At 64.6% G+C, this 50456-nt stretch carries 50 protein-coding genes, 1 tRNA gene and 1 pseudogene (1 of these 52 running past the window's edge); 14 read left to right on the forward strand and 38 right to left on the reverse strand.

What is annotated here, in order from left to right:
* From ASE11_RS18205 to scpA, 4 genes and pseudogenes are all read right to left on the reverse strand, one after another.
* Positions 1 to 54 carry the beginning of an acyl-CoA carboxylase subunit beta gene (locus ASE11_RS18205; RefSeq protein ID WP_056274933.1) on the reverse strand. Its footprint begins 1479 nt before the window's first position, so 54 of the gene's 1533 nt are visible here — the first part of the coding sequence; the start codon lies at positions 52 to 54; the stop codon falls past the left edge of the window.
* A 29-nt stretch (positions 55 to 83) separates the two neighbouring features.
* Positions 84 to 1115, reverse strand: a complete 1032-nt coding sequence (meaB, locus tag ASE11_RS18210; RefSeq protein WP_268766314.1) for a methylmalonyl Co-A mutase-associated GTPase MeaB — start codon at positions 1113 to 1115, stop codon at positions 84 to 86.
* Positions 1116 to 1319: 204 nt separating this feature from the next.
* A pseudogene (locus tag ASE11_RS26740) lies at positions 1320 to 1529 on the reverse strand (GIY-YIG nuclease family protein); the annotation flags it as partial.
* Positions 1530 to 1634: 105 nt separating this feature from the next.
* Positions 1635 to 3797, reverse strand: a complete 2163-nt coding sequence (scpA, locus tag ASE11_RS18215) for a methylmalonyl-CoA mutase (protein WP_056274937.1) — start codon at positions 3795 to 3797, stop codon at positions 1635 to 1637.
* A gap of 95 nt (positions 3798 to 3892) precedes the next feature.
* Here scpA and ASE11_RS18220 point away from each other — a divergent pair, with 95 nt between their 5' ends.
* Positions 3893 to 4528: a GntR family transcriptional regulator gene (locus ASE11_RS18220; RefSeq protein WP_056274940.1), complete on the forward strand. Its 636-nt coding sequence runs from the start codon at positions 3893 to 3895 to the stop codon at positions 4526 to 4528.
* Between the two features lie 12 nt (positions 4529 to 4540).
* Here the strand turns inward: ASE11_RS18220 and dusA are convergent, their stop codons facing one another.
* The 5 genes from dusA to ASE11_RS18245 form a co-directional block, all read right to left on the reverse strand.
* Positions 4541 to 5569, reverse strand: coding sequence for a tRNA dihydrouridine(20/20a) synthase DusA (gene dusA / locus ASE11_RS18225; protein WP_056274942.1), 1029 nt, complete (start codon positions 5567 to 5569; stop codon positions 4541 to 4543).
* 53 nt (positions 5570 to 5622) lie between these two features.
* Positions 5623 to 6828 (reverse strand): HD-GYP domain-containing protein, encoded by a 1206-nt coding sequence (locus tag ASE11_RS18230; RefSeq protein WP_056274944.1) that lies wholly within the window; start codon positions 6826 to 6828, stop codon positions 5623 to 5625.
* Between the two features lie 205 nt (positions 6829 to 7033).
* Positions 7034 to 7771 carry an acetoacetyl-CoA reductase gene (gene phbB / locus ASE11_RS18235; RefSeq protein ID WP_056274946.1) on the reverse strand — a complete coding sequence of 246 codons (738 nt, stop codon included), beginning with the start codon at positions 7769 to 7771 and terminating at the stop codon, positions 7034 to 7036.
* Between the two features lie 79 nt (positions 7772 to 7850).
* Positions 7851 to 9029: an acetyl-CoA C-acetyltransferase gene (locus ASE11_RS18240; RefSeq protein WP_056274948.1), complete on the reverse strand. Its 1179-nt coding sequence runs from the start codon at positions 9027 to 9029 to the stop codon at positions 7851 to 7853.
* Positions 9030 to 9137: 108 nt separating this feature from the next.
* Positions 9138 to 10991, reverse strand: coding sequence for a PHA/PHB synthase family protein (locus ASE11_RS18245; protein ID WP_056274950.1), 1854 nt, complete (start codon positions 10989 to 10991; stop codon positions 9138 to 9140).
* Here ASE11_RS18245 and ASE11_RS18250 point away from each other — a divergent pair.
* Complete coding sequence (locus ASE11_RS18250) at positions 10990 to 11448, forward strand: hypothetical protein (RefSeq protein ID WP_321166267.1); 459 nt, start codon at positions 10990 to 10992, stop codon at positions 11446 to 11448. The two genes, ASE11_RS18245 and ASE11_RS18250, sit on opposite strands and share 2 nt — an antisense overlap.
* Here ASE11_RS18250 and pgeF read toward each other — a convergent pair.
* The 7 genes from pgeF to ASE11_RS18285 all read right to left on the reverse strand — a co-directional run bounded on the left by pgeF (position 11368) and on the right by ASE11_RS18285 (position 17958).
* Positions 11368 to 12138, reverse strand: coding sequence for a peptidoglycan editing factor PgeF (gene pgeF, locus ASE11_RS18255; RefSeq protein WP_056274953.1), 771 nt, complete (start codon positions 12136 to 12138; stop codon positions 11368 to 11370). The genes ASE11_RS18250 and pgeF overlap by 81 nt on opposite strands.
* Positions 12138 to 12779: a maleylacetoacetate isomerase gene (maiA, locus tag ASE11_RS18260; RefSeq protein WP_056274955.1), complete on the reverse strand. Its 642-nt coding sequence runs from the start codon at positions 12777 to 12779 to the stop codon at positions 12138 to 12140. Before maiA ends, pgeF begins: the two co-directional genes overlap by 1 nt.
* A gap of 118 nt (positions 12780 to 12897) precedes the next feature.
* Positions 12898 to 14010 (reverse strand): alkene reductase, encoded by a 1113-nt coding sequence (locus ASE11_RS18265; protein ID WP_056275070.1) that lies wholly within the window; start codon positions 14008 to 14010, stop codon positions 12898 to 12900.
* A 154-nt stretch (positions 14011 to 14164) separates the two neighbouring features.
* Positions 14165 to 14647: a hypothetical protein gene (locus ASE11_RS18270; protein ID WP_056274957.1), complete on the reverse strand. Its 483-nt coding sequence runs from the start codon at positions 14645 to 14647 to the stop codon at positions 14165 to 14167.
* Between the two features lie 100 nt (positions 14648 to 14747).
* Positions 14748 to 15647, reverse strand: coding sequence for a ribose-phosphate diphosphokinase (locus ASE11_RS18275; protein WP_056274959.1), 900 nt, complete (start codon positions 15645 to 15647; stop codon positions 14748 to 14750).
* Entirely contained in the window at positions 15647 to 17212 is a 1566-nt protein-coding gene (locus ASE11_RS18280) for a thymidine phosphorylase family protein (RefSeq protein ID WP_056274960.1), read from the reverse strand. The genes ASE11_RS18275 and ASE11_RS18280 overlap by 1 nt, the downstream gene beginning before the upstream one ends.
* Positions 17213 to 17238: 26 nt before the next feature.
* Positions 17239 to 17958 (reverse strand): GntR family transcriptional regulator, encoded by a 720-nt coding sequence (locus tag ASE11_RS18285; RefSeq protein ID WP_056274962.1) that lies wholly within the window; start codon positions 17956 to 17958, stop codon positions 17239 to 17241.
* A gap of 65 nt (positions 17959 to 18023) precedes the next feature.
* Here ASE11_RS18285 and ASE11_RS18290 point away from each other — a divergent pair, with 65 nt between their 5' ends.
* From ASE11_RS18290 to ASE11_RS18320, 7 genes are all read left to right on the forward strand, one after another.
* Positions 18024 to 19460 (forward strand): Rieske 2Fe-2S domain-containing protein, encoded by a 1437-nt coding sequence (locus ASE11_RS18290; RefSeq protein WP_082585842.1) that lies wholly within the window; start codon positions 18024 to 18026, stop codon positions 19458 to 19460.
* Positions 19457 to 20932: a glutamine synthetase family protein gene (locus ASE11_RS18295; RefSeq protein ID WP_056274964.1), complete on the forward strand. Its 1476-nt coding sequence runs from the start codon at positions 19457 to 19459 to the stop codon at positions 20930 to 20932. The genes ASE11_RS18290 and ASE11_RS18295 overlap by 4 nt, the downstream gene beginning before the upstream one ends.
* A 19-nt stretch (positions 20933 to 20951) precedes the next feature.
* On the forward strand, positions 20952 to 21275 hold the full coding sequence (locus ASE11_RS18300; RefSeq protein ID WP_056274966.1) for a 2Fe-2S iron-sulfur cluster-binding protein: 324 nt from the start codon (positions 20952 to 20954) through the stop codon (positions 21273 to 21275).
* A 56-nt stretch (positions 21276 to 21331) separates the two neighbouring features.
* On the forward strand, positions 21332 to 22033 hold the full coding sequence (locus ASE11_RS18305) for a fumarylacetoacetate hydrolase family protein (protein ID WP_056274968.1): 702 nt from the start codon (positions 21332 to 21334) through the stop codon (positions 22031 to 22033).
* 83 nt (positions 22034 to 22116) lie between these two features.
* Positions 22117 to 23163 (forward strand): TRAP transporter substrate-binding protein, encoded by a 1047-nt coding sequence (locus ASE11_RS18310; protein WP_056274970.1) that lies wholly within the window; start codon positions 22117 to 22119, stop codon positions 23161 to 23163.
* Between the two features lie 75 nt (positions 23164 to 23238).
* Complete coding sequence (locus ASE11_RS18315; RefSeq protein WP_056274972.1) at positions 23239 to 23793, forward strand: NUDIX hydrolase; 555 nt, start codon at positions 23239 to 23241, stop codon at positions 23791 to 23793.
* A gap of 30 nt (positions 23794 to 23823) precedes the next feature.
* Positions 23824 to 25026, forward strand: a complete 1203-nt coding sequence (locus ASE11_RS18320) for an MFS transporter (RefSeq protein WP_056274974.1) — start codon at positions 23824 to 23826, stop codon at positions 25024 to 25026.
* On the opposite strand, the gene ASE11_RS18325 is transcribed toward ASE11_RS18320, so the two are convergent.
* Positions 25023 to 25346, reverse strand: a complete 324-nt coding sequence (locus ASE11_RS18325) for a hypothetical protein (RefSeq protein WP_056274977.1) — start codon at positions 25344 to 25346, stop codon at positions 25023 to 25025. The two genes, ASE11_RS18320 and ASE11_RS18325, sit on opposite strands and share 4 nt — an antisense overlap.
* Before the next feature lie 89 nt (positions 25347 to 25435).
* Between ASE11_RS18325 and ASE11_RS18330 the strand changes: the two genes are divergently transcribed.
* Complete coding sequence (locus ASE11_RS18330; protein ID WP_056274979.1) at positions 25436 to 25909, forward strand: hypothetical protein; 474 nt, start codon at positions 25436 to 25438, stop codon at positions 25907 to 25909.
* Positions 25910 to 25972: 63 nt separating this feature from the next.
* Here ASE11_RS18330 and ASE11_RS18335 read toward each other — a convergent pair.
* From ASE11_RS18335 to aceA, 10 genes are all read right to left on the reverse strand, one after another.
* Positions 25973 to 26049, reverse strand: a tRNA-Pro gene (locus tag ASE11_RS18335).
* A 36-nt stretch (positions 26050 to 26085) separates the two neighbouring features.
* Positions 26086 to 26541: a MerR family transcriptional regulator gene (locus tag ASE11_RS18340; RefSeq protein ID WP_056274981.1), complete on the reverse strand. Its 456-nt coding sequence runs from the start codon at positions 26539 to 26541 to the stop codon at positions 26086 to 26088.
* Between the two features lie 225 nt (positions 26542 to 26766).
* Entirely contained in the window at positions 26767 to 27093 is a 327-nt protein-coding gene (locus tag ASE11_RS18345) for an integration host factor subunit alpha (protein WP_056274982.1), read from the reverse strand.
* Between the two features lie 25 nt (positions 27094 to 27118).
* Positions 27119 to 29548: a phenylalanine--tRNA ligase subunit beta gene (gene pheT, locus ASE11_RS18350; RefSeq protein ID WP_056274984.1), complete on the reverse strand. Its 2430-nt coding sequence runs from the start codon at positions 29546 to 29548 to the stop codon at positions 27119 to 27121.
* A 22-nt stretch (positions 29549 to 29570) separates the two neighbouring features.
* Positions 29571 to 30623, reverse strand: coding sequence for a phenylalanine--tRNA ligase subunit alpha (gene pheS, locus ASE11_RS18355; RefSeq protein ID WP_056274986.1), 1053 nt, complete (start codon positions 30621 to 30623; stop codon positions 29571 to 29573).
* Between the two features lie 121 nt (positions 30624 to 30744).
* Positions 30745 to 31104 (reverse strand): 50S ribosomal protein L20, encoded by a 360-nt coding sequence (gene rplT / locus ASE11_RS18360; RefSeq protein ID WP_056274988.1) that lies wholly within the window; start codon positions 31102 to 31104, stop codon positions 30745 to 30747.
* 24 nt (positions 31105 to 31128) lie between these two features.
* The gene (gene rpmI / locus ASE11_RS18365; RefSeq protein ID WP_056275072.1) at positions 31129 to 31332 is read right to left on the reverse strand and encodes a 50S ribosomal protein L35; all 204 of its coding nucleotides are present in this window, start codon (positions 31330 to 31332) and stop codon (positions 31129 to 31131) included.
* Between the two features lie 185 nt (positions 31333 to 31517).
* Positions 31518 to 32129 carry a translation initiation factor IF-3 gene (gene infC / locus ASE11_RS18370; RefSeq protein ID WP_082585843.1) on the reverse strand — a complete coding sequence of 204 codons (612 nt, stop codon included), beginning with the start codon at positions 32127 to 32129 and terminating at the stop codon, positions 31518 to 31520.
* A gap of 108 nt (positions 32130 to 32237) precedes the next feature.
* The gene (gene thrS / locus ASE11_RS18375) at positions 32238 to 34145 is read right to left on the reverse strand and encodes a threonine--tRNA ligase (protein ID WP_056274992.1); all 1908 of its coding nucleotides are present in this window, start codon (positions 34143 to 34145) and stop codon (positions 32238 to 32240) included.
* Between the two features lie 248 nt (positions 34146 to 34393).
* Positions 34394 to 35725, reverse strand: coding sequence for an isocitrate lyase (gene aceA, locus ASE11_RS18380; RefSeq protein ID WP_056274993.1), 1332 nt, complete (start codon positions 35723 to 35725; stop codon positions 34394 to 34396).
* A 296-nt stretch (positions 35726 to 36021) separates the two neighbouring features.
* On the opposite strand from aceA, the gene ASE11_RS18385 reads away from it, so the two are divergent.
* On the forward strand, positions 36022 to 36993 hold the full coding sequence (locus tag ASE11_RS18385; protein ID WP_200959382.1) for a DMT family transporter: 972 nt from the start codon (positions 36022 to 36024) through the stop codon (positions 36991 to 36993).
* 1 nt (position 36994) lies between these two features.
* Here the strand turns inward: ASE11_RS18385 and ASE11_RS18390 are convergent, their stop codons facing one another.
* Both ASE11_RS18390 and hemN read right to left on the reverse strand, forming a co-directional pair.
* Complete coding sequence (locus ASE11_RS18390) at positions 36995 to 37666, reverse strand: sulfite exporter TauE/SafE family protein (protein ID WP_056274995.1); 672 nt, start codon at positions 37664 to 37666, stop codon at positions 36995 to 36997.
* A gap of 19 nt (positions 37667 to 37685) precedes the next feature.
* Positions 37686 to 39065 carry an oxygen-independent coproporphyrinogen III oxidase gene (hemN, locus tag ASE11_RS18395; protein ID WP_056275075.1) on the reverse strand — a complete coding sequence of 460 codons (1380 nt, stop codon included), beginning with the start codon at positions 39063 to 39065 and terminating at the stop codon, positions 37686 to 37688.
* Positions 39066 to 39211: 146 nt separating this feature from the next.
* Between hemN and fnr the strand changes: the two genes are divergently transcribed.
* Positions 39212 to 39931 carry a fumarate/nitrate reduction transcriptional regulator Fnr gene (gene fnr, locus ASE11_RS18400; RefSeq protein WP_056274998.1) on the forward strand — a complete coding sequence of 240 codons (720 nt, stop codon included), beginning with the start codon at positions 39212 to 39214 and terminating at the stop codon, positions 39929 to 39931.
* Positions 39932 to 40011: 80 nt separating this feature from the next.
* Here the strand turns inward: fnr and ASE11_RS18405 are convergent, their stop codons facing one another.
* The 9 genes from ASE11_RS18405 to ASE11_RS18445 form a co-directional block, all read right to left on the reverse strand.
* On the reverse strand, positions 40012 to 40242 hold the full coding sequence (locus tag ASE11_RS18405) for a hypothetical protein (RefSeq protein ID WP_056275000.1): 231 nt from the start codon (positions 40240 to 40242) through the stop codon (positions 40012 to 40014).
* A 31-nt stretch (positions 40243 to 40273) separates the two neighbouring features.
* The gene (locus ASE11_RS18410; protein ID WP_056275003.1) at positions 40274 to 40561 is read right to left on the reverse strand and encodes a hypothetical protein; all 288 of its coding nucleotides are present in this window, start codon (positions 40559 to 40561) and stop codon (positions 40274 to 40276) included.
* 25 nt (positions 40562 to 40586) lie between these two features.
* A complete protein-coding gene (ccoG, locus tag ASE11_RS18415) occupies positions 40587 to 42038 on the reverse strand; it encodes a cytochrome c oxidase accessory protein CcoG (protein WP_056275004.1) in 1452 nt (483 codons plus the stop codon).
* Positions 42039 to 42044: 6 nt separating this feature from the next.
* On the reverse strand, positions 42045 to 42962 hold the full coding sequence (ccoP, locus tag ASE11_RS18420) for a cytochrome-c oxidase, cbb3-type subunit III (protein WP_056275007.1): 918 nt from the start codon (positions 42960 to 42962) through the stop codon (positions 42045 to 42047).
* A 33-nt stretch (positions 42963 to 42995) separates the two neighbouring features.
* Positions 42996 to 43133, reverse strand: a complete 138-nt coding sequence (locus ASE11_RS18425; RefSeq protein WP_056275009.1) for a cbb3-type cytochrome oxidase subunit 3 — start codon at positions 43131 to 43133, stop codon at positions 42996 to 42998.
* A 16-nt stretch (positions 43134 to 43149) separates the two neighbouring features.
* Positions 43150 to 43776, reverse strand: a complete 627-nt coding sequence (ccoO, locus tag ASE11_RS18430) for a cytochrome-c oxidase, cbb3-type subunit II (protein WP_056275010.1) — start codon at positions 43774 to 43776, stop codon at positions 43150 to 43152.
* Positions 43777 to 43786: 10 nt separating this feature from the next.
* Positions 43787 to 45232, reverse strand: coding sequence for a cytochrome-c oxidase, cbb3-type subunit I (gene ccoN / locus ASE11_RS18435; RefSeq protein WP_200959383.1), 1446 nt, complete (start codon positions 45230 to 45232; stop codon positions 43787 to 43789).
* A 79-nt stretch (positions 45233 to 45311) separates the two neighbouring features.
* Positions 45312 to 45449, reverse strand: a complete 138-nt coding sequence (ccoS, locus tag ASE11_RS18440) for a cbb3-type cytochrome oxidase assembly protein CcoS (RefSeq protein WP_056275012.1) — start codon at positions 45447 to 45449, stop codon at positions 45312 to 45314.
* 42 nt (positions 45450 to 45491) lie between these two features.
* Entirely contained in the window at positions 45492 to 47885 is a 2394-nt protein-coding gene (locus ASE11_RS18445; protein WP_235501351.1) for a heavy metal translocating P-type ATPase, read from the reverse strand.
* Positions 47886 to 47964: 79 nt separating this feature from the next.
* Here ASE11_RS18445 and ASE11_RS18450 point away from each other — a divergent pair, with 79 nt between their 5' ends.
* Together ASE11_RS18450 and ASE11_RS18455 are read left to right on the forward strand one after the other, a co-directional pair.
* On the forward strand, positions 47965 to 48408 hold the full coding sequence (locus ASE11_RS18450) for a universal stress protein (protein WP_056275014.1): 444 nt from the start codon (positions 47965 to 47967) through the stop codon (positions 48406 to 48408).
* Positions 48409 to 48475: 67 nt separating this feature from the next.
* On the forward strand, positions 48476 to 49840 hold the full coding sequence (locus ASE11_RS18455) for an MATE family efflux transporter (RefSeq protein ID WP_082585846.1): 1365 nt from the start codon (positions 48476 to 48478) through the stop codon (positions 49838 to 49840).
* The last annotated feature ends 616 nt before the right edge of the window (positions 49841 to 50456 follow it).

Consider the following 50456-nt stretch of genomic DNA (forward strand, 5'->3'; position numbering starts at 1 on the left):
GCCCAAGCGGGCGGCGGCGCGTTTTTCTTCGAGTTGTTCGAGGATGTCTTGCATGGTGTTGTTCTCCAGAGATAACTTGGAATTCAGTCAAAAAGATCGAGCAGCTGGCGCGCTGCGGTGCTGGCCGGCAAGGTGCCGGCCAATACGCGTTGGGAGGCGTCGTCCAGCGCGGCACGCACCTGCGGGTGCGCGCGAAAACGTTGTTTGAGGCCGGCGTCGATGCGCTCCCACATCCAGGCTTTCGCCTGCTGCTGGCGCCGAACGGCGAGTTGGCCGTTGTCGCTCTGAAGCGTGCGAAAGCGCGACACCTCGGCCCAGAACGCATCGACACCCCGGCCCAGCAAGGCACTGAGTTGGATCACTTGCGGGTGCCAGACGGCCTCGTTGTGGTGTGCATGTTCGGGGTGTCCCTGCAGACCCAGCAGGCGCAATGACGAGGTGATCTGCGCCCGCGCGCGCGTGGCGGCGTCGGGGTCGAGATCGGCCTTGTTGATGACCACCAGATCGGCCAGCTCCATCACGCCCTTCTTGATCGCCTGCAAATCATCGCCGGCGTTGGGCAGTTGCATGAGCACGAACATGTCGGTCATGCCGCTCACCGCGGTCTCGCTCTGGCCCACGCCCACGGTCTCGACAATCACGATGTCATAGCCCGCGGCCTCGCAGACCAGCATGGCCTCCCGCGTCTTCTCTGCCACGCCGCCCAGCGTGCCGCTGCTCGGGCTCGGGCGGATGTAGGCCTGCTCGTGCACCGAGAGCTTCTCCATGCGCGTCTTGTCGCCCAGGATCGAGCCGCCCGACACGGTGCTGGACGGGTCGACGGTGAGCACCGCCACGCGGTGACCCTTGTCGATGAGGTACAGGCCCAGCGCCTCGATGAAGGTGCTCTTGCCCACGCCCGGCACGCCGCTGATGCCCAGGCGGAAAGCCTTGCCGGTGTGCGGTAGCAGGGCCGTGAGCAGTTCGTCGCCCTGCGCGCGGTGGTCGGTGCGGGTGGATTCGAGCAGGGTGATGGCTTTGGCGATGGCGCGGCGTTGCGCCATGGGGGAACCGGAGGTGACGCTGTTGGTGAGCCCTTCGACAGGCTCAGGGCGAACGGATGGATGGGCAGGCAAGAGCAGCGCCTTCGCCCGTTCGGACTGAGCCCCACTCCGTTCGGACTGAGCCCCACTCCGTTCGGGCTGAGTCCCACTCCGTTCGGGCTGAGCTCCACTCCGTTCGGGCTGAGCTTGTCGAAGCCCCTCCACACCCTGCTTCGAACGCGCCAGAGCTTGAACCCGCTCCCAATCCCCAGCGATCAATGCCTCCTTCTTCGCCCGCGACCAACCCTTGATCTGCTGTTCAAAAGCCAGCGCGCCCTCGCGTGACTCGAACTCGCCCTGCCAGACCAGCTGGACCGGCTTTCGCGTTGCCGTGTACCCGGTGTCGCTGGTCTGGTGCTGCAGCAGGCGTGCCTCCAGCTCGTCAGTGTGGCCAGCGTAGTAGGTGCCGTCTCGGCACAGCAACAGGTAGACGTGGAAAGGTTTCACGCGAAATGTGTGAGTGAGGACTTCGACAAGCTCAGTCCGAACGGAGGTTGACTCTGTCCGAAGGGAGATTGGGGTCGCAGCGGAGAGTGGAGTCGGAGTGGGAGTTCAAGCAGCACCCAATGCCTTGCGGATCTGCTCCAGCACGTCCTTGGCACTCGCCGGAATCGGCGTACCCGGACCGTAGATGCCCTTCACGCCGGCCTCATACAGCATCTCGTAGTCCTGGCGCGGAATCACGCCGCCGACGAAGACGATGATGTCGTCCGCGCCCTGCTTCTTCAGCTCGGCAATGATCGCCGGCACCAGCGTCTTGTGGCCGGCGGCGAGCGTCGAGACACCGACAGCGTGCACGTCGTTTTCGATCGCCTGGCGCGCGCACTCCTCGGGCGTCTGAAACAGGGGGCCCATGTCGACGTCGAACCCCAGGTCGGCAAATGCCGTGGCCACCACCTTGGCACCGCGGTCGTGGCCGTCCTGGCCAAGCTTGCTGATCATCACGCGCGGGCGGCGGCCCTGCGCTTCCGCGAAGGCGTTGATCTCGGTCTTGAGGGCGTCCCAGCCCTCGGCGGAATCGTAGGCAGCAGCGTACACACCGGTCACCTTTTGTGTATCGGCGCGATGGCGCCCGAAAACTTTCTCCAGCGCGTCGCTCACCTCACCCACGGTGGCGCGCAGGCGCATGGCCTTGATCGTCAGATCGAGCAGGTTGCCTTCGCCACTCTCGGCGGCGGCAGTCAGTGCCTCCAGCGCAGCCTGCACCTGGGCCGCATCTCGCGTGGCCTTGATCTTCTGGAGCCGCTCGATCTGTCCGTCGCGCACGGCCACGTTGTCGATGTCGCGCGATTCGATCGCGTCTTCGGTTTTGAGCTTGTACTTGTTGACGCCGACGATGACGTCCTTGCCCGAGTCGATGCGCGCCTGCTTTTCTGCAGCCGCCGCTTCGATCTTCAGCTTGGCCCAGCCGCTGTCCACCGCCTTGGTCATGCCGCCCATGGCCTGCACTTCCTCGATGATGGCCCAGGCCTTGTCGGCCATCTCCTGCGTGAGGCTCTCCATCATGTAGCTGCCGGCCCAGGGGTCGACCACGCTGGTGATGTGCGTCTCTTCCTGGATGATCAGCTGCGTGTTGCGCGCGATGCGTGCGCTGAACTCGGTGGGCAGCGCGATGGCCTCGTCAAAGCTGTTGGTGTGCAGGCTCTGCGTGCCGCCGAACACCGCGGCCATGGCCTCGACGGTGGTGCGCACCACGTTGTTGTAGGGGTCCTGCTCGGTGAGGCTCCAGCCCGAGGTCTGGCAGTGCGTGCGCAGCATCAGGCTCTTGGGGTTCTTCGCGTTGAAGCCTTTCATGATGCGCGTCCACAGCAGGCGGGCTGCGCGCATCTTGGCGATCTCCAGGTAGAAGTTCATGCCGATCGCCCAGAAGAAACTCAGGCGCCCGGCGAAGCCGTCCACGTCCATGCCCTTGGCGATCGCGGTCTTCACATACTCCTGGCCGTCGGCCAGCGTGAAGGCCAGTTCCAGCGCCTGGTTGGCGCCGGCTTCCTGCATGTGGTACCCACTGATCGAGATCGAGTTGAACTTGGGCATGTGCTCGGCCGTGTACTCGATGATGTCGCCGATGATCTTCATCGACGGCTCGGGCGGGTAGATGTAGGTGTTGCGGACCATGAACTCCTTCAAGATGTCGTTCTGGATCGTTCCGCTCAACTGGTCTTGCGCCACGCCCTGCTCTTCGGCCGCCACCACATAGCCCGCGAGCACCGGCAGCACCGCGCCGTTCATGGTCATGGAGACCGACACCTTGTCCAGCGGGATCTGGTCGAACAGCACCTTCATGTCCTCCACGCTGTCGATGGCCACGCCGGCTTTGCCCACGTCGCCGGTCACGCGTGGGTGGTCGCTGTCGTAGCCGCGGTGGGTGGCCAGGTCGAACGCGACCGACACGCCCTGCCCGCCCGCGGCCAAGGCCTTGCGGTAGAAGGCATTGCTTTCCTCGGCAGTGGAGAAGCCCGCGTACTGGCGGATCGTCCAGGGGCGCACCGCGTACATGGTGGCCTGCGGCCCGCGAATGAACGGCTCAAAGCCCGGCAAGGTGTTGGTGTGCTGCAGGCCTGCTGTGTCTTCGGCGGTGTACAGCGACTTGACGCGGATGCCGTCAGGCGTGACCCAGTCAAGCGCCCCGAGGTCGCCGCCGGGTGCCGACTTCTGGGCGGCCTTGGCCCAGGCTTCAAGAGAGGTGGGAGCGAATTCGGGCGTTTTTGAGCTCATGGCGGGCGATGGTTGAAATGACACGGATCGGCCGGGATTTTATATCATTCATAATTATTGATGCAGAATATTCCTTGCGACTTACAATCCTGCCCATGTCCGCCTTGTCCCTTGCCCCCCGCGCCCTCTACGAAGAAGTAGCCGAACTGCTGCGCCAGCGCATCTTCAAGCGCGAGCTGGAGCCCGGCAGCTGGATCGACGAACTCAAGCTCGCCGAGGAATACGGCATCAGCCGCACGCCCCTGCGCGAAGCGCTCAAGGTGCTCGCCGCTGAGGGTTTGGTGACGATGAAAGTGCGGCGAGGCGCCTACGTGACCGAAGTGTCCGAGAAAGACCTGGCCGACGTCTACCACCTGCTCGCCCTGCTCGAATCCGACGCGGCTGGCGTGGTGGCACAGCAGGCCACCGACGCCGAACTGGCCGAGCTGCAAACCTTGCACGACGCGCTGGAAGCCGCCATGGGCGAGCGCGACCGCTTCTTCGCGCTCAATGAGCAGTTCCACATGCGGGTTCTGGAGCTGGCCCGCAACCGCTGGCGCGAACAGATGGTGGCCGACCTGCGCAAGGTGATGAAGCTCAACCGCCACAACTCCCTGCTCAAGACCGGTCGCATCGAAGAGTCGCTCGCCGAGCACCGCGCCATCGTCGAGGCGCTGGCGCAGCGCAATGCAAGCTTGGCAGTGCAACGCATGCGCGAACATTTCCAGAGCGGCCTGGAAGCCGCGGCCTGAGCGGCTCGGCCGTCAGGCCACCTGGGCGGACTCCGTCAGGGATTCGGCTTCGATGCTCTCCTGGGCCATGGCCCAGACCTCGCGCGGGGGCAACGGCTTCAGGCGGTGGTCGCTCCAGATCTGGCGCCAGCGCCGCGCGCCGCGCAGGCCGTGGCGCAGACCCAGCATGTGGCGCGCGATCGCATACCAGGGGCAGCCGTCTTCCACAAACGCGCGCTCCATGTAGGTCACCATCTGCTCTTCCACCGCTTCGCGCGTGAGCGTGCTGGGTGCCGCGCCGAAAAAGGTCTCGTCCCACGAGGTGAGCTGCCAGGGGTTGTGGTACGCCTCGCGTCCCACCATCACGCCGTCCACGTACTGCAGGTGCTCGGCAATCTGGTCGTTGGTGGTGATGCCGCCGTTGATGCCGATGGTGAGCTTCGGAAAGTCGCGTTTGAGGCGGTAAGCCAGCTCGTAGCGCAGCGGCGGCACTTCGCGGTTTTCTTTCGGCGAAAGCCCGTCCAGCCAGGCATTGCGCGCGTGCACCATGAACACGCTGCAGCCTGCCTCGCTCACCGTGCCCACGAAATCGCGCACGAAGTCGTAGCTCTCCACGCGGTCGATGCCGATGCGGTGTTTCACCGTGACCGGGATCGACACCGCGTCCACCATGGCCTTCACGCCATCGGCCACGGTCTGCGGCTCGGCCATCAGGCAGGCACCGAAGGCACCGCGCTGCACGCGGTCGCTGGGGCAACCGCAGTTGAGGTTGATCTCGTCGTAGCCCCACTCTTCGCCCAGCCGGGCGGCCATGGCCAGCTCGGCCGCATCGCTGCCGCCGAGCTGCAGGGCCACGGGGTGCTCTTCGGCATTGAAGCGCAGGTGGCGCTGCACGCTGCCGTGCGCGAGCGCGCCGGTGGTCACCATCTCGGTGTAGAGCAGGGTCTGCTTGGTCAGCAGCCGGTGCAGGTAACGGCAATGCCTGTCCGTCCAATCCATCATCGGCGCCACCGAGAGGCGCCAAGGGTTGTGTTGTGGGTGGTGGGGGCTGTCTTCAATCATCTGTGGAATGGCTCACGGGCTCGGGCTGAGACTGTACCGCGCCATCTGCGCGTTCACAGGCGGGCCAGCAGTTTGGCCACACTCACCACCACCTTCACATCACCGGGCGCCAGACTGGCCTTGACTTCGAAGGCGGGGTCCGTCGTGTCGCGCAAGGCGGGCTCGCCCAGCGGCAGGCCCTGGCGGCCGACGATGGCAAACACCGCCGGTGCATTGGCTTTGGCGCCGCGTCGCGCCACCACCCCCACCTCACCGCTGGCCAGGTGGACGTAGCTGCCGGGTGGGTAGAAGCCGATGTTCTTGATGAACAGCGCCCCCAGGGGGTCGGGCGTGAGGTCGGCGCCCAGGTACAGCTCGCGCGCCACCTGCTGCGAGAGCAGGCCGCCGCGGCTCTTGCGTGGGCTGATGGAGGCGACGTACACATCGGCCATTTGCAGCAGGTGCTGGAGGGCACCGCTGACCCGCTTGCCTGCCGGGTAGCCCTGGCCATCGGGGCGCTCATGGTGATCTTCCACCAGTTGCAGCCAACTCGCATCCACCACGCCGAGCTGGCGCAACACCGCTGCGCTGCGATTCGGATGCTCCCGCACGGTCGCGCGCTGCTGCTCCGACAGCGCCCCCGCCTGACGGGCCATGTCGTCGTGGGCGCGGGTCATGCCGATGTTCATGGTCAGGGCCGCGCGCGACAGCGTCTGCTGATCAGCTACCGCCATGCCGGCCGACGGTCCCACCAGGGCGCAGAGGCCGGCCGTGAGCAGCGCATGCGTGGCGCTGTAGTGCATGCGTGGATCGAACAGCAATTGCACCAGCACCAGCAGGCTGCCGTCCGGCTGCTCGCGCCAGAGTTTTTCGGACCGCGCGTGCAATCGGTCCATACGCTCCATGAACTGGCTCGCCTCGGCGCCCTGATGCAACAAGGTGGTGAGTGCGGCGTGGATGTCTGGCCAGGCTTCTGTCGCGGTGAGATCCTCGCGAATCTCGGGTTTGTTCTGCACCGGCACCATGGCGTCGACCCCGGCGATGCGGCTGAGCGACTCGTTGCTGCGCACCATGCGGTCCAGCGCCGCGGTGTAGTTGTAGCTCACGGCTTGCCAGTCGGCGGCCAGCACCATGGGCGAATGCAGCATGAGGTGGCCGCGGTGCTGTTCGGAGGTGATGGGCTCGCCCTTGCGCAGCAACAGCACGCCCTTGGGGTCCCAGATGTTCACGGGCACGGGCTGGTTGAGCGCCAGGGATTCCAGGGGAAGCGGCTTGTACATGCAGGCAATGTATACGCAGTCGAAGGACGTGAGTCACCGGAAAACCACCAGCAAACGCTCACAAAAAACCCCGCCAAAGCGGGGTGTTGGACTGAAACGTCTTCCCCAGTGACACCGCGGGACCGGCTTTGCCGGACCGCAGGTGTCGCCCCTTTGAGGGGGTGACGCGCTCGCAAGTGCGAGTGCGGCGCGGGGGTGGGCCAATTCAGCCCATGTGCAGGCCGCCGTTCACCGAGAAGTCGGCGCCGGTGGCGTAGCCGCCGTCTTCGCTGGCCAGCCAGGCGATGATGGAGGCGATCTCGCCGGGTTCGCCCAGGCGCTTCACGGGCACGGTGGCCACGATCTTCTCCAGCACGTCAGGGCGGATCGCCTTGACCATGTCGGTGCCGATGTAGCCCGGGCTCACGGTGTTGACCGTCACACCCTTGTTGGCCAGCTCCTGTGCCAGCGCCATCGAGAAGCCGTGCATGCCGGCCTTGGCGGCCGAGTAGTTGGTCTGGCCAGCCTGGCCTTTTTCACCGTTGACCGACGAGATGTTGATGATGCGGCCCCAGCCTTTTTCCACCATGTCGGCCACGACCTGTTTGGTCACGTTGAACATGGAGTTGAGGTTGGTCTCGATGACGGCGTCCCAGTCTTCGCGCGACATCTTGAGGAACATGCGGTCGCGCGTGATGCCGGCGTTGTTCACCAGCACGTCGATGGTGCCGTGCTCGGCCTTGGTCTTGGTGAAGGCTTCCACCGTGGACGCCCAGTCGCCAACATTGCCAACCGAGGCGTAAAACGTGAAGCCCAGTGCCTTCTGCTCGTCCAGCCATTTGGTGTAGTCGCGCGTGGGGCCACAGCCGGCGATGACCTTGAAGCCTTCCTTGTGCATGCGCTGGCAGATGGCGGTTCCGATGCCACCCATGCCACCGGTGATGTAGGCTACTTTTTGACTCATTGGGGGTTCTCCTCTGGTTTGTGTATTGGGCTGCAGGGCACGCGTGGCCCTTCAGCAGCCTTTTGAATCTACCGGCAAATCAGCGTTCGACCGCGAGGGAAACCCCCATACCGCCACCGATACACAGCGCGGCCACGCCCTTTTTCGCGTCGCGGCGAATCATCTCGTGCAGCAGCGTCACCAGGATGCGGCAACCGGACGCACCAATGGGGTGACCGATCGCGATCGCACCGCCGTTCACGTTCACGCGCGCCGGATCGATGTCCAGCGCCTTGTTGACCGCGCAGGCTTGTGCGGCAAAGGCTTCGTTGAGTTCGAACAAGTCCACGTCGGCCGCTTTCCAGCCCGCGCGCGCCAGCGCCTTCTGGGAGGCAGGCACCGGGCCCATGCCCATGGTGGCCGGGTCCAGGCCGCTGGTGCCGAAGGCGGCGATGCGAGCCAGTGGCTTCAAGCCCAACGCGGCGGCCTTCTTCGCGGTCATCACCATCACGGCGGCCGCGCCGTCGTTCAGACCCGAGGCGTTGCCTGCCGTCACGGAACCGGCCTTGTCGAAGGCGGGGCGCAGACCGGCCAGCGCTTCGGCGTTGGTCTTCTTGTTGATGAACTCGTCAGCGTCGAACACAACCGGATCGCCCTTGCGCTGCGGAATGCTCACACCCACGATCTCGTCCTTGAATTTGCCCGCGTCTTGTGCCGCGCTGGCCTTTTGCTGGCTGCCCAGGGCGAGCGCGTCCTGCATGTCGCGCGTGATCGCGTGGGCCCTGGCCACGTTTTCGGCGGTGATGCCCATGTGGTACTGGTTGTACACGTCCCACAGGCCGTCGACGATCATGGTGTCGACCATCTTCCAGTCGCCCATGCGCTGGCCATCGCGGCTGCCGTTGAGCACGTGCGGCGAGGCGCTCATGTTTTCCTGGCCACCGGCGATCACGATCTCGCTGTCGCCCCAGGCCACGGCCTGCGCGGCCAGCATCACGGCCTTGAGGCCTGAGCCGCACACGGCATTGATGGTGAGCGCCGGGGTTTCCTTGGCCACACCGGCCTTCATCATGGCCTGGCGCGCCGGGTTCTGCCCGACACCCGCGGCCAGCACCTGGCCCATGATCACTTCACCGATCACGTCGGCGGGCAGGCCGGTGCGCTCCAGCATGGCCTTGATGACGATGCTGCCGAGCTCGGTGGCGGGGACTTTGGCGAGCGAGCCGCCAAACTTGCCGACGGCGGTGCGGGCGGCTGAAACGATGACGATGTCTTCCATGGGTCTTCCTCTTTGGTTTGCAATCTGGTCCGTTCGCCCTGAGCTTGTCGAAGGGCTTGCAACGGTGTTGGCGAGGGCTTCGACAGGCTCAGCCCGAACGGGGTTTCTTCAGGCTTTGGCTTTGACGTATCTGCCAGGTGCGGGCTCGATGGCAGCGTAAGTCTTGCCCTTGCCATAGGATTTGGGCGCAGCAATTTGCTTGCCAGCCTGTGGCTTGAGCCACGCGGCCCAGTCGGTCCACCAGCTGCCGGGCTGTTCATCGGCGCTGGCGATCCATTCGTTCACGTCCTTCGGGAACTTGGTGGACGAGCCGATCCAGTGGCTGCGCTTCTTTTTGCTCGCCGGGTTGATCACGCCGGCGATGTGGCCCGAGGCGCCCATGACGAAGCGCTTCTTGCCCGGGAACACCTGTGTGCTCGCGTAGGCGCCACCGATGGGCACGATGTGGTCTTCGCGCGAGCCGTAGATGTAGACCGGCAACTTCACTTTGCGGAAGTCGATCTTCTCGCCGCACACCGTCATCTTGCCGGGCTTGATGAGGTTGTTCTCCAGGTACATCTGGCGCAGGTAACGCGCGTAGTACGGACCCGGCAGGTTGGTGCTGTCGGAGTTCCAGTACAGCAGGTCGAACGGCGGCGGTGTTTCGCCCTTGAGGTAGTTGCCCACCACGTAGTTCCACACCAGGTCGTTGGGCCGCAGGAAGCTGAAGGTGGTGGCCAGGTCGCGCCCGGGCATCAGGCCGCCATCCTTGAACTGCATCTCGCGGTACTTCACGAAGTTCTCGTCGATGAACACATCGAGGATGCCGGTGTCGGTGAAGTCGAGCAGCGTGGTGAGGAAGGTGGCGCAATTCACCGGCTCTTCACCGCGCGCGGCCAGCACCGCCAGCGCCGTGCCCAGCATGGTGCCGCCCACGCAAAAGCCCAGCGCGTTGATGGTCTCGGCGCCGGTGATGTCCTGCGTGACGCCGATGGCCTTGATCACCGCGTCTTCGATGTACTGGTCCCAGGTGGCCTTGGCCAGCGATTCGTCGGGGTTGCGCCAGCTCACCACGAAGGTGCGATGACCCTGCTCCACGCAATAGCGGATCAGCGAGTTCTCGGGCTGCAGGTCGAGGATGTAGAACTTGTTGATGCAGGGCGGCACCAGCAGGAACGGGCGCTCGTACACCTTGGCCGTGAGAGGCTTGTATTCGATCAACTGAAACAGCTCGTTCTCGAACACCACCGCACCTTCGGTGGTGGCCACGTTCTTGCCCACCTCGAACACGCTCTCGTCGGTCATGGACACATGGCCCTGCTTCATGTCGTGCAGCAGGTTGGCCATGCCCTTGGCGATGCTCTCGCCCTGGGTGTCGATGGCCTTCTTTTGCGCCTCGGCATTGAACGCCAGGAAGTTGCTCGGCGCGCTGGCGTCGATCCACTGCTGCACCGCGAAACGCACGCGGGTGCGTGTCTTGGCGTCACCTTGCACAGCGTCGGCCAAGGCCATGAGGGTGCGCGCGTTGAGCAGGTAGGCGGCGGCGGAAAACGCAGCCATCGGGTTGCTGGCCCAGGCGTCCGAGGCAAATCGGCGGTCTCCCTCGGGCTTGACGGCGGGACCCTGGTTCCACAAACCGGTCACATCCTTCAGGTACTGGTTCTGAATCTCGAGCAGTTTTGCGGGGTCAAAACTCACCTGCTGGCCAGACGCGTTCTTGAACATGTCGCCCATGACGGGCATCGCGGGCATGCCCGGGAATGCCGCGCCCGCGGTGGGCATGGCCATGCCGAAGGGATTGGCGGCTCCTGCTTGCGGCATGAAGCTCTTGAACGCGGCGAAGGGATCGGTCGGACCGGCCTGGGCACCCGCCGCAGCCCCTGGAAAGGCCTGGGCCACCTGGGTCCATTGTTGAATGAGGCTCTTCTGGAACGCGCTGGCAGTCTCCAGCCAGTCGGTGGGTGGGGTTTTGCCCGATGTCATGCTGTCTCCTGTGTCTTTGTGTGCGGCTTATCATCCCCGCGCTGGGGAGGAAATTCCGGGTTTTCCCCAGTATCTGCGTGTCGGCTTCCAGCAGACTGACATGGTTTCCCGGTCTGCAAGGATCACTGTGTACCTGGTCGTGATGGGTTGGATGTATGTGGTTCTGATGATGTCGGTGGCCGAAGCGACCAACACCACGGGCTCGGTCCTCGGGGCCATTGTGACCTTTTTTCTTTACGGTCTGCTGCCCGTGATACTGGTGGTTTACCTGATGAGGACGCCCGCGCGGCGCAAGGCCATCAAGGTGCGCGAAGCCGCCGAACACCAGGCGCAGATGGCGCGGCTGGCGGGCAATGCCGAGTCTGCGGAGGCGGCCTCAATCGATCCAGATACAGGCAGCCATGCGCCCGGTGCTGCCCAGGCGGCCAGCATCGCGCCGGTGCGAAAAGAAACGTGAGGTTTGTGTCACGGTGCACCAGGCGGCCGAGCCGTCGTTGCCGTGCACGTTGGTGATGCCGGCCTTCTGAAGGCGGCGCAGCGCCAACGCGGGCAGATCGGCCAGAAACTTTCCTTTGCCAAGCGGCCAGAAATGCGCCGCGGTCTCGTGGTCCAGCGCGACAAACGCTTCGCACACCTCGGCCCCGACTTCGAATGCCTGCGGTCCGATGCAGGGGCCCAGCCAGGCGATGATTTCACCTTCACCCGCGGCATCGCTCAACTCGCGCGCGGTGGCTTCGAGCACACCATGGACCAAGCCACGCCAGCCTGCATGCGCCGCGGCCACCGCGGTGCCCGAGGCGTGCGCAAAAAGCACCGGCAGGCAATCGGCCACCATGATGGTGGCGGCCACGTCAGGTACATGCGCCACACAAGCGTCGGCCACGGTGCCATCGGGCGTGTCGGGCTCCAGTCGCGCGATCTGTGTTCCATGCACCTGCTGCAGAAACACCGGGCGCGCGGGCGAGATGAGCGCCGCGAGCCGCTCGCGATTGCCCGCCACGGCCAAGGGCTCGTCGCGCACGTGGTCGCCCAGGTTGAAACTGTCGAACGGGGCCACCGACACACCGCCCACGCGCGTGGTGAACAGCGCTCGCACGCCGGGCGGCGCGGGCCAGTCGGGAACGATACCGTCCGCAGTGAGCAGCATCAGACTTCAGCGTCCGGGCAGGCCGAGGGCTGCGCCTGCTGGAACGCGGGGTGCTTCATGCAGGCGTCGAACGCGGCCATGGTGCGCGGCAGGCCGCTGAAATCGGTGTTGAAACGCTGGCCGTTGAAGATCTGCGGCACCAGGCAGCAGTCGGCCATGGTCGGCGTGTCTCCGAAACAGTAGGCTGACGTCGGTTGCTGCGCCAGCTGGCGTTCGAAGGACTCCAATCCGGTGCGCACCCAGTGGCGGTACCAGGTGTTCTTGGGCTCCTCTTCGACCTTGAGTTCCTTCGTGAGGTACTTGAGCACGCGCAGGTTGTTGATGGGGTGGATCTCGCAGGCCACGATCTGCGACAGGGCGCGCACGCGCGCACGGCCCAGCGCATCGGCCGGCAACAGCGCGGGCGCGGGCTGCTGCTCGTCGAGGTACTCGATGATCGCCATCGACTGCGTCAGGCGCGTGCCGTCGTCCAGCTCGAGCAGCGGCACCAGGCCCTCGACCGCTTTGTCGGTATAGGCCGGCAGCTTGTGATCACCACGCGCGATATGCACGGGCACGTAGTCATAAGCCATGCCCTTGAGCGCGAGCGCGATGCGCACGCGAAACGAGGCCGAGGAGCGGAAGTAGTTGTAGAGCTTCATGGGTGCCAAGGATACGGCAGGCACGGGCTGCAAACGCAGAAAGGGCCTGCACACCCCTCGGTGAGCAGGCCCCATTTTCAGGCCAAGCCATGTGTCCGAGGACACGTGTCCCAGGACTTCAGGCAGCTTGCAGTGCCGGGTAGTCGGTGTACCCCTTGGCACCGCCGCCGTAAAAGGTCTTGTTGTCGGGCTGGTTGAACGGACCACCCTGCTTCAGGCGCGCCACCAGGTCAGGATTGGCGATGTAGGTCTTGCCGAAAGCCACCAGATCGGCGCCGTCTTGCACCGCTTGCTCGGCCATCGACAGGTCGTAGCCGTTGTTGACCATCCAGGCTGCCTTGCCGCCAGCTGCGTGGAAGGTCGCGCGCAGGGCGTCGTAGTCGAACGGGCGGTCGGCCAGTTCGCGCGGGCCACCGGTGGCCCCCTCGATGAAGTGCACATAGGCCAGGTCGAATTTCGCCAGCTCGTTCATCACGTGGGTGAACAGCGGCTGCGGATCGGCGTCGATCACGTCGTTGGCGGGCGTCACGGGCGACAGGCGAATGCCGGTGCGGCCCGCGCCGATGGCGTCCGTCACCGCCTGGACCACTTCAATCAGCAGCCGTGCACGGTTCTCGATGCTGCCACCGTAGACGTCGGTGCGCTGGTTGCTGCCGGTCTTCAGAAACTGGTCGATCAGGTAGCCGTTGGCCGCGTGGATCTCCACGCCGTCGAAGCCGGCCTCGATGGCGGCCAGCGCTGCCTTGCGGTAGTCCTCCACGATGCCAGGCAGTTCGCTGAGGTCCAGCGCACGCGGCTCGGAGGTCTCGACGAAAACAGGCGCGCCATCCTTGATCAACACAGTCTTGGTTTTGGCCGCGATGGCCGACGGCGCCACGGGTGCGCCGCCGTGGGGCTGCAGTTCGGTGTGCGACACACGGCCCACGTGCCAGAGCTGGGTCACGATCTTGCCGCCAGCGGCGTGCACGGCCGCGGTCACCCGCTTCCAGCCTTCGATCTGCTCGGGCGCGTACAGCCCGGGCACATCGGCATAGCCCTGCCCCTGGTGGCTGATGGCGGTGGCTTCGGTGATCAGCAGGCCAGCGCTGGCGCGCTGCTGGTAATAGGTGGCCATGAGCGGCGTGGGCACGGCGTCGGGCGCGCGGTTGCGTGTGAGCGGTGCCATGACGATGCGGTTGGCCAGCGCAATGCTGCCGGCAATGAAGGGGGAAAACAGCGAAGTGGTGCTCATGGGAACGGTGCAGTCCATTAAAGGAACAAAGGGAAAACCCCAGTATTCCCTCATACCTCCCTGCACGGGTAGGCCCCTCGCCATATCCCGCGCGCATCACGGCCATTCATCGGCACCTCCACGCATTGTTCACGCGCATGGCAGCCCGGTGCGATCAGTTGCCGCCGATGTGCATGCGGTAAGCCGCGCCGTTGGAGAACGTGCAGGTACCCGCCCCCTGGTACGGCGTGTTCATCTGGTACTCGCACGACATGTATAGGCCCTTCGGGCTGAAGGCGCTCGCCACGCCACGGCGCTCGTCGTTCGATACGCGGGTGGCCTCGCCGGTGAGCACCTCGCCTAGGTAAGAGACGTTGAAGACGCCCTTGCCCGTCATCATGTTGGTGACCGATCCGGTGATGATGCCGGTGGAGGTGGCAATGTCGTTGATTGGATAGAGCCGCGTCGGCAGGTTGGCGGGTGCGGCTGCGCCGCCGGGGGCCACCCCCACGCGCGCGGGCGCTACCGTGCCCACCGGCGGCAGGGGGTAGTGCTGGTAGATGACCTGCCCATCGGCCTGGCGTTCGGGCACGACGTAGCAGGCCGTCAGGCCCGATGACAGCACCAGGAAAAAGGCACAAGACATGACGGCACGCATGAGGGGGCTCCTTGGAGAAACAGGGACCATTCCCCTGCCCAGCCAGTCTAGGCAGCGCCGTAGCTCCAGCGTTGAGCAACCTCAACGCAACAACGACCCGTCAGATACCCTGCAACGCCGCCACCACCACAGGGACGATGCTCACTGCGTTGGATGCGTGCGCAATGCAGTCGGTGCTCCAGATTTCACCCACCCCCGAGCCGCGCACCAGTTGCACGGCGCCCGGCGCAAACAGCGCGTGTGTGACCGCCACGTCAACCGTGGCGGCGCCCGCCGCGCGCAACTTCACCGCTGCCCGCGCCAGCGTGTGGCCCGAGCTGGCCACGTCGTCCATGAGCACCACCGCACGGCCGGCCACCGGCAGGTCGGGCAGTTCGATGTCCACCTCGCAATCACCGTGGCGCGTCTTGCGGCACACCGCATGGTCCCAGCCGTGGCGCCGCGCGGCCAGGGCCACCCATTGCAGCGCTTCTTCGTCCGGCCCCATCAGCAGCGGGTTCTGGCGTTGCGTGGCGATGTGGTCGGCCAGCAGCGGCGCACCGCTTAATGCAATGGCGTCTTTCACCGGCATGGCCTCATGCAGTGTGGCCACCCGGTGCAGGTGCGGGTCCACGGTGATGATGGCGTCGAACAGTCCGGCCAGAAAGCCACCCACGATGCGCTGGCTGATCGCTTCGCCCGGGTTGAATTCGATGTCCTGGCGCATGTAGGCCAGGTAGGGCGACACCAGCGTCAGGTGCTTCGCTCCCAGCCTGCGTGCGGTCTGCGCGGCCAGCAGCACCTCCACCAGCTTTTCGTTGGGTTGCTGCAAGCCGCGCCAGAGCACGACGCGCGCGGGCAACTCGGCAGGCAAACGCAGACGCATTTCACCATCGGGAAAATGGTGGCGCTCCACCACGGCCAACGCCATGCCAAGGGCGCTGGCGGCCTGAGCGGCCAGCGCTGCTTCATCGTCGAAACAAAGCACACAACCCGCAACGGCTTTGCTTGATGGGGGCATCAGAACTCCACAAAAACATGGGGGACCTGCGCAGCGGTGCCCAGGCTGAAACCGTTGGCGCGAGCGCAGGCCTGGCGCGCAAATTCAAGGTCGGCCGGGTAGCTGGCGTGCACGCGGTAAAGCAAGTCACCCTCGGCCACGGGTGCGCCGAGTTTGACGCACAGGTCGACGCCCGCGCCCGGCGCCTTGGGCGCGCCGGCCAGCCGGGCAATCTGCGCGATCTGCAAGTTGTCGATGCCAATGACCACGCCCGCCGCGGGCGCCTTCACCTCCAGCGTGAGCGAGCCCAGCGCCGGTTGATGGTGGTCAAAACCGCGGTCACCCTGGGCCTGCACGATCGCCCGCATTTGCGTCAGTGCACGGCCCGAATCGAGGATGTCACGCGCAATGGCGAAGCCGTCGCCGCCCCGCACGTCGGGATTGCATTCGATCAGACGCCCGGCCAGGCGAAGCGATTTCTGCCGCAGGTCGTCCGGTGCCCGAGGGTCGTTTTCCAGCACCTGCATCACGTCGCGCGCCTCCAGCACCGGGCCCACGCCACGGCCGATCGGCTGGCGACCATCGGTGATCACCACGTCCAGCGAGAGATGCATGCGTTGCGCCACGTATTCGAACAAGCGGCGCAGGCGTTGAGCCTCGGGCATCGAGCGCACTTTGGCCGTAGGGCCAATGGGAATGTCGAGCACGAGGTGCGTGGCGCCAGCGGCGATCTTCTTGGACAGGATGGAGGCCACCATCTGGCCAGGTGAGTCGATCGACAGCGGTCGCTCCACGGAAATCAGCACATCGTCGGCCGGTGACAGCATGGCCGCGCCGCCCCAGGCCAGGCACCCGTGGTGCTGGCGCACGATGCCGGTGAGCAGCTCGAACGGAAGTTGCACGTTCGCCAGAACCTCCATGGTGTCGGCCGTGCCGGCGGGCGAGGTGATGGCGCGTGACGAGGTCTTGGGAAACACCAGGCCATGGGCAGCGACGATGGGCACGACCAGCATCGATGTGCGGTTGCCCGGGATGCCGCCAATGCAATGTTTGTCGACCACCAGCGGCTCGTTCCAATCGAGCCTGCGGCCACTGGCCACCATGGCCTCGGTCAAAAAGAAGACCTCCTCACGATCCAGCTCGCTGCGGTTGCAAGCCACGACGAAGGCGGTGAGCTCGATCTTGGAGTAGCGCAACTCGGCGATGTCGCGAATGATGCTGCGGAAGTCGTCGCGACCCAGGCGCTCACCGTTGATCTTGCGAAACAGGGCAGGGATGGACTCGGGCGGCTCTGCCGGCGACACCGCTGCCGAATGGCCGCCGGCCACGTCCAGCCGGGCAAACGCGTCTTCGGACACCCCAATTTCATTGCAGCCCACGATGCTGCTGTCGTCAACCACGTTGAGCGTGGCCAGGATGCGCCGCCCGTTGGCCCGCACCTCCACCTTGGACAAGGCCTGAAAGCCTTCGGCCCGCACCACCTCACAGTCGCGGTGCAGGTAAGCCACGTTCTCGTGGTAGGTGTCGATGGCCACGCGGCGCAGCGTGAGACCGGGGGAGAGCGCGGGTTCGGTGGCGGGCTGCATGCCCGAGACGATACACCGCGGCCGTTTCAACCGACGACCAGACGCATGACCGGCATCACTCGCTCGGATTCCGTTCTTCGCTCCAGCGCAAGCCGCATGTTCATCTGCGCTACCTCGGTGTGCTCCACCGCCAAGGCCTGGGCGCGTGCGCCCTCGCCACGCTGCAAGGCGTCGAACAGCATGTGGTGCTGGCGGTGCGCGTAGAGCATCCAGTCGCGGTCCAGCGCCACCGTGCCCTGCATGGGCAGCATGGCCGAGGCCGGTGCAAACGGCAACTTGTCGTTGAGCGCCACCGCGCGCTGCAGCGCGCGGTTGCCGCAGGCCTCCAGCAGCAGCGCGTGGAAGCGGTCGTTCATCACCGCATAGGCCACGTAGCTCTCGATGGTCAGCGGGCTGTCGGCCAGCAGCCGGTCGCCTTCGTCCAGGCAGGCCTGCAACTGGCCCTGCATTTGGCGCGACACGCCGTGCTCGGCGACCAGCCGCGCGGCCATGCCCTCGAGGTGGCCGCGCACCGCGATCGCGTCGGTCACTTCCTGCGCAGTGAACTGGCGCACCAGGTACTTGCCGGTGTCGTTGGCCTCGACCAGACCCTCTTGTTCCAGCGTCACCAGCGCAGCGCGAACCGGCGTGCGTGAAGCACCCAGCCGCTCGGCGAGCTGCTGCTCGGCCAGACGTTGTCCGGGCTCGAACTGACCGCTCAGGATCAGGTCGCGCAGTTGCATCAACACGGTGTCTTGCAGGCTCATGGCGCAAACTGTACACTGAAAAATGTAAACGGGATACCGTTTGAACCACACCCACCGGAGCACCCATGAAAGCCGAACTCAACCAGCGCCTGACCCAGGTCGGGCCCCGCACCCCCGGTGGTGAACTGCTGCGCCGCTACTGGCAACCCGTGGCGTTGCTCGACGAATTCGACCCCGTGCTGGACCCGAGCATGGCCGTGCGACCGGCCAAACCCGTGCGCGTGCTCGGGCAAGACTTCGTGCTGTTCCGCGACGCACAGGGCAGCTACGGCCTGCTCGACCGCGACTGCCCGCACCGCGGCGCCGACCTGGCCTTCGGCCGCGTTGAAGCCGACGGCCTGCGCTGCCCCTTTCACGGCTGGAAGTTCGACACCACCGGCCAATGCATCGAGACACCCGCGGAGCCCAAGGGCAGCACGATGTGCACACGCATCAGACAGCGCAGCTACCCGCTGGTGGAAAAGAGCGGCGTGCTGTTCGGCTGGTTCGGACCCGAAGACCAGACACCGCCACCCTTCCCTGCGCTGGACTGTTTTGCCGCGCCGGCCTCGCACACCTTTGCCTTCAAAGGCCTGTGGCACTGCAACTGGCTGCAGGCCTTCGAGGTCGGCATCGATCCGGCACACGCGTCCTACCTGCACCGCTTCTTCAACGACGGCTCGCTGGACGACAGCTACGGCAAACAGTTCCGAGGCGCGAGCGCGGGTGACGTGGGCGGCGAGCGCTGGCCCATGACGCGTGTGATGCGCGAGTTCGGCCAGCCGTTGATTTCGTTCGAGGCCAAACCTCACGGCCTGCAGCTCACCGCCTTGCGACCCATGACCGACGAACTCACGCACGTGCGGGTGACCAACGCCGTGTTTCCGCAAACTTTCGTGATCCCGCTGTCCGAGACGATGACCATCACGCAGATGCATGTGCCGGTGGACGACACGCACAACCACTGGTTCGCCTTCTTCACCAGCTTCACCGGCCCGGTGGACAAGGAAGCCATGCGCGCTCCACGCCTGGCCGCTGTGAACCTGCCCGACTACACACCAAAGACCGGCCGCCACAACAACTGGGGTTTCAACCCGCAAGAGCAGCAGACCCGTACCTACCTGGGCATGGGCGAGGACGACATCAATGTGCACGACCAGTGGGCCTGCGAGAGCATGGGCGCCATCCAGGACCGCACGCGCGAGCATCTGGGCACCACCGACAAAGTGATCGTGGCCAACCGGCGCCTGCTGCAGCAGGCCATCGACACGGTCGAACAAGGCGGCACCGCGCCCGGCATTGCCGACCCGGCCCTGCACGATCAGATCACCGGCCCCGAGACGGTGGACGGCATTGCGCCGGCGCAGGGTTGGCAAGACTGGTGGCAGGAGGCAGTTCGTGCCAGACGCGAGGACGCCCCTTGGAGCGCTCGATCGTCCGTTCGGACTGAGCCTGTCGAAGCCCATCCACAGGTGCAGGCGAGCCCTTCGACAAGCTCAGGGCGAACGGATGTGACAGGATGACGTTCGCAGAACGCTGCGGCATCCACACCGCCGCCCGCGAAGCCGCTTGCGTGCGTCTGGTCAAACGCATCGAAGCCAGCGGCGTCGAGTTGGTGCGCATGGCCTGGTGCGACACCCACGGCATGTTGCGTGGCAAAACCCTCACCGCCACCGCCGCCATGCGCGCTCTGCTCGACGGCGTGGGCATGGTGGGCACCTTGATGCTCAAGGACACGGCCGACCGCACCGCTTGGAAGGTGTTCGAGCCCGGTGGCGCCACCGACCTGCCGGGCTTTGCCGGCGCGGCCAACCTCATGCTGCTGCCCGACCCCGAGAGCTTCACCGAGCTGCCCTGGGCACCCCGCACAGGCTGGCTGCGCTGCCAGCCCTGGTTTGCTGACGGCAAGCCGGTGCCGCTGGACACGCGGCGCGTGTTGCAGTCCGCATTGGCCCGGCTGATGGATGCAGGCTACGGCCTGAGGACAGGGCTGGAGGTCGAGTTCCACATCTACCGCATCACCGACACCCGGCCCCAGCTCGACCCCGAGCTGGCAGGCTGGCCCGGGCTGCCGCCCACGGTGGAGATGATCCACCCGGGCTACAACCTGCAGGCAGAGGCCATGATGGACATGGCCGACGAGCCGCTGCGCATCGTGCAGCGCACCGCGCAGGCGCTGGGCCTGCCGCTGCAGTCGCTGGAGATCGAGCTCGGCCCGAGCCAGGTGGAGGCCGTGTTCGACGCCACCGACGCACTCACCGCCGCCGACCAGATGGTGCTGTTTCGAAACGGCGTGCGCCAGGCGCTGCGCCGCGCCGGATTTCATGCCACCTTCATGTGTCGCCCGCCGTTCCCGCACATCATGTCCAGCGGGTGGCACCTGCACCAGTCGCTGGTGGACCTGAAGACCGGGCGCAATGCGTGCATGCGCGACGCACCCGCGTCCGACACCACCGCACTGGATGCGCGGCACACCCTGTCCGACGTGGCCGGCCACTGGCTCGCCGGCCTGCTGGCGCACGCGCGCGGCATGACGCCACTGTGCACGCCCACCATCAACGGCTTCGCGCGCTTTCGCCCCAACGCACTCGCCCCGCAGGCCGTGCTGTGGGGCCGCGACAACCGCGGCGCGATGCTGCGCGTGGTGGGTGCGGCGGGCGACAACGCCACCCGCATCGAGAACCGCATTGGCGAACCCGCCGCCAACCCCTACCTCTACATGGCGGCGCAGATCCACGCCGGGCTTGATGGCCTGCACAACCAGTTGCAAGCGCCGCCCGCCAGCGAAACGCCCTATGCCGAAGGAGGCGCGAAAATACCCACCTCGCTGCCCGAAGGACTCAACGCGCTGGAATCGGATCCGGCCTTGTGCGCGGGCCTTGGCAACGATGTCGTGCAACATTTCTGCCGCCTCAAACGCAGCGAGATCGAGCGCCACGCCCAGGCCGAGGACAAGACCGATTTTGAACGCCGCGAGTACTTCAGCCGAACATGAAACCCCTCAAGTCCCCCACATGATTTCCATCCGGTTCATCAACCCCGACCAGACGCAACAAGACATCCAGGCCCGCCCGGGCGACAGCCTCATGAAGGCCGCGGTGAACGCCAACATCCAGGGCATCGAGGCCGACTGCGGCGGCAGCCTCACCTGCGCCACCTGCCACGTGATGGTCGACGCACCGTGGTCCGGGTTGCTGCCGGCCCCCGTGCCCGACGAGCTCGACATGCTCGACTTCGCCTCCAGCCCGGTGGTGCCGCAAAGTCGCCTGAGTTGCCAGATCCGCCTCACCCAGGAGCTCGACGGTCTGGTGGTTCGTCTGCCTGCTTCACAACACTGATGGCACACTGACCGCGCCAGCGACCTCCACCGCAACCCACACACACGTCGAACACCATGTCCGAGAACTACACATTCACCCCGCCCGCCACCGTCTCCGTGCCCGTGGTCGACAGCACCGAGCGCTTCCCGGTCCACCGCATCTACTGCGTGGGCCGCAACTACGAAGAGCACGCCAAGGAAATGGGGTTCACCGGCCGCGAGCCACCGTTCTTCTTCCTCAAGCCGGCCGACGCCATCGTGGTGGCCGAGCCCGGCCAGACCGCCCGCACGCCCTACCCCAGCCTCACCAGCAACCTGCACCACGAGATCGAGCTGGTGGTGGCCATTGGCACCGGCGGCAAAAACATCAAGGCCGCCGACGCCGCCCGACACATCTACGGCTATGCCGTGGGTCTGGACATGACCCGCCGCGACCTGCAAGGCGAGATGAAAAAACAGGGCCGTCCCTGGTGCATCGGCAAGGCCTATGACCACTCGGCACCCATCGGGCCGATCACGCCGGTCGCCAACGCCGGTGACGTGAACAACGCGCCCATCTGGCTGCAGGTCAACGGCAGCGACCGCCAGCGCAGCAACGTCAACAAGCTGATCTGGAACGTGGCCGAAACCATCGAACACCTCTCGGCCGCTTGGGAACTGCAACCCGGCGACCTGATCTACACCGGCACCCCCGAAGGCGTGAATGCCGTGGTGCGCGGCGACACCATGGTCGGCGCCGTGGACGGCTTGACCCCGATCTCGGTGCAGGTGGCCTGAACCCGAGGGTAAGACCTCTGAAACGACCCTCAGTCCCCGCTTATCCTTTCCCCATTTTTCCACAGCTCTCAGGAGACCTTTTCATGATCCAACGCAGAACCTTGCTCCAGACCGGTGCCGCCGTGGCACTCGGCGCACCCGCCCTGGTGGGCATGGCCCAGCAGAGCGTCACGCTCAAGTTCCACACCTTCATGGCACCGCAGTCCAACGTGTGGCTGAACATGCACAAGGCCTGGATGGACAAGGTCGAGAAGGACTCGGGCGGTCGCATCAAGTTCGAGGCCTACCCTGCCATGCAGCTCGGTGGCTCGCCGGTGCAGCTGTACGACCAGGCGCGCGACGGCATCGTCGACATCGTCTGGACGCTGCCGGGCAACACGCCGGGCCGCTTCCCGCGCATCGAGGTATTCGAGCTGCCGTTCATGATGAACAACGCCGAAGCCACCTCCAAGGCCTATTGGGAATACGTGCAGACGGTGGCCAAGGACGAGTTCAAGGAAGTCCAGCCCATCGCTTTGCAGGTGCACGGTCCGGGCATGTTCCACATGCGCAGCAAGCAGATCAAGACAGCAGAAGACCTGCGCGGCTCCAAGGTGCGCGGCCCCACCCGCCAGATCACCAAGATGCTCGGCTACCTCGGTGCCACACCCGTGGGCATGCCGCTGCCGCAAATTCCTGATGCCTTGTCCAAAGGTGTCATCGACGGCTGCGTGATCCCTTGGGAAGTCGTGCCCTCGGTCAAGGTGCAGGAGCTCACCAAGTTCCACAGCGAGTTCGACCCCGCCGGCGGCGCGCTCTACACCACCACTTTCGTGATGGCCATGAACAGGGCCAAATACGCCAGCCTGCCGCCCGACCTCAAGGCCGTGATCGACAAGAACTCCGGCATGGAAACCTCGGCCTGGCTGGGCAAGGTTCAGCAGAGTGGCGATGCAGCGGGCCGCGAGTCCGCGGTGAAACAGGGCAACTCGATCTACACCATCCCGGCCGCCGAAGCGCAAGAATTCCGCCGCAAGGCGCGCCTGGTGGAAATTGAATGGACGCAGGACATGGACAAGCGCGGCTTCAACGGCAAGCAATTGCTGGAAACCGCCAAGGCTCTCATCGTCAAGCACGGCAAGAAATCCTGAGGCCATTCCACTTGAAAACGCCGGGCCGTGGCCCGGCGTTTTTTCGTCGACATGCCAGCCCGCTAAACTGCCCCGATGCTTCGCCCACCTGCCAAACATTGCCGCAACTGCGGCACCCCGGTCGTGATGCGTCTGCCCGACGACGGCGACACCAAGACCCGTGCGGTCTGCCCGTCCTGCCACCTCGTGCACTACGACAACCCACTCAATGTGGTCGGCACGGTGCCAGTGTGGGGGGAGTCGGGCCAGTACGTTTTGCTCTGCAAGCGCAACATCGAGCCGCGCTTCGGCAAATGGACCTTGCCCGCTGGTTTCATGGAACTCAACGAGACCACCGCCGAAGGCGCGGCCCGCGAGACCTTGGAGGAAGCTGGCGCGCAGTTCGAGATGGGCGAGATCTTCACGCTGATGAACGTTGCGCGCGTGGGGCAGGTGCACATCTACTACCGCGCCCGACTGCTGAGCGACCTCTTCGACCCGGGCCACGAGACCATTGAGGCCCGGTTGTTCACGGAAGATCAGATCCCCTGGGACGAGATCGCGTTTCGCACTGTCAAGGAAACGCTGGAGCACTACTTCGCCGACCGCCGCCAAGGTCGCTTCGGTTTCCACGCGTTCGACATCGCCTGACGTGGGGCAACCGCGCCAGGCCTTCACCGCATGAGCACTCGCCCGGCCATTGCACGCACCTGGCCCCTGGTGTTGCGCCTGGGCACGGCGCAAACACTGGCCTGGGGCTCCACCTACTACCTGCCCGCGCTGCTGGCCAAGCCCATGGCCGATGGCCTGGGCCTGCCGATCTCGCAGATCTGGATCGCCTTCACCGTGGCCTTGCTGGCCTCAGCAGCACTTGGACCCTTCGCCGGCCGCGCCATTGACCGCTGGGGTGGTCGCCCGGTGCTCATGGGCACCAGTGTGCTGTTCGCCTTCGGCCTGGCCAGTCTCTCGCAGGTGCAAGGCACCACCAGCCTCATGCTGGCCTGGCTGCTGATCGGCGTGGCCATGGGCAGCGGGTTGTATGAGGCGGCGTTTGCCGCGCTGGTGCGCCTGCAAGGCACCCAGGCCCGCGCCTCGATCACCGGCATCACGCTCATCGCCGGCTTTGCCAGCACCGTGGGCTGGCCCCTCACCGGGTTGCTGGAGACCGAGTTCGGCTGGCGCGGCGCGTGCCTCGCCTGGGCCGGCCTGCACCTGCTGGTGGGGCTGCCGCTGAACGCGAGCATTCCACGCGCCGCAGCCTTGCCCGAGCCACCGCATGCGCTGGGGGCGGCAGCACCCACCGCGTCAACAGCGTCCCCAACACCGCCACCGAAATACACCGCCTGGGTCCTGTCCTACGTGTTCGCCGCCACCTGGTTCATCAGCACCGCCATGGCGGCGCATTTGCCGCAACTGCTGGTGGCCAGCGGCGCCACGCTGGCCGGTGCTGTCGCCATCGGTGCACTGGTCGGCCCGGCGCAGGTGGCCGGGCGCATGCTGGAGTTCGGTTTTCTGCGCCGCCTGCATCCGCTGCTCTCGGCCCGGTGCGCCGCACTGGCCCACCCGGTGGGGGTGGTCTGCTGGATGGTGCTTGGCCCGGTGGCCGGGCCGGCATTTGCGCTGCTGCACGGCGCGGGCAACGGCATCCTCACCATCGCCAAGGGCACGCTGCCGCTGGTGTACTTCGGCCCGGTGGGTTATGGCCAACGGCAGGGCATCATGATGGCGCCCTCCCGCGTGGCGCAGGCTTTTGCACCCCTGCTGTTCGGCCTGTGCATCGAGCGCTGGGGCGCCGGGGCACTGTGGATTTCGGGTGGTCTGGGGCTCAGCGCGCTAGCGGCTCTGCTGTGGCTGCGCACCAGCCTCCCGGAAACATCGCGCTAGCGCGGCAACTCCTGCAGGCCTGCATCGCTCCAGCCCAGCAGCTCGGCGAGCCGTCTCGCCACCCACACCGACTCGACCTCACTCACCACCACAGGCTCCACCCGCAGACCTTGCAGGCAGCGCGTGAGCACATCGCTCTCGGCCAGACCGAGACTGAACTCCATGTTGCGCGCCGTTTCGGTCAACAGTTGAGCCATGTCTTCGCACAACTCGTAGCGGGCGGCCAGTTCATCGCGCGCCAGGCTGGGCTTCTGGCGGCCGGGCAATACGTACAAGGCCACAAAGGAGGCGGGGATTTCGATCTGGTATTCGTCGGACATACCGCACTGTAATTGCACCAGCCTGGGTCCGGGCGCATGCACCATTACGAGGTATGGTCGACCCATTCAACCGCTTGCCACAACGAAGAATGACCGACACCAACGAACCCGTACACGAAGACCGCCTGTGGAGCGATGGGCATTGGACAGCCCGCGTGATCAAGAACGAAGACGACGATGGATGGGCGGTGGCCATGCACCTGGATGGCGGGTCGGAGCCCGCCTTGGTGGGCCCCTGGACCATGGGCCGCGACAAGAAGAATCCCAAACCACTGGACACGGCGGCCTTCAACACGCTGGTGAAGACCGCCAAGGAAGTCATCCGCCGTTCCGAGCAGCAACTGCATGCCCAGCTCAACAAGAGCGTCAACGTGACGGTTGACGGCAGCCGCCTGCGGATCGCACTCTCCATCGTGCCCGACGAAGAAGGTGCAACCGCCACCCTGAGCGCTCTGGACGAATTCGACGAAGAACTGGCCCGTGTGCCAGTGCCGCCCACCTTCAAGCTGAGTGTCGACAGCGCTCAGGCCTGGGTTGTGGCGGGGTTTGAACGTCCACGCTGAGACTTCAGGCACCAGAAACTGAAAAAGCCCACAACCTTTCGGTTGCGGGCTTTCAGTACTCATTGGTCGGCGTGGCGGGATTCGAACTCGCGACCCCTTGCACCCCATGCAAGTGCGCTACCAGGCTGCGCTACACGCCGACAAGCCTCGAATTATAGCTGTCAAAGACAGGTATTTCAGGCCGTGTGACGAAGAAGCTCGCGTATTTCAAGCAGTTCGCGGCGCACCTCGTGAACCAGCAACCCCGTGCCTGCAATCACTTCATGCGCCCGGTCATTGGACGCGGTTCGGGCTTCGTCGTGGATCACGGCATCGAAATCGATCACATCGAGCGCTTCGTCCTCGTCATCACCACGGCGCTTTTCGCGTTCGGCCTGCACGAGTTCCTGCAACTTGTTGCGGGCACCGCTGATGGTGAAACCCTGGTCGTACAACAGCTCACGGATGCGGCGAATCATGAGCACCTCATGGTGCTGGTAGTAGCGACGGTTGCCCCGCCTTTTCATAGGCCGCAGCTGCGTGAACTCCTGCTCCCAGTAACGCAGCACGTGCGGCTTGACACCACACAGTTCGCCCACCTCACCGATGGTGAAGTAGCGTTTGGCCGGGATGGGAGGAAGCGTTTTTTCCATGAAAATCAAGGCGGTACAGACCGAAGCTTGAATTTACTCTAACAAGCATGGGCGTGCGCAGGGGAAGGTGGAATTCTGTGTGAAATGTTGCAAACGCCACCGAGGCCGGCGCAATACGACCGTTCAAGGCCGTTAGCTGACCGTCTGGCACCAAGCAGCCAAGCCGCATGGGCCTGGCCTTAAAAGACACGCCGCTTCGATCTGAAAGCGGCTTGGAATCGAGGTTCAACCACCTATGACGGCGGTCTGCACCTGTTCCTTGAGCTTGGGACTGGCGTGGAACGTGACCACGCGACGCGCCTCGATGGCCACCGGTTCCCCGGTGCGCGGATTGCGACCGGGACGCGGCGCCTTGGTGCGGATCTGGAAATTGCCGAAGCCCGAGATCTTCACGTCGGTGCCTTCGACCAGGCTGTCGGTGACGAGATCGAAGAAGGCATCGATCATGTCTTTGGACTCCCGCTTGTTCAGACCGATCTGGTCAAACAGCATCTCGGCCAACTGGGCTTTGGTCAGTGCGGGTGTCTCCAGGCTTTCTACAGCGAGTTCCATGCGGTGCTTCTCCATCCTCGTTCGGTCAGGCGCGCAGCCGGGCTGCCACGCGCGTTTGCAGGGATTCAAGGGCGGCTTTCACGGTCGCCTCGATATCTTCGTCGGTCAGTGTAGCGTCGTCGCGGTTGAGCACGAGTCGCACTGCCAGGCTTTTTTCGTCGGGCGCCAGAGCGCCCGGTGCGGCGGACTCCGACTGCTTCTTGGGACGGTAGACGTCAAACAGCACCACGTCGCGCAGCCAGGCACTGGAAGGCGCACGAATCGCTTCGACCACGGCCGCGTGACTCACACTCTCCTTCACCACGATGGCCAGGTCGCGCTCAACGGCCTGGTGGCGACTCACGGCCTGATAGACCGGAACGTCCCGCACAAGCACCGCATCAAGCTCCAGTTCGAACAGCACGGGCGCCTGCGCGAGGTCGTACGACTGGCGCCAACGGGGATGCAACTCACCCACGTGGCCAATGCAGCGGCCTTGCAGCCAGACGCCGGCACAACGGCCGGGGTGCATCGCGGGATGTTCGTCGGCGCGGAACTCGGGCTTGAGCGGCGCGAGCAAGGTCTGCACATCGCCCTTGGCGTCAAAGAAATCGGCCACGCGCTCCTCAGTGCCCCACTGCAGCGTGTCCACCGCCCCAAAGCTCAGGCCAGCCACGCGCATCGGCTGGTGGAACCCGGCCACGCTGGTGTCGCTGTCGACCACCGACGCATCCTTGTGGAACACGCGCCCTACTTCAAACAGGCGCACGCGCTCGGCGCGGCGATCAGTGTTGAACTTGAGCACCGACACCAGACTGCCGATCAAGGACGAACGCATCACGCTCATCTGGCTGGCAATCGGGTTGAGCAGGCGGATCGGATCGGCGTTGCCAGCGAGCTCGCGCTCCCAGCGCTCTTCCACGAAGCTGAAGTTGATGGTTTCCTGATAACCGAGCTGGGCCAGCAGCCGACGCACCGCAAACGGTCCACGCTGGGCTTCAGGCCGGATCTTGGCGGTGATCGGTGCCAGCGGCGGCGTCTCGGGCAGTTGGTTGTAACCCACCACGCGCGCGACCTCTTCGATCAGGTCTTCCTCGATCTGGACGTCGAAACGGTACGCAGGCGGCGTGACCGTGACGGTGCCGTCGCCCTCTTCCAACGTGAGCCCGAGCCGACGCAGGGCGCCTGCGCACTGCACCTGCGTGAGCGGCATGCCGATGACCTTGTTCGCACGCGCCACGCGCAGGATGACGGGCTTGGCCACCGGCAGATTGACCACGTGGTCATCCATCGGACCCGCTTGACCACCGCAGATGTCCAGCACCAGTTGAGTGATGCGCTCAATGTGTTCGACCGTCGTCGAAGGGTCCACGCCGCGCTCGAAACGGTGTCCTGCATCGGTGGAAAAGTTGTAGCGGCGCGAACGGCCAGCAATGGCCTTGGGCCACCAGAAGGCGGCCTCGATGTAGATGTTCTGTGTGTCGTCGGACACGGCGGTCGCGTCGCCACCCATGATGCCGGCCAGCGATTCCACCGCTTGGTCATCAGCGATCACGCCCACCTGCGCGTCCACCGAAACGGTGTTGCCGTTCAGCAATTTCAGTGTCTCGCCCTCGCGCCCCCAACGCACCTCCAGGCCTCCGTGGATCTTGTCGAGATCGAAGATGTGCGAGGGGCGTCCCAGCTCGAACATCACGTAGTTGGAAATGTCCACCAGCGGCGAAACACTGCGTTGACCACAACGCGCGAGACGCTCCACCATCCAGGCGGGCGTGGCGGCGCGGGTGTTCACGCCGCGCACGATTCGGCCCGTGAAGCGACCGCACAAATCAGGCGCGCTCACCGCCACCGGCAGGCGGTCTTGCAGGGACACGGCTGCGGCAGGAAACGTGGGCTCGATCAAGGGCGCACCGGTGAGCGCGGACACTTCGCGCGCGATGCCGTACACACTCAGGCAATGCGCCAGGTTGGGCGTGAGCTTGAGCGTGAACAGCATGTCGTCGAGCAGCAGTTGCTCGCGGATGTTGCGCCCCACCACCGCCTCGGCGGGCAACTCCAGCAAACCACCGTGGTCTTCACTCAGTTTGAGTTCACGCGCCGAGCACAACATGCCCTGGCTTTCAACGCCGCGCAGCTGCCCCAGTTTGATCAGAAAGGGCTTGCCGTCTTCACCCGGTGGCAACTCGGCACCCACCAGGGCACACGGCACCTTGATGCCCGCGCGGGCGTTCGGCGCGCCACACACAATGTTGAGCAGGCTGCCCTGCCCCACGTCCACCTGGCACACGCGCAGGCGATCGGCATTGGGGTGCTGCTCGGCGGATTTGATCTCGCCCACGACGATGTGGGAGCACGGCGGCGCCACGGCCTCCAGCTCCTCCACTTCCAGACCAGCCATGGTCAAGGTGTCGGCCAGTTGCTGGCTGCTCAGAGGCGGATTGCAGAAGGCACGAAGCCAGGATTCGGGGAATTGCATGTCGGTGTCTCGGCGCGGTGGATCAGCGGAACTGGGCGAGGAAACGGACGTCGCCGTCGAAAAACAAGCGCAGGTCGTTCACGCCGTAGCGCAGCATGGTCAAGCGGTCCGGGCCCATGCCGAAGGCAAAGCCGATGTATTTCTCAGGGTCCAGACCCATGTTGCGCACCACGTTCGGGTGCACCTGCCCGGAGCCCGCCACCTCCAGCCAGCGCCCGGCCAGCGGTCCGCTCTGGAACTGGATGTCGATCTCGGCGCTGGGCTCGGTGAACGGGAAGAAGCTGGGTCGAAAGCGCAGCACCAGGTCGTTCGATTCGAAAAAGGTGCGGCAAAAATCGGTGAAGACGAACTTCAGATCCTTGAAGCTCACGTTCTCGCCCACCCACAGGCCTTCACACTGGTGGAACATGGGCGAGTGCGTGGCGTCGCTGTCGACACGGTACGTGCGGCCGGGCGCAATGACGCGAATCTCCGGCATCGGTCGACCGGCATCCAGGTCCACACGGTGGCGTTTGACGTGCTGCACCGCATGGCGGATCTGCATGGGGCTGGTGTGGGTGCGCAGCAGGTTCGGCGCTTTCTCGCTGCCACCTTCCACATAGAAGGTGTCGTGCATCGAACGCGCCGGATGATCCTCGGGCGTGTTCAGAGCGGTGAAGTTGAACCAGTCGGACTCGATCTCGGGGCCCTCGGCCACCTCGAAGCCCATGGAGCCGAAGATCGCCTCGATGCGCTCCAGCGTGAGGCTCACAGGGTGAAGACCACCTTGCCCGCGCTGACGACCTGGCAGGGTCACATCCAGCGCCTCGGCCTTGAGCTGGATCTGCAGCTCGGCATCGGCCAGAGCCTGGCGGCGCTCCGTCAGCGCGGCTTCAATCGCCTGCTTGGCCAGGTTGATGGCAGCACCGTGGGTCTTCTTCTCGTCCACCGGCAGCGCGGCCATGCCCTTCATCAGTTCGGTGATGCGGCCGGCCTTGCCCAGGTATTGGGCCTTGGCGTTTTCCAGATCGGCCGGAGTGGCAGCTTGCGCAAACCCTGCGCGGGCGCTGTCGACCAGTGCGTCCAACTCGTTCATGTGTGTACTTGAATCGTTGCAAACAAAAAAAGGGGTTGAAGCCAGCGAGGGAATTCCCTCAAGCTTCAACCCCTTTGAGCGACCGGAGATCACCGCGCTGACGCGGTGTCCCTGTCGTGAATCAAGCGGCCAGCTTGGCTTTGACTTGCTCCACGATGCTGCCAAAGGCAGCCGGGTCGTTCACGGCCAGATCGGCCAGAACCTTGCGGTCGATTTCGATCGAAGCCTTCTTCAGACCGTTGGCGAACTGGCTGTACGTCAAGCCGCATGCGCGAGCACCGGCGTTGATACGGGCAATCCACAACTGACGGAAGACGCGCTTCTTGGTGCGACGATCACGGTAGGCGTATTGCCCAGCCTTCATCACCGCCTGTTTGGCGATGCGGAAGACGTTACCGCGGCGGCCGCGGAAACCTTTGGCCAGAGCCAGTACTTTTTTGTGTCGGGCGCGAGCCGTGACACCACGTTTGACGCGAGGCATGTGTGTTCTCCTGTTCGTCGTTGATCAAATACCCATGCCGGGCAGCATCTGTGCCATGTGACCCATGTTGGTCTCATGAACAGTGACTGATCCGCGCAGATGGCGCTTGTTCTTGGTGGTCTTCTTGGTCAGGATGTGACGTTTGAAGGCTTGACCGCGCTTGACGGTGCCACCGGGACGAACGCGAAAACGCTTTTTCGCGCTGCTCTTGGTCTTCATTTTGGGCATCTTCATGCTCCTTTTCGTTTGTGCTCGTGAGGCGCTGCGAACCTTCCGCAGACTTGTTGGCCCCGAGCCACTTTTTATGGAAAACCTTTCGGCTTTCCGGTTCGGCGTCCGGCTTTTCAGCCAGCGCCTCGGACCGGCAGGAGACTACCCCGCCCGTCCAATGCTGTTCGTCTCGCCAGCGGCCTTCAGGCTACCGGTTGTCCTGCCGCAGGCGCTGCCGCCTCGGTGGGTTTCGCTGCGCCGCCACCCGTCTTCTTGCGACCGGGGGCAATCATCATGATCATCTGGCGGCCTTCCAGCTTGGGGAATTGCTCCACGATGATCGAATCGGCCAGCTCGTCACGAATGCGGTTCAACAGGGCCAGACCCAGATCCTGGTGGGTGATCTCACGACCGCGGAACCGCAGCGTGATCTTGCATTTGTCACCATCGTCCAGAAAGCGCCGGATGTTGCGCATCTTGATGTTGTAGTCGCCGTCGTCGGTACCGGGTCGGAACTTGATTTCCTTGATCTCGATGACCGTCTGCTTGGCCTTGGCTTCCGCCGCCTTCTTCTGCTCCTGGTACTTGAACTTGCCGTAGTCCATCAGGCGACACACAGGAGGCACGGCCGTGGCCGCGATTTCGACCAGGTCCACGTCCAGTTCACCGGCCATGCGCAGCGCTTCTTGCAGACTGACGATGCCCAGTGGCTCGTTTTCCGGGCCGTTGAGGCGAACCTCGGGGGCCATGATTTCACGGTTCAGTCGGTGTGCGCGCTCTTCACGTTGGCGGCGGTCGCGAAAGTTGGTAGCTATGGTGAGTTCCTTGATGTGGGCTGTTCAGGCGAAAGGGCGGCCCCTCGGCCGCCCACATGCACATGAAGTGCGCCGCGGCAGCGAGGGCATCAACCTGGATGTTTGCAATCAAACCTTGGATGAAACGTCTGCCGCAATGAGTTTGGAAAAGGCTTCCAGCGGCATGACACCGAGGTCTTTGTTACCCCGAGCCCGCACAGCCACGGCACCAGCTTCTTTCTCTTTGTCGCCCACGACAATGATGAAAGGCAGCTTTTGCAACGCGTGCTCTCGTATTTTATACGTTATTTTCTCGTTGCGCAGGTCTGTGATGACCCTAAGCCCTTGATTTTGCAATGATTTCGCGATTTCCCGACAGTAATCAGCCTGCGCATCGGTGATGTTGAGCACCGCCACCTGCACGGGCGAGAGCCAAGTGGGCAGCGCGCCGGCGTGTTCTTCGATCAGGATGCCGATGAAGCGCTCCAGGCTGCCGACGATGGCCCGGTGCAGCATGACGGGGCGGTGGCGCGCGCCATCTTCACCCACGTACTCGGCATCCAGCCGCTCGGGCATGGAGAAATCGACTTGCATGGTGCCGCACTGCCACTGCCGGCCGATGGCGTCCTTCAGCGTGTATTCGATCTTCGGACCGTAGAACGCGCCGTCGCCAGGCGATATTTCGAATTCGCAGCCAGAGGCGCGCAGGCTTTCCATCAACGCGTGCTCTGCCTTGTCCCAGACTTCGTCGGAGCCGATGCGCGCGTCAGGTCTCGTGGCGACCTTGTAGATGATGTTCTTGAAGCCGAAGTCGGCGTAGACCTTCTGCAGCAATGCCGTGTAGGCCAGGCACTCGGGCAGGATCTGCTCTTCGGTGCAGAAGATGTGGCCATCGTCCTGCGTGAAGCCTCGCACGCGCATGATGCCGTGCAAGCCGCCACTGGGTTCGTTGCGGTGGCACTGGCCGAACTCGCCGTAGCGCAGCGGCAGGTCGCGATAGCTCTTGATGCCCTGCTTGTAGATCAGGATGTGGCCCGGGCAATTCATGGGCTTCAAGGCGTAGTCGCGCTTTTCACTCTCGGTGGTGAACATGTTGTCGCGGTACTTGTCCCAGTGACCGGTCTTCTCCCACAGCGACTTGTCGATGATCTGCGGGCCCTTGACCTCCTGGTAGCCGTTGTCGCGGTAGACGCGGCGCATGTACTGCTCGACCTCCTGCCACAGCGTCCAGCCCTTGGGGTGCCAGAACACCAGGCCGGGTGCGTGCTCGTCGATGTGGAACAGATCGAGTTCACGCCCGAGCTTGCGGTGGTCGCGCTTCTCGGCCTCCTCGATCATGGTCAGATGCTGCTGCAGTTCGTCCTTGGTGGCCCAGGCCGTGCCGTAAATGCGCTGCAGCATCTCGTTGCGGTGGTCGCCGCGCCAGTAGGCGCCGGCCACCTTCATGAGTTTGAAGTGCTTGAGCTTGCCTGTGCTGGGCACGTGGGGGCCGCGGCACAGATCTTCGAATGCGCCTTCGCGGTAGAGCGACACATCTTCGTTGCTCGGGATGCTGGCAATGATTTCGGCCTTGTAGTGCTCCCCCATGCCCTTGAAATACGCCACGGCTTCGTCGCGCGGCAACACGCGGCGCACCACCGGCTCGTCCTTGTTGGCAAGCTCGGTCATGCGCTTTTCGATCGCCACCAAATCATCGGGCGTGAAGGGCCGCTTGTACGAGAAGTCGTAGAAGAAGCCGTGCTCGATCACCGGGCCGATGGTCACCTGCGCGTCCGGGAACAGCTCCTTCACCGCATAGGCCAGCAGGTGGGCGGTGGAATGGCGGATGACTTCCAGGCCGTCGGCATCCTTGGCGGTGACGATGGAGAGAGGGCTGTCCTGCGTGATGAGGAAACTGGTGTCAACCACCTTGCCGTCAATCTTGCCGGCCAGCGCGGCCTTGGCCAAGCCGCTGCCGATTGAGGCAGCGACGTCGGCCACGGTAACCGGGCCGGGAAATTCGCGTTGGGAACCGTCGGGGAGCGTGATGTGCAACATGGGGAGGTCCAGAAAACAAAAAAGCGCGGCAGGGGCCGCGCTGGTGTGGGTCAAAAGGGAATCGGGCAGGCGCGAACTGCGGGCCTTAGAAGGCCGGGAGGGTGATCTCCTGAGTTCGCGGTGTCATAACCAGATTGCCTTTCTCGCTCTTGCTGATTCAAAGAAGCATTGATTTTCCCATAAAAAAGCCACCCCGAAGGGTGGCGATTCTTGTCTCCTCCAACCGCTCTGGGGCGGACTCAGGGATTTCAGTGGAACTGCTCTTCTTCGGTCGAGCCGGTCAGGGCCTTCACGCTGGAGGAGCCACCCTGGATCACAGTGGTCACGTCGTCGAAGTAACCCGCGCCCACTTCCTGCTGGTGCGACACGAAGGTGTAGCCCTTGTCGCGTGCGGCGAATTCCTGCTCTTGAACCATCTCGGTGTAGTGCTTCATGCCTTCGCCGCGGGCGTAGGCGTGGGCGAACTGGAAGGTGTTGAACCAGTTGATGTGGATGCCGGCCAGCGTGATGAACTGGTACTTATAGCCCAGCGCGGCCAGGTCTTCCTGGAACGAGGCAATCTGCTTGTCGTTGAGGTTCTTCTTCCAGTTGAACGAAGGCGAGCAGTTGTACGACAGCAGCTTGCCGGGGCACGCGGCTTGCACGGCTTGCGCGAATTCGCGGGCGAAGCCGATGTCGGGCACGCCAGTCTCGCACCACACCAGATCGGCGTAGGGCGCGTAAGCGATGCCACGGCTGATGGCTTGTTCCAGGCCGTTCTTGACGCGGTAGAAACCTTCCTGCGTGCGCTCGCCGGTGAGGAAAGGTTTGTCATTGGCGTCGTGGTCGCTGGTGATCAGGTTGGCGGCTTCGGCGTCGGTGCGGGCCAGCACGATGGTGGACACGCCCATCACGTCGGCGGCGAAGCGCGCGGCGATGAGTTTCTCGCAAGCCTCTTGCGTGGGCACGAGCACCTTGCCACCCATGTGGCCGCACTTCTTCACGGCGGCCAACTGGTCTTCGAAGTGCACGCCGGCGGCACCGGCGGCAATCATGTTCTTCATCAGTTCGAACGCGTTCAACACGCCGCCGAAACCGGCTTCGGCGTCGGCCACGATCGGCAGGAAGTAGTCGATGAACTCCGGGCTACCCGGCTCGATGCCACGGCCCCACTGGATTTCGTCGGCGCGCTTGAAGGTGTTGTTGATGCGGCGAACCATGGTGGGCACCGAGTCGTAGGCATACAGCGACTGGTCGGGGTACATGGTTTCAGAGGTGTTGCCGTCAGCGGCCACTTGCCAGCCCGACAGGTACACGGCTTCCAGGCCGGCCTTGGCTTGCTGCATGGCCTGACCGGCGGAGATGGCGCCGAAGGCGTTCACGTAGCCCTTCTTGGAGCCGCCGTTGACCTTGTCCCAGAGCTTCTCGGCGCCGCGCTTGGCCAAGGTGTGCTCGATCTGCATGCTGCCGCGCAGGCGCACGACGTCGGCGGCCGAGTAGCCACGCTTGACACCTTTCCAGCGAGGGTTGGTCGCCCAGTCTTTTTCCAGGGCTTCGATTTGCTGCTGGCGGCTCAGTTGCTCGGTCAGGGATTGAGGCATGGGGATACTCCGTGAGGTTGATGGAACAGGGGCGGCTTCGGGGTTGTGCAAACTCTCTTGCAGCGCCTCAGCCAGTGCCTTCACTTTAAGTCTTATAGAAGACTTTTATAGGCTCTTATGTCTTATATAAGAGAAGAAATTTTTCTTTGTTTATCAATGATGTTTTCTCATATTTTCTCAATGTGGAAATTGTTTTCTTGTATTGAGAAATTTTTCCGCACCGCACCATTCTTGAATTTCACAATAAGAAATTTAGTTCTCTCATCCCGAAAAGTGGCAGCAGCAAAGCTTCGGGCATGATCCAGCCCACTTCCGAATCGACCGTTCTCGTGAATCCCACCCTTCCCCTGAACCGCTGGTGGGCCTATGCCTGCCTCGCGCTGAGCATGTCACTCGTGGGCAGCTACGTGGCCCTGTCCAAGCCGCTGGTGCTCGTGTTCCCCATCTTCTTGCTGGCCTGGCTGCGTTTCGGCATTGGTGGGCTGGCCATGGGGCGCTGGTTGAAGAAGCCGCAGGGCGAACCGCCCATCACGCCACACACGCGCTGGCTGCTGTTCCTCGAATCGTTCCTGGGCAACTTCCTTTTTTCCATCTGCATGCTGTTTGGCGTGAGCATGACCACGGCGGTGGCTGCTGGCGTGGTCATGTCGTCCATCCCGGCGGTGGTGGCGGTTCTGAGCTGGGTCTTCCTGCGCGAGCGCGTTGGCTGGCGAAGTGCAGCAGGCATCGCTTGCGCAGCCATCGGCATTGGCCTGTTTTCGCTGCAGAAGGTCGACGGCGGCACGGTCCCCGACGTCAGCGGTCCCTTTGGCATCAGCCGGGCCCTGCTGGGCAACGTGCTGGTGTTCGCAGCGGTGGTGTGCGAAGCGTCTTACGTGGTGATCGGCAAGCGCCTCACCGAAGGTTTGGGGCCCAAACGCATCTCGGCCATCATCAATTTGTGGGGCTTTGCGCTGGTCACGCCGCTCGGACTGTGGGCCGCGTGGTCGTTCGACTTCGGCACCGTGAGTCTGCCGATCTGGACACTGTTGGTGTTCTATGCACTGGCGGCCAGTGTGTGGACGGTGTGGCTGTGGATGACCGGCCTGAAAACCGTCCCGGCCTCTCAGGCCGGCGTGTTCACCGTGATGCTGCCGGTGAGTGCAGCGGCCATCGGCGTGCTGTTCATGGGTGAGCGCCTCACCGCTTTGCAGATGGTGGCCTTCGGCATCGCCCTGCTCGGACTCCTGCTGGCCACCCTGCCCCAACGACGCTCGGCACAAGCCTGATTCACAGGCACCACAGGCCGGTGGGCTGGGTGATGCCCATCCACAGCGCCCAGCCGGAAGTCACCGCCAGCGCCAACCCCGCCAGCCGGATGCCCCAGGCGCCCGATCGCGCGCCGTTCAGCCGCAGCAGCAGCCACGGAGCGGCGGTCAACGAAATCGAGGTGCCGATGGAAAACAGCGCCATGATCGCGGCGCCCTCCAGTGCGTTGGCCGAGAGCGACGCCACCAGCAGCGCCGAGTACAACAAACCGCAAGGCATCAATGCCCAAGCCACGCCCAGCACCACCGGCGCGCGCTGGCCCATGGACATGAACACCGGGCGGGCCTTGCGCCAGATGTTCTGACCCATGCTCTCGATCCAGGCCGGCTGGCGCGCACGCCACAGCAGCGTCATGCCCAGCAGCAAGGCCGCCACGTGGAACGAGGTCCACACCGGGCGGATCACCGTCGTGTTGGTGCCCAGCCAGGCCAGGCCTTGTACCGAGCCTGCCGCGAAAGCACCGAACAGCGCATAGCCGACCATGCGGCTGACCTGAAAGGTCCACAGCGCCTGGGTGCTGCGCGCACCCGCGGTGCGGCTGATGCCGGCGCAGGCCGCACCGCACATGGCCACGCAGTGGGGGCCACCCACCACACCCATGAACAAGGCCGTGATCGCCATCGAGGTTTGCATGGGGTCAATGTAGTGCAGCTCAGATGATCTTGGAGAACCGCGCTCGATCCTGGTCCACCCTCAGGTATTTGTCGAACACCATGGCGATGGCACGCACCAGGTACCAGCCGGCCTCGGTCACCTGGAGGCCGGCCTTGTCCAGGCGCACCAGCCCGTGCTCGGCCAAGCCCTCAAGGATTTCCAGCTCACGCGCGAAATAGCCCCTGAAATCGATCAGGTGTCCGAGTTCGATCGACTCGAACTGCAGCTCGCCCTGGCACATCAAGGACATGATCACCGAGCGGCGCAGCAGGTCGTCGCGCGTCAGCGCCAGACCGCGCACGATCGGCAGGCGGCCCTGGTCGAGCATGTCGCGGTACTCCTCCAGCGTCTTGGCGTTCTGGCTATAGGTGGCACCGATGCGACCAATGGCCGAGACACCGAGCGCAATCAGGTCGCAGTCGGGCTGGGTGCTGTAGCCCTGGAAGTTGCGGTGCAGCCTGCCCTGTCGCTTGGCCACGGCCAAGGCGTCGGTGGGCAGGGCGAAATGATCCATGCCCACGTACACGTAGCCAGCGTCCTGCAATGCATCGAGCGAAGCCGACAGCATGGACAGCTTGGCACTGCCGCTGGGCAGCTCGGCAGCGATGATGCGCCGCTGCGGCTTGAAGCGCGAGGGCAGGTGCGCATAGGCGTAGAGCGCGATGCGGTCGGGCCGCAACTCATTGACCTGTGCGAGCGTGCGCGCGAACGACTCCGGCGTCTGCATGGGCAGGCCATAGATCAGGTCGACATTGATCGATTCGAACCCGATGCGCCGTGCCGCAGCCACCAGGGCAAACACCTGCTCCGCGGGCTGAAGGCGGTGCACCGCCTTTTGCACCGTGGGGTCGAAGTCCTGCACGCCGAAGCTCAGGCGGTTGAAGCCCAGACGCGCCAGCGTGCGCAGGCGCTCTTCGGTCACGGTGCGCGGATCCACCTCGATCGAATACTCACCGCCCGGCACCAGCGTGAAATGCGAGCGCAGCATGCTCATGAGGTCTTCAAGCTCGCTGTCCGACAGGAAGGTCGGTGTGCCGCCGCCCAGGTGCAGCTGCGACACGTTCTGGCCCGAACCGACGTGTGCCACCTGCAACTCCACCTCAAGCGCGAGGTAGCGCAGGTACTCGGCGGCGCGTTCGTGGTGCTTGGTGATCACCTTGTTACAGGCGCAGTAGTAGCAGACCGATTCGCAGAACGGAATGTGCACGTACAGCGATAGCGGCAGCGCCATCGATCCCACCTTGCGCTGCTCGAGCGCCTGAACGTAGTCCTGCTCGGTGAAAGCTTCAACGAAGCGGTCGGCGGTGGGGTACGAGGTGTAGCGCGGTCCGGGAATGTCGAACCGGCGAAGCAGGTCGTCAGAAATGGTGTGGCTCACGGGGGTCTCCCAATCAATGGGGCCACTGTGCAGCACGACGGCGATGCGCCCCTTGATCTTCATCAACAGGCGGTACGGCGGGCGGTTTTGGTCATCAACACCCCACGGGGGTATGCTGTCACCTGTCACACATTCCTGGATTCTGTATGGACGCCCACACGATCAAAGTTGCCTGCTCCAGCTGCAACCTGCGCGAGCTCTGTCTTCCCATGGGTTTGAACCCCGAGGAGATGGACAAGCTGGACCGCGTGATCTCCACCCGCAAACGCATCAAACGCGGTCAATCGCTCTTCAACGTGGGAGACAAGTTCACCTCCCTCTACGCCGTGCGCTCGGGCTTTTTCAAGACCTGCGTCACCACCGCCGACGGCCGCGACCAGGTGACCGGCTTTCAGATGACGGGCGAGATCATCGGCATGGACGGCATCGTGAGCGACCACCACTCCTGCGACGCGGTCGCGCTGGAAGACGCCGAGGTCTGCATCATGCCGTTCGACCAGGTTGAGGAACTCTCTCGCGAGTTCACCACGCTGCAGCACCATGTGCACAAAATCCTGAGCCGCGAGATCGTGCGCGACCATGGCGTGATGCTCTTGCTGGGCAGCATGCGGGCCGAGGAACGGCTGGCCGCCTTCCTGCTCAACCTGGTGCAGCGCCTGCACGCGCGCGGGTTCTCGCAGTCCGAGTTTGTGCTGCGCATGACGCGCGAAGAAATCGGCAGCTACCTGGGCATGAAACTCGAGACCGTGAGCCGCACGTTCTCCAAGTTCGTGGAGGACGGCATCATCGATGTGAAGCAGCGCTACGTGCACATCAAGAACGTCGACGGCCTGCGCCAGATCGTCAACCCACAGACCTGTTTATAGAGCCCCACGCTCCGCCGCTGCGCGGGTCGCTGCCCCCCGAGGGGGCTGATCCGCATTGGGGCGGCCCTGCGGCGGATCGTTCAAAGCTCCGACGGCGGCACGGCCAGCAGCGTGGTCAAAGCGCTCGACGCTACCGTCAACCCCCAGAACACGAAAAACGCCAGCGTGTAGACCGCTTCCCGCGACAACGCCAGCGGCGAGCCGAACCAGTGCAGGTCGCTCGGATCCACCAGCGCAAACACGATCATCTCCAGCACGGCCGCCACCAGAAAGGCGGGCCATGCAATCCACATCAGGCGTCTTCCCCACATGGGCTGGTCTCCCCGTTGTTGTGGTGGCGGATCACTGGGCCGGGATCACCGGCGAGGCAGCGTTGTTGCGCGCCTGGTGGGCCGGCTGCAGCTTGGCCAGCGCGTCGATACGGGCCTGGCCTTGCAGTGCATGGGCGGCCTTGAAGTCGCGCTGGTAGTCGGCCTTGTTGAGCACCGGGTCGGCACCATTGATGGCGAAGAAGGCAGCGGTCAGGCTGGCCGCCACGCCCACCAGCGGCGCCCCTACCACCAGCCACATCTGCGGGGTGCGCCACCAGGCGGGGGCCGGGGCAGTCGTCATGGCATGGGATGAATTCATGGAAATCTCCTGAAAAGGGGCTGGGTCAACGCGGCACGAGGAAGGCGGCCTTCTCGGTCACGCGGGCCACGTCGTCGCCGGTGGAACTGATGTCGAACTGGATCGGGTGTGAGCCGGTTTGCGCAGTGCCGGGCGGAATCTGAACCCGCACCGCGGCCGATCGCACCTCGGTGGGCAACACCTCGACCTCGGTGACCGGGTCCAGCGTGATGCCCGGCAAGCCAGAGACCGTGATGGCGTAGCGCTGCGTCTTTTCGGTGGCGTTCATGATCTGCAGGCGGTACACGTTTTCGATGCGGCCCTGCTCCACCATGCGCGCGAGCGACCCGCGGTCGCGCATCACGTCCACCCGCAGGGGCGTTCGCATGAACAGGCTCACACCCACTGCGGCGGTGATGGTCAACAGAATGGCCGAGTACACCAGCACACGTGGTCGCATGGCGCGCCGCAGCATCTGCTTCGTGTCCCAGCCCTGCGCCATGCCGTTCTGGGTTGAAAACTTGATGAGTCCACGTGGGTAGCCAACCTTGTCCATCACGTCATCACACACGTCAACGCAGGCCGCGCAACCGATGCACTCGTACTGCAGGCCCTTGCGGATGTCGATGCCGGTGGGGCAGACCTGCACACACAAGGTGCAGTCCACGCAAGAGCCCAGACCCAGCGCCACCGGGTCGGCCTTCTTCGAGCGCGGCCCACGCGGCTCGCCACGCTTCTCGTCGTAGGTCACGATCATCGTGTCGTTGTCGAACATCGCGCTCTGGAAACGCGCATAAGGGCACATGTACTTGCACACCTGCTCGCGCAGGAAACCGGCGTTGCCGTAGGTGGCGAAGCCGTAGAAGAAGATCCAGAAGGTCTGCCAGGGTCCGAGCGAGGCGGCCAGGGACAAGGCAGCGAGCTCGCGGATGGGCGTGAAGTAGCCGACGAAGGTGAAGCCTGTCCACAGCGCAAAGGCGATCCACAGCACCTGCTTGAGCACGCGCTTGCCGAGCTTGGATGCCGACATGCCGGCTGCGTCCAGCCGCAGGCGCGCCGAGCGGTCGCCCTCCACTTTCTTTTCGATCCACAGGAAGATCTCGGTGTAAACGGTCTGCGGGCAGGCAAAGCCGCACCACAGCCGCCCCGCCACCGCGGTGAACAGAAACAGCGAGAGCGCCGAGATCACCAGCAGGCCCGTGAGGTAGATGAAGTCCTGCGGGTAGAGCACCAGACTGAAGATGTAGAAGCGGCGCACCTCCAGATCGAACAACACGGCCTGGCGCGCATTCCACTCCAGCCAGGGCAGACCGTAAAAAACGATCTGCGTGATCCACACCATGAGCCAGCGCCAGTTGGAGAACACCCCCGAGACCGAGCGCGGGTGGATCTTCTGGCTCGCCGCATACAACGACACCATCGTCTCATCGTCCACCGCTGCGGGCACGATGGGAATGACGGTGGCTGAAGGCTTGGTGGTGGACACGGGGGGTTTCAACCGGACTCAGTTGGCCGCAACCGGCGGCTTGTTGGACATGCCCCAGACATAGGCTGTGAGCACGTGGATCTGGTCGGCGTTGAGCTTGGCCGCCTGCGCCGGCATCTGGTTGGTGAAGCCATTGGTCACGGCGCGCGTGATGGCTTCTTCGCCCCAGCCGTGCAGCCAGACGCCGTCGGTCAGGTTGGGTGCGCCCAGCGCGGTGTTGCCCTTGCCATCGGCGCCGTGGCAGGCGGCACACACGGCGAACTTGGCGCGACCTTGTGATGCGCGCACCGAGTCGTGCGGCGTGGCCGACAGGCTCAAGACGTAGTGGGCCACGTTGCGAACATCATCGGGCGTTCCCACGACAGCGGCCAGGGGCGGCATCATGCCGATGCGCCCTTGTGTGATCGTGGTCTTGATGGCGGCGGGGTCTCCGCCGTGCAGCCAGTCACCGTCGGTGAGGTTGGGAAAGCTGCGGGCGCCACGCGCGTCCGAACCGTGGCACTGGGCGCAGTTGTTCATGTACAGCCGCTCTCCGACCGCCATGGCCGGCGCGTCACCGGCCAGCTGCTCGGGCGACAGGCCATTGAAACGCGCGTAGATGGGGGCGATGTCCTTCTGCGCCTTGTCCACCTCAGCCTGGTGCTGGCCTTGCGATGTCCAACCCAGCAGACCCTGGTATTTGCCGAAGGTGGGGTACAGCACGCCGTAGACCAGCGCAAAGATCACCGTGATGATGAAAAGGTACACCCACCAGCGTGGCAGGGGGTTGTTCATTTCTTGCAGGTCCTCGTCCCACACGTGGCCGGTGGTGTTGTCGGCCCGGGCCTTGACCTTGGTCGTACCGCTGATCCAGAGCAGGACCGCGCAGGCCAGGATGCTGACCAGGGTCAACCCGGCCACATACCAGGACCAGAATTCGCTGGTGAAATCACTCATGATGTTTCTCTTGTTCTGACTGGTTCGCGGGGTTCATTCGTCCTGAAAAGGCAGCTGCGCTGCCTCATCGAAGCGTTCCTTGTTCCGCTTGGACCAGGCCCAGGCGACGATGCCCAGGAAGGTCAGCATGCTGACCACGGTGACGATGCTGCGCAGGTCGTTGATGTCCATGGTGTCCTCCGTGGGGTTACTTGATCGCGGTGCCAAGCACCTGCAGATAGGCCACCAGCGCGTCGAGCTCGCTCTTGCCCTTCACGTCGGCAATGGACGCTGCGATCTCGTCGTCGGTGTAGGGCGCGCCCAATGTGCGCAGCACCTCCATGCGCCGGGGAACACCGGCTTCTTTGACCACATTCTTCTCAAGCCACGGGTAGGCCGGCATGTTCGACTCGGGCACCAGGTCGCGCGGGTTGGTCAGGTGCACGCGGTGCCACTCGTCGCTGTAGCGCCCGCCCACGCGGTGCAGGTCGGGCCCGGTGCGCTTGCTGCCCCACTGGAAGGGCCGGTCGTACACGAATTCACCCGCCAGCGAGTAGTGTCCATAACGCAGCGTCTCGGCCTGCAGCGGCCGGATCATCTGCGAGTGGCAGTTGTAGCAACCTTCTCGCACGTAGATGTCGCGCCCGACAATCTGCAGCGCGGTGTAGGGCTTGAGACCCTCCACCGGCTGGGTGGTGGATTTCTGGAAGAACAGTGGAACGATCTCCACCAGTCCACCCACCGCGATCACCAGCACGATGAGCACGATCATCAGGAAGTTGTTGGTCTCGATCCGCTCGTGGGTGAAACCCTGGACTTTGTCTTGGTTGGCCATGGTGTTGTCCTCAGGCGTGAGCAGGGTTGAGCGCGGGGATGCGCACGTCCTGCGCCAACCCGGTCTTGACCGTCATGAACGTGTTCCACAACATCACCAGCATGCCGCCCAGGTAGAGCAATCCGCCGAGCAGCCGGATCACGTAGAAGGGGAAGGTGGCCTTCACCGACTCAACAAAGGTGTAGGTCAGGCTGCCGTCGGGGTTGACCGAGCGCCACATCAGGCCCTGCATCACACCGGCAATCCACATGGCCGCGATGTAGAGCACGATGCCGATGGTGGCGACCCAGAAATGGACTTCGATGGCCGGCACCGAATACATCTTCTTCTGGCCGTACAGGCGTGGAATCAGGTAGTACATGGAGCCCATGGTCACCAGACCCACCCAGCCCAGGGCGCCGCTGTGCACGTGGCCCACGGTCCAGTCGGTGTAGTGGCTGAGGGCGTTGACCGTCTTGATGGACATCATCGGACCTTCAAAGGTCGACATGCCGTAGAACGAGAGCGAGACGATCAGGAAGCGCAGGATCGGATCGTCGCGCAGTTTGTGCCAGGCGCCCGAGAGCGTCATGATGCCGTTGATCATGCCGCCCCAGCTGGGCGCGAGCAGGATGAGCGAGAACACCATGCCCACCGACTGTGTCCAGTCGGGCAGCGCGGTGTAGTGCAGGTGGTGCGGGCCGGCCCACATGTAGGTGAAGATCAGGGCCCAGAAGTGAACGATCGACAGGCGATACGAGTAGACGGGACGCTCGGCCTGCTTGGGGATGAAGTAATACATCATCCCGAGGAAGCCGGCCGTGAGGAAGAAGCCCACCGCGTTGTGGCCATACCACCACTGCACCATGGCGTCCTGCACCCCGGCGTAGGCCGAGTAGGACTTGAAACTGTCCACCGGAAGCGCCGCGCTGTTGACGATGTGCAGCATGGCCACGGCCAGGATGAAGGCGCCGAAGAACCAGTTGGCCACGTAGATGTGGCGCACCTTGCGTTTGCCGATGGTGCCGAAGAACACCACCGCGTAGGCCACCCAGACCACCGCGATCAGGATGTCGATCGGCCATTCGAGTTCAGCGTATTCCTTGCCCTGCGTGAGGCCCAGCGGCAGCGTGATCGCAGCCAGCACGATCACCAGTTGCCAACCCCAGAAGGTGAAGGCTGCCAGGCCATCGGAGAAGATGCGCGTCTGGCAGGTGCGCTGCACCACGTAGTAGCTGGAGGCAAAGAGCCCGCAGCCACCAAAGGCAAAGATCACCGCGTTGGTGTGCAGCGGCCGCAACCGGCCATAAGACAACCACTCGATGCCCAGATTGAGCTCGGGCCAGGTGAGCTGGGCCGCGATGATCACGCCCACCAGCATCCCCACCACCCCCCACACCACCGTCATGATGGCGAACTGCCGCACCACTTTGTCGTTGTAGACCGCCGACTGGCTGGTCTTGTTTGTCACGGACATGCTGAAACTCCTCACAAATATCGCTGGTTGAAGTGTCTTGCGCGCGGGAGCGCGGCGCCTTGACTTACATCAAGCGGGCTCAATCGTTCTTGAGTATCCGCTCTCCTTCTCGCTCGATGTTGTCGAATTGCCCGGCCTGCAAGGCCCACCAGAACACGCCGATGATTCCGAACACGAGCAGCACGGAGAGCGGGATCAGCAGATAGAGAACGTCCATGGTGGGCGGGCTTTCGGAATCGTTGGAGGGGGTCGGTCCATGCTACGCCGTTGCGGGCGCAGCAACCGGATGGGCTGGCGAACGATCGGGGGTCTTTCCGGCCAGGCGCAGGGCGTTGCCGATCACCAGCAACGAACTGCCCGCCATGCCCAGGCCGGCCAGCCAGGGCGGCATCCAGCCCACCAGAGCGAATGGCACGGCCACCACGTTGTAGGCCGCCGCCCAGACAAGGTTTTGCCGTACCACGCGCAGCGTGGCGCGCGCCTGAGTGAGCGTGTGCACCACATCCATCACCTGACCACCCTGGATCACGTAGTCGGACTGGGCCTGGGCCAGCGGCGCGGCCTGGCCCAGCGCGAACGAGGTGTCAGCACGCGCGAGCACCGGGCCGTCGTTGAGGCCGTCACCCACCATGGCGATCTTCAGGCCCTGTGCTTGCAGACGGGTCACTTCCACCAGCTTCTGCTCGGGTGTGGCGCCGGCGATCACGTGGTCCACCCCCACCGCCTGGCCCACCGACTCGGCGGCCCCCGCGCGGTCACCCGACAGCAGCCAGGTGCGCACGCCCAGCGCGCGCAGCGCCTGCACCGCCTCGCGGGCGTCTTCGCGCAGGGCTTCTTCCAGCGTGAAGCTGGCCATCCAGCCAGCGTCGTCGCTCAGGTGGACGCGCGGTGCGTCCTCGGGCGTGCCCGGTCCGGGCGCGCCGCAGAACGCGGCAGATCCCAGCCGCACGCCGGTGCCGCCGGGCAGGCGGGCTTGCATACCCTGCCCGGCCACTTCGGTCACATCCATCAGTTGCAACCCCGACCCGTGGCTGGCCAGGGCACGGGAGACCGGGTGCAACGAGCCCGCCGCCAGCGCGCCCGCCAGGGCCAGCGCCTGCTCGCGGCTCATGCCGGCCCGCGTGCTCACCTCGCGCAGCGCCAGGCGGTCGTGGGTCAGCGTGCCGGTCTTGTCGAACACCACGGCGTTGATGCTGGCCAAGGTCTCGAACGCCTGCAGCCGGCGCACCAGCACGCCGCGGCGCGCCAGCGCGCCGGCCGAACTCAGCATGGCCGCCGGTGTGGCCAGCGACAGCGCACACGGGCAGGTGACGATGAGCACCGCCACCGCCACGGCGAGTGCCCGCGTGTGATCGATCTGCCACCAATAGACACCTGCCACGGCGGCCGCCAGCAATACCAACACCAGAAACGGCGCGGCGACGCGATCGGCCAGGACGGCCAGACGCGGCTTCTCGGTGGAAGCCTGCTCCATCAGCTTGACGATCTGGGCAAAGCGCGTGTCGCGCCCCACCAGGGTCACGCGCATGCGCACCGGGCCACCCAGGTTGAAGCTGCCCGCCACCACGCCCTGCCCTTGCGCGCGGGTCACCGGGCGTGATTCGCCGGTGAGCAAGGCCTCGTCCACCGTCGCGCGCTCGCTCAGCAGTTCCCCGTCGGCCGGAAAGGCCTGCCCTGCCTGCACCCGCACCGCGTCACCCACCACCAGGCGGCGGATCGACACCGTCTCCAGTCCTTTGGCGGTCTCGCGCTCGCAGACCTCGGGCAGGCGGTTCATCAGGCTGTCGAGCGCGCCGGCTGTGCGGTCGCGCGCCTTGAACTCCAGATAACGCCCGCCGAGCAGGAAGAACACAAACATGGTCAGCGAATCGAACCAGACTTCCGCGCCCCAGGGGCCGGTGGGGTCGAAGGTGGCGGCCGAGCTCACCAGGAAGGTGACCAGGATGCCGATGGACACCGGTGTGTCCATGCCCACGCGGCCGTGCTTCAGGTCGCGCCAGGCGCTCTCGAAGAACGGACCGCTGGCGAAGAACACCACCGGCAGGCTGATCACCCAGCTCGCCCAGCGCAGCAACTGGTCGATGTCGGCCGGGATCTCGCCCGGCTCGGTCACATACGCGGGCCATGCGTACATCATCACCTGCATCATGCAGAAGCCCGCCACGAACAAGCGCCACAAACCCTGGCGCGTCTCGCGCAAGCGCTCGCTGATGCCCAAGGCCTGCTGCATCGGCAGCAAACGGTAACCGCGCTCGCCCACCACTTGCGCCAGGGCCGACATGCGGGTGGCCCGCGGATCCCAGCGCAGCGTGAGCCGGCGCGTGGCCGCGTGCACGCGCGCCTGCACAACCCCCGGCAGGCCCTGCAAGGCCGACTCCACCGTGTCGGCGCAGGCCGCGCAATACATGCCCTGCACCATCAACACCGACTCGGCGACCTCGCCTTCGGTCTGCTCGATGCGCAGGGTGAAGGTCTCCTGCTCCACCGGGTCGTCGAGCACGGCGAAATTGTCGGTGACGGTGAGCGGACCCCGGTGGTCGCCCAACCAACCGGCCGCTGGCGGGACAGGTGCGGGGTCGGCGCGCGTGGGCCGCACCGGGAGCGTGGTCGCGGCCTGATTCATGGCTGGAGGGTAAGCGGGGTGTTCTTTCATGGGCTTGATCCAAGTCAACCACGAAGCGCTCACCTGCGCTACCCTGCGGACTCAAACAACAACTTTGAAGGAGCAAGCCATGTACAAGCGCATCCTGGTGGCCACCGACGGCTCAAAACTCTCCAAGATGGCGGTGGAGCATGCCCTCACCCTGGCCGACCTGACCGGTGCCGAGGTCGTGGCCCTGAAGGTGATTCCCCGCTATCCACAAACCTATTTCGAAGGTGGCGTGGCGCTGGCAGCCGCGGAGATCGCACGAATCGAAGCCCAGTGGAACGAGGAAGCCCTGGCCGTGGTGAACGCGGTGAAATCGGCCGGGCAGCTGCGCGAGGTGAAGGTCAAGCCGGTCACCGTGAAATCCGACCTGATCGCCGAGGCCATCATCGCCACGGCCAAGCGCAGCAAATGCGACCTGATCGTGATGGCCTCGCACGGCCGCCGAGGCCTGAAGCGACTCTTGCTGGGCAGCGAGACCCAGCAGGTGCTGACACATTCGCACACGCCCGTTCTCGTGCTGCGATGACTTGACCTCGGCCTCACAGGCCTGAGAGGGCCGGTGTAGAGTGGGCGCGCATTCTCGCCCACCCTCCATGCCGCCCTCACCCCACGCCACGCCGACCTTCGTCACCGGCTCCACGCTCAGACACGTCGTCAGCATGACCGCCACCGGCTCCATCGGGCTGGCGGCGGTTTTTTTCGTTGACGTGCTCAACCTCTTCTACATCGCGCAGCTCGGGCAGAAGGAGCTGGCGGCGGCGGTGGGGTACGCGGGCACGCTGCTGTTCTTCCTCACCTCGCTGGCCATCGGTCTGTCGATCGCGGCCACGGCATTGGCCTCGCGTGCCCTGGGGCGCGGCGAACGCGAACAAGCCAAGCTGATCGCGGGGGCCTCGCTGGTGCTCATGGCGCTGTTCATGGGTGGCGCCGTTCTGCTGGTCTACCCCTGGCTGGCCAGGCTGCTCGCACTGCTTGGCGCCACGGGCGACACCGCCACGCTGGCGCTGCGCTTCACCCGCTGGGTGCTGCCCTCGGCCGTGCCGCTGGGGCTGGGCATGTGCCTGGCGGCGCTGCTGCGTTCGCTGGGCGATGCACGGCGGGCGATGTTCGTCACGCTGGGCGCAGGTGCCGTCTCGGCCGTGCTCGACCCGTTGTTCATCCTGGTTCTGGGCTGGGGGCTGGACGGCGCGGCCGTGGCCACGGTGCTGGCGCGATGCTCCATGGTGGTCATTGGCGCGCAGGCGCTGCGGGTGCACGGTCTGTTTGCCTGGCCGAGTGTGTCGGTGCTGCGCGGCAGCCTCAAGCCGTTCCTGGCCATCGGTGTGCCGGCTGTGCTGACCCAGGTGGCCACACCGGTGGGCAACGCGTTCGTGACCGCGGCCATCGCACCGTTCGGCGACAACGCGGTGGCGGGCTGGGCGGTCATCGTGCGCCTGATCCCGGTGGCCTTCGTGGCCTTGTTCGCGCTCTCGGGCTCGGTGGGACCGATCCTTGGGCAGAACCTGGGCGCTCGTCGGTTCGATCGGCTGCGCAGCACGGTGCGTGACAGCCTGAAGGTGACGCTGGTGTATGTGCTGTTGGTCTGGCTGCTGATGGCCGTGGGCAGCGGCTTCATCGCTGACGCGTTCGCCGCGCAAGGTGAGGCACGCGAACTCATCGTGTTCTTCTGCGTGTTCGTGGCCGGCAGCTTTTTCTTTAACGGGGCGCTGTTCGTGGCCAACGCAGCCTTCAACAACCTGGGCTTTGCCTTTTACTCCACCGCGCTCAACTGGGGCCGCGCCACACTGGGCGTGGCGCCTTTCATCTGGATCGGTGCGCAGTGGTTTGGTGCGCGCGGTGTATTGGCGGGTTACGGCCTGGGTGTTGTGGTGTTTGGTTTGATGGGGGTGTGGTTGAGTCGGCGGGTGCTGCGGCGGTTGGAGCGGGAAGCCTCTTCTTCAGTCGTTGTTTCCGGCTAGCGGTTGATTGCCTGCGCTTCTTCGGCTCGCGGACGTGGCTCGCTCTGCTCCGCGAATGTCCCCCAGTGGCCTGCGGCCCCCTCCTCCTTGATTTCGCTGCGCAGAACAAGCCACGCCCGCGAGCTGCCTGCACCCATGCACGTCAGCCACTACGTGCACCCTCTCTTCGCATACCAACGAGGTCGTCGGCAGCCGGGCTGACCGGCGCAGCGGCATAAAGGAGGAGCACGGGGCGCAGCCCCGGGCGGGGGACAGCTGCGGAGCCGGTCAGCCCGGTTGCCGCCGACCGGATCAGGCCAACGAAGTGAAGCTGGCAGCACCGACTAAAGTAGTGACTGTTGAATGGTGGCCCTTCGGACCGAAAACCTAGGCCCGACAGGTACTTACGCGCGTCAGTCGCGACTTTGCTGCCCTAATGGAAGGACGAGGCACATTTTGGGGCCATCATCGGACATCGATTATCAGGACACCGCGCTCTTACTTCGCTCCTCGCCTTCTGCAGTAGAGGTCCGGTCTTAATGAACCGCCCCGCGTTTCGTGGAGGCTTGTTGGTTTAAGTCAGGCAGCGGTTGCCACCTGATTGGCGAGATGCCGGTAATAGTTTGCCTCAGCTTCA

This window comes from Hydrogenophaga sp. Root209 (assembly GCF_001428625.1).
In the GTDB taxonomy this organism is placed as follows: Bacteria; Pseudomonadota; Gammaproteobacteria; order Burkholderiales; family Burkholderiaceae_C; genus Hydrogenophaga.

Bases quoted from the DNA above. Each gene is read 5' to 3' on its own strand.
- ASE11_RS18425 (WP_056275009.1), bottom strand. From the start codon at position 43,133: ATGGACATCAACGACCTGCGCAGCATCGTCACCGTGGTCAGCATGCTG.
- pheS (WP_056274986.1), bottom strand. From the start codon at position 30,623: ATGAACGAGTTGGACGCACTGGTCGACAGCGCCCGCGCAGGGTTTGCG.
- rpmI (WP_056275072.1), bottom strand. From the start codon at position 31,332: ATGCCCAAAATGAAGACCAAGAGCAGCGCGAAAAAGCGTTTTCGCGTT.
- ASE11_RS18455 (WP_082585846.1), top strand. From the start codon at position 48,476: ATGCCGCCCTCACCCCACGCCACGCCGACCTTCGTCACCGGCTCCACG.
- ASE11_RS18320 (WP_056274974.1), top strand. From the start codon at position 23,824: ATGAGCACTCGCCCGGCCATTGCACGCACCTGGCCCCTGGTGTTGCGC.
- ASE11_RS18290 (WP_082585842.1), top strand. From the start codon at position 18,024: ATGAAAGCCGAACTCAACCAGCGCCTGACCCAGGTCGGGCCCCGCACC.
- rplT (WP_056274988.1), bottom strand. From the start codon at position 31,104: ATGCCTCGCGTCAAACGTGGTGTCACGGCTCGCGCCCGACACAAAAAA.
- aceA (WP_056274993.1), bottom strand. From the start codon at position 35,725: ATGCCTCAATCCCTGACCGAGCAACTGAGCCGCCAGCAGCAAATCGAA.
- ccoP (WP_056275007.1), bottom strand. From the start codon at position 42,962: ATGAGTGATTTCACCAGCGAATTCTGGTCCTGGTATGTGGCCGGGTTG.
- maiA (WP_056274955.1), bottom strand. From the start codon at position 12,779: ATGAAGCTCTACAACTACTTCCGCTCCTCGGCCTCGTTTCGCGTGCGC.
- ASE11_RS18245 (WP_056274950.1), bottom strand. From the start codon at position 10,991: ATGACATCGGGCAAAACCCCACCCACCGACTGGCTGGAGACTGCCAGC.
- scpA (WP_056274937.1), bottom strand. From the start codon at position 3,797: ATGAGCTCAAAAACGCCCGAATTCGCTCCCACCTCTCTTGAAGCCTGG.
- ASE11_RS18315 (WP_056274972.1), top strand. From the start codon at position 23,239: ATGCTTCGCCCACCTGCCAAACATTGCCGCAACTGCGGCACCCCGGTC.
- ASE11_RS18270 (WP_056274957.1), bottom strand. From the start codon at position 14,647: ATGCGTGCCGTCATGTCTTGTGCCTTTTTCCTGGTGCTGTCATCGGGC.
- ASE11_RS18280 (WP_056274960.1), bottom strand. From the start codon at position 17,212: ATGCAGCCCGCCACCGAACCCGCGCTCTCCCCCGGTCTCACGCTGCGC.
- ASE11_RS18230 (WP_056274944.1), bottom strand. From the start codon at position 6,828: ATGTACAAGCCGCTTCCCCTGGAATCCCTGGCGCTCAACCAGCCCGTG.
- fnr (WP_056274998.1), top strand. From the start codon at position 39,212: ATGGACGCCCACACGATCAAAGTTGCCTGCTCCAGCTGCAACCTGCGC.
- ASE11_RS18295 (WP_056274964.1), top strand. From the start codon at position 19,457: ATGACGTTCGCAGAACGCTGCGGCATCCACACCGCCGCCCGCGAAGCC.
- ASE11_RS18275 (WP_056274959.1), bottom strand. From the start codon at position 15,647: ATGCCCCCATCAAGCAAAGCCGTTGCGGGTTGTGTGCTTTGTTTCGAC.
- ASE11_RS18405 (WP_056275000.1), bottom strand. From the start codon at position 40,242: ATGTGGGGAAGACGCCTGATGTGGATTGCATGGCCCGCCTTTCTGGTG.
- ASE11_RS18310 (WP_056274970.1), top strand. From the start codon at position 22,117: ATGATCCAACGCAGAACCTTGCTCCAGACCGGTGCCGCCGTGGCACTC.
- ASE11_RS18445 (WP_235501351.1), bottom strand. From the start codon at position 47,885: ATGAAAGAACACCCCGCTTACCCTCCAGCCATGAATCAGGCCGCGACC.
- ccoO (WP_056275010.1), bottom strand. From the start codon at position 43,776: ATGGCCAACCAAGACAAAGTCCAGGGTTTCACCCACGAGCGGATCGAG.
- ASE11_RS18265 (WP_056275070.1), bottom strand. From the start codon at position 14,010: ATGAGCACCACTTCGCTGTTTTCCCCCTTCATTGCCGGCAGCATTGCG.
- ASE11_RS18340 (WP_056274981.1), bottom strand. From the start codon at position 26,541: ATGGAAAAAACGCTTCCTCCCATCCCGGCCAAACGCTACTTCACCATC.
- ASE11_RS18285 (WP_056274962.1), bottom strand. From the start codon at position 17,958: ATGAGCCTGCAAGACACCGTGTTGATGCAACTGCGCGACCTGATCCTG.
- ASE11_RS18345 (WP_056274982.1), bottom strand. From the start codon at position 27,093: ATGGAACTCGCTGTAGAAAGCCTGGAGACACCCGCACTGACCAAAGCC.
- ASE11_RS18305 (WP_056274968.1), top strand. From the start codon at position 21,332: ATGTCCGAGAACTACACATTCACCCCGCCCGCCACCGTCTCCGTGCCC.
- ASE11_RS18390 (WP_056274995.1), bottom strand. From the start codon at position 37,666: ATGCAAACCTCGATGGCGATCACGGCCTTGTTCATGGGTGTGGTGGGT.
- ccoS (WP_056275012.1), bottom strand. From the start codon at position 45,449: ATGGACGTTCTCTATCTGCTGATCCCGCTCTCCGTGCTGCTCGTGTTC.
- pheT (WP_056274984.1), bottom strand. From the start codon at position 29,548: ATGCAATTCCCCGAATCCTGGCTTCGTGCCTTCTGCAATCCGCCTCTG.
- ASE11_RS18220 (WP_056274940.1), top strand. From the start codon at position 3,893: ATGTCCGCCTTGTCCCTTGCCCCCCGCGCCCTCTACGAAGAAGTAGCC.
- dusA (WP_056274942.1), bottom strand. From the start codon at position 5,569: ATGATTGAAGACAGCCCCCACCACCCACAACACAACCCTTGGCGCCTC.
- phbB (WP_056274946.1), bottom strand. From the start codon at position 7,771: ATGAGTCAAAAAGTAGCCTACATCACCGGTGGCATGGGTGGCATCGGA.
- ASE11_RS18330 (WP_056274979.1), top strand. From the start codon at position 25,436: ATGACCGACACCAACGAACCCGTACACGAAGACCGCCTGTGGAGCGAT.
- ASE11_RS18385 (WP_200959382.1), top strand. From the start codon at position 36,022: ATGATCCAGCCCACTTCCGAATCGACCGTTCTCGTGAATCCCACCCTT.
- ASE11_RS18410 (WP_056275003.1), bottom strand. From the start codon at position 40,561: ATGAATTCATCCCATGCCATGACGACTGCCCCGGCCCCCGCCTGGTGG.
- ASE11_RS18250 (WP_321166267.1), top strand. From the start codon at position 10,990: ATGCTGTCTCCTGTGTCTTTGTGTGCGGCTTATCATCCCCGCGCTGGG.
- ASE11_RS18240 (WP_056274948.1), bottom strand. From the start codon at position 9,029: ATGGAAGACATCGTCATCGTTTCAGCCGCCCGCACCGCCGTCGGCAAG.
- ASE11_RS18450 (WP_056275014.1), top strand. From the start codon at position 47,965: ATGTACAAGCGCATCCTGGTGGCCACCGACGGCTCAAAACTCTCCAAG.
- thrS (WP_056274992.1), bottom strand. From the start codon at position 34,145: ATGTTGCACATCACGCTCCCCGACGGTTCCCAACGCGAATTTCCCGGC.
- ASE11_RS18300 (WP_056274966.1), top strand. From the start codon at position 20,952: ATGATTTCCATCCGGTTCATCAACCCCGACCAGACGCAACAAGACATC.
- ccoN (WP_200959383.1), bottom strand. From the start codon at position 45,232: ATGTCCGTGACAAACAAGACCAGCCAGTCGGCGGTCTACAACGACAAA.
- pgeF (WP_056274953.1), bottom strand. From the start codon at position 12,138: ATGCTGCTCACTGCGGACGGTATCGTTCCCGACTGGCCCGCGCCGCCC.
- ASE11_RS18325 (WP_056274977.1), bottom strand. From the start codon at position 25,346: ATGTCCGACGAATACCAGATCGAAATCCCCGCCTCCTTTGTGGCCTTG.